This is a genomic window from Spirochaeta cellobiosiphila DSM 17781, assembly GCF_000426705.1.
In the GTDB taxonomy this organism is placed as follows: Bacteria; Spirochaetota; Spirochaetia; order DSM-17781; family DSM-17781; genus Spirochaeta_E; species Spirochaeta_E cellobiosiphila.
In genome coordinates this window covers 173,014-230,684 of record NZ_KE384554.1, presented here as the reverse complement: position 1 = coordinate 230,684, position 57,671 = coordinate 173,014, and the positions used below count along the sequence as shown (strand labels likewise).

The following is a 57,671-nucleotide window of genomic DNA, read 5'->3' as shown; positions in this document are numbered from 1 at the left end:
CCATTTGTGGAAAAGTAGATCATTTTTGCGAATTCCGTTTCTGTTATGGAGGTATAGTAATTACTATTATCCATTCTGTAAATTATCATCTGGAGGTCATCAAAATAAACTTGTATATTACATCCTTCTGAATAGGGGATTATCTCAAAATCTTCATAAGCACATTCTGTGGAACCAGTTATGAGTAAATAAGAATACTCTTCATTCTGTTATCAAAGCTTGTTTTAAAAGGCTCAACAGTTAATAAATTAAGTATCAGAAGACGTTTTCCATATTCCAGAATAGCACGTAACGTCGGTGTAATTAGAAAAAACAAAATGATTTTCAAAATCCTATGGACATTCTTTAGAAGGTTGTGCTAAAGTTCGCTTCGTCAGTTATTTGATGCGCCGACATAGCTCAGCTGGCCAGAGCACGTGACTTGTAATCTCGGGGTCATCGGTTCGAATCCGATTGTCGGCTTTCATAGTAACATGGGGAGGTTCCCGAGCGGTCAAAGGGGGCAGACTGTAAATCTGTTGCTTCGGCTTCGAAGGTTCGAATCCTTCTCTCCCCATTGTTTCTTTCTCTCGTCTTGGATTTACCATTTTAGTGGTGATATATTTGTATCACATTATGTTGGCTGGAAAACTCATCCTTTTATAATAGTTTATATATCAATATTTAGAGTTAATGTAGGGACAAGCTACACTTGTAGGCTATAATTAATTCGAAGAACAGAACTGTCAGAGATTTAGTGAGCGTTAGAGCTGATTCTCAATTTCTTGTAGCGTATTATGGCTAGAAGGAAAAGACCTAATTAAAGGCCTACAATTTTCTTGTTTTCTTCTGAAGGTAGATGCCCGGTTATCTTCTTATAGTTATGTGTAAATAAGGAAAAATTACTATACCCAACTTTCATGGCAATCATACTTATAGTTAAACTGGTAGATTGTAATAGTTTTTGAGCTGTCTCCATTTTTTCCTTTATGATATATTCCTTTAAGTTAATTCCTGTTTCTCTTTTGAACAGTCTCGATAGATAGGAAGGATTTTTTCCGACATATTCGGCTATATCATCTCTTCGAATATCTTCTGATATATTGCGGTGAATATAATCCTCAATAACCTTTATACAATTCTTGTCATTAGGTTCTTTAGTTTTGTGAGCCAAGTATAAACAGCAATTTTCCGCAAAATCTATCATTGCCTGTATTGAGCGATAAGCTTCAAGGGCTTCAATCATATTGTCTTGAGGATATACTTCTTTTAATGATCTACCTTGTTGTGAAAGATTCACAGATATAAATTGAATAAAATCATTATGGAAATTCTTTAGTGCCATTGCTCCAACTTCATTGGAGGGTAGTTTCTCCAGAAAATCTCTAATTTCATTAAGAATAGTTTCGGGATACCCTTCTTCCAAAGCCTGATTCCAGTATAGCCAATTGGGCTCAAAGGGAGGAAGAGGAGCAGCTTTTTGTAAGGTATCTTTTTCAAATATACCCTTAAGATTAGCAATATTATTTGCTTTAAGAGTTTTCAATACATCTATTGCAGAATGGAATGAGTCAAAGTTAAATGGGCCATTCCAATAGACTGAAATGTCATTACTTATTTCTTTCAAAAGGTCATATATACAATGAATAATGTGAGAGAGACTTTTTGAATCTATTGAATCAGTTCCTTTTGAATAAAAGATAAAGAATAATTCATCAGGAGAATTTGAAAAGAATATGGAAATAAGATCAAATCCTTCCCATACAGACCGAATTTTTTCTTTTATATTATTAAGGACAGGTTCTTTGAGGAAATGGGTTATTAGGCCTGTATATAGGGACAAATCTTTCTTGAGTTCATATCCTAATTTATGAAGGTCTTCTAGAATATCAATAGAACTTGTCATCGTGTTTGCTAAAAAGTTTTGGAATAGAGCATCTATCAATTTGTCTTTATCATTATATATCATTTGACCATAGTTCTTAATGAAATTTGCCTGTTCTGAAGAGATTCTTCTTTTTACAGCCCTTGATAGGACTTCTTCGATTTCTTCATAAGGAGCTGGTTGTAGGAGATAATCGAATACATTCAACTTTAAAGCCTTTTGAGCATATAAAAAATCAGCATGGGCTGTTAGAAGAATGCAAGTAATATCTAAGTGTTGCTCAAGAATCCATCTGTATAGATCCAATCCTGATTCTTTGGGCATCTCGATATCACAGAGAAGAATATCAATTTTTGTTTTACATATAATAGCCCTGGCTTCAAGAGCATTTAAGGCCTTGTAGACTTTGTGGATCCCAATTCTGGACCAATTCACTCCACAGAATATTCCACTCACTACACTAATTTGATCATCAACAACGAGAGTTACCATTTGCTTATGATAACCCTATTTGACAATATGACAAGTTCTTTCAGTTAAAAATATGTTACTATATTTGTAATAGGAGTATCTCCCCTTGAAAAGCACCCCGTTAAAACAATTAATAATTTCTATTCTTTTGATCTTTTTTTTACCTTTTACTTTGTTCTTCCTTTTTTATAATCTTTATACCATTAAAAATGTTAATTCTCGAATTGCCCAAAATACTAAAGGTAGAGTTGAGTATTATAGAAATAGTCTTGAAGATCTATTAAAGAATAATGAAAAGTTTATGATTAATCTTGTAGCTAATAATAATAACTTTAGGCAACTAAAATTTAAAGAAACTGAATTAGAAGCTCACCTTAATTGCTACAGTATCATTCAAAAATATAAAGATATTATTAATATTAATCCCATTATTCGGGGTTTCTATATTGTTTCCAAAACTAATAACATGGCAAGGCATATATATAGGGAAGGGTTAGGACTAGAACAAAAGAAATTGTTAAATCAATATATAATGAAACAGATAGAGGACGATTGTTATGATCCACAACACTGGGAAGTTGTTTATTTGGGTAATAAAAGTTATCTATTGCGCATTTTAGGTTTGAATAATACCTACTGTGTCAGTTTTATTGATTTTGATTTATTGCTTTCAAAAAGTAATACTATCACTTCCCCTAAAGAACAGATTTTCTTTTCCTTACCAAATAAAACAGTCCTAAAGGGAAGAAAGCAATTATTACAGGATAATATTATTCTAAATAAAATAGACTATGATAAGGAATATTCTTTATTAAAATCAAAGCACAATTATCTCTTTGTGGCTAGTTATTCTCCATATATGAGATTGTACTTAGTTAGTTACCAGTTTTATGAAGGACTTCTTAAAAGTATGACCTGGTTTCAGTTCATCCTATTAGTCTCTACCTTGATATTTATTATACTTATTCTTATTATATTTAATTTGCTTAATTCCCTAATATTATCCCCTCTTAATATTCTTAATAATACCATGAAGGATATAAAAGATGGACAAGTAAATAAGCAATTACAGATACCAAAAAAAGTTAGTGAATTTAAAGCTGTTGGGTCTTTGTTTAATGAGATGCTCGTTGAACTTAAAGAGTTGAAAATTGATCAATATGAACGAACATTGCAAAATCAACAAGCTGAATTAGAGCGTTTATACATTCAGATACGACCCCACTTCTTTCTTAACTGTTTAAAAATATTCTATGGAATGGCTCAGCAGCAGGAATATAAAAAACTACAGGAAATGATCATTTCCTTGTCTCAATATTTACGAAGTGTTTTTAAAAATAAGGAATTGACTACAGCATTGGATGATGAAATTGATAGTGTACGAAAATTCATTGAACTAAAAAATAAGACTGATGATGCTCAGATAATTCTTGAAACTAAGATTCCGGATTTTTTAAAAACATTTCAAATCCCCACAATGACAGTTCTTACCTTTATTGAGAATTCTTTAAAATATGCTCTTGAACCTAATCATCCATTAACTTTGTCTATAAAAGTTATATACCTTCCTAATCCTTCTGATGATGTAATTAATATTTCTATTACTGATAATGGTCCTGGTTTTGATCTAAAGATTCTGGACTGGCTAAACTCTGAGAAAAAAGAAAAGAATTCTTTCCAAGAGCATGTGGGAATACGGAATGTCTGTAAGAGGTTGCAACTTCTGTATCAAGATAGAGCCCGTATCATCTTTCTGAATCAAGGTGGTGCTCATGTCGAATTGTTTCTTCCTTATAATGAAAAGTAACAAAAATGCTATTGTTATGTCATATTTTTATTATTGATTCATAGTTCTTTCTAGGAATGTCATAATATTGTTATCCTAAACTAACTTTTTCGGTAGAGAAGGCTTTATCAAGGTGATACAAAATCATTATCAAACACAGAAAGGAGTTTTTCATGTTACGGAAAAAAGTGTTTTTAGGAGTTACGATTTTATTGGCAACACTAGTATTATTTGGTTGTCAACAGAAGAACGAAGCTTCAAATAAAGACTCTGAAGATTATGTGGTTACTATTTATGCTCCCTATAATGCTTCTACTGAGGATTGCGAACAGATATCTAAAGAGGTGAGTAAGATAACAGAATCCCTTATTGGATGTAAGGTTGAGGTTATTCGTAATGTTACAGTTGAACAGTTAAATTTAGCTTTGGTATCTGGAGAAAAACTGGATCTCTTTTATGCTTTTCCCTGGGAAGTATCTCTTTCTTCTATGGCTTCCAGTAATCAGATTGTAGATATGACTGATCTTCTTCAGCAATATGCACCTAACACAAACAAAAGTATTTCTTCTGATGACTGGCGATGCGTTACCATTAATGGTCGTATCTATGGTATTCCTATGAATAAGGATAAGGCTCAAGGAAGAGGTTTCCTAATGGTCAAAGAAATAGCAGATGAAGTAGGTATCGATTATAGCCAATACCTAACTTATGCTGATCTTGATAAATATTTTGCTAAAATAAAAAAAGCTTATCCTGATATGTATCCAGTCGTACCTAATACAGGAACTATGAATAGGCCAGCCTGGTCAGCAGATGTGCTTGGGGATAGTTTAGGAGTTCTTGAAAATTGCCTTGTCGATGATACAACAGTTGTCAATTTATATAATACAGATTCCTTTAAAGAATATGCTTCATACATTTACAAATGGGCTCAAGAAGGATACATGATGCCAGATGGGGTTAACACGACTGAAGGCTATGATATTTTTATTAGCTCTGGAATAGGTTTTGGAACTTTTACTCCTTTTAAGGCAGGAATGGAAGCTGAAGAGAGCAGAAAATGTGGTAAAGATATTGTGATAGCAAAACTTTATGAACCTCATTCAACAACCTCAATGGTCAATGCCTCATGGTGTATTGCAAACAATAGTACTAATCCTCAAAAGGCTATGGAAGTACTTGAATTGATGTATAACAATTCTGATATAGCAAATCTACTAATTAATGGACTTGAAGGTGTTCACTGGAAGTTTACTGATAAGGAACAAGGTATAATTGACTATGCCGATGGTATTAATGCCTCAAATACTGGTTATTCTGTAGTAGGCTGGGCCTGGCCTAATGAGCAAATAACCTATGTATGGAAAGGTGATGATCCTGAAGTTTGGAACAAACTTGGGGAATTTAATAAATCTGCTCATTCTTCTCCTGCTAAAGGTTTTGTTTGGAATAATGAAAAGGTACTTAATGAAGTTACCGCTTGTAACAATGTTATTGCTAAATATGAAGCCGGACTTGTCACAGGTTGTTTGAATCCAGACACTACTATACCTAAATTCAATGCAGAACTAAAAACTGCTGGTATTGATACTATTATTTTAGAGAAGCAAAAACAATTAAATGACTGGTTATCAAAACAATAAGAAACAATATGTGAAAAGGAAGGAGTACTGATATGACTAGTCATAAACAGCACAAATTAAAAATGTTTCTCCCCCTTTATTTGATGATGGTACCAGGCATTATCTATATTTTTGTGAATAACTATATTCCTATGGCGGGTATCATACTCGCCTTTAAAAAATACGATTATAAGCTAGGTATGTTCCGTAGTAAGTTTATAGGATTCAGTAACTTTGAATTCTTGTTTAAAACAAAGGACGCCCTTACCATTACTCGAAATACCTTGTTATATAATGTTGTATTCATCCTATTGGGTACGATACTAGCGATAACCATAGCTATACTTTTAAATGAGATTCGAAATGATAAAGCAAAAAAAGCTTACCAAACTCTAATTCTTATTCCCTACCTTATCTCCATGGTAGTGGTCAGTTATGTGGTTTATGGGTTTCTGAATTCACAATTTGGTTATATTAATAAGACGATACTATCGGCTTTAAACCGTGAAGGTATTTCATGGTATTCTAATCCCCAATATTGGCCTTTTATTCTGGTACTCGTGTATTTATGGAAGAGCATTGGCTTTAATTGTATTATTTATTTTGCCACTTTGGTTGGTATAGATAAGGGATATTATGAGGCTGCAGAAATAGACGGGGCTAATAAATGGAAACAAATTATTCATATAACTTTACCAAGTTTAAAACCAACCATTATTATTCTCACTTTAATGGCCATAGGTCGGATATTTTATTCCGACTTTGGACTATTTTATCAAGTACCTATGAATAGTGGTGCCTTAATTGATGTAACAAATACTATAGATACTTATGTCTACAGAGGCCTTACCCAGTTAAATAATATTGGTATGGTATCTGCCGCTGGTTTTTATCAATCAGTAGTAGGTTTTATTTTGGTTCTTACTGCTAACTTTATTGTCCGTAAAGTCAGCAAAGAGAACGCTCTATTTTAGGAGATTAAGATGGTTACGACAGATAGATTTTATCAGACCCTTTTACACATAGTAATGTTAATATTATGTGCTATCTGTGTTCTGCCCTTTTTATTATTAATTAGTTCCTCCCTTAGTTCGGAACAAAGTCTTGTTATTAGGGGATATACATTTTGGCCTAGTCATCTTGATTTAAGTGCCTATAAGTATCTCTTTATTGGATCCAAGGCTATCCTAAGGGGCTATATTATATCAACACTTGTAACAGTATTAGGGACTTTATTGAGCCTGGTTCTAACTACATTATTTGCTTATCCCTTATCTCGTAAGAATCTTCCGGGACGCAATTTTTTTGCTTTTTTTGTATTCTTTACTATGCTGTTTAATGGAGGTTTAGTTCCCAGTTATATAATGTGGACTCAGATGCTTCATATTAAGAATACTATCTGGGCATTGATATTACCAAATCTATTGTTAAATGCTTTTAATATAATAATGATGCGAACTTATTTTTCCTCAAACTTACCTGAAGAGGTGATAGAATCGGCACGAATGGATGGTGCAAAAGAATTCACCATACTGACAAGAATAGTAATACCCATGTCTACTCCTATAATGATAACTGTATGTTTACTAGTAGGATTGACCTATTGGAATGATTGGCTTAATGGCCTTTATTACATTAGTAAGGATCAATATTACAGTATCCAGGTTTTATTAACAAAAATGCTTAAAAACATTGAAATGGTTAAGAAAGCATCCTCTGCAGGTGCCTCTTCAATGACTCTACCATCGACATCAATAAGAATGGCTGTTGCCGTGATGGGTGTCCTCCCCATCCTTGTTGTCTATCCTTTCTTCCAGAAATATTTTGTCAAGGGCATCATTATTGGTGCTGTTAAAGGTTAATCATATGAAATTTCCAAATAACTTTGTCTGGGGCGCTGCTTCAGCGGCTTATCAAATAGAAGGAGCATCCTTTGAAGACGGGAAGGGCCTTTCTATCTGGGATGTGCATACAAATGATACTCATCCAGATCCCATAACAGGAATCTCTAATATTAAAAATAATGATAACGGTAATATCGCTTGTGATCATTATCATCGTTACAGAGAGGATGTGGCTCTAATGAAAAAAATCGGTATCAAAGCTTACCGATTTTCCCTAAGCTGGACTCGTATCATTCCTGATGGTCAAGGCGCAGTAAATCAAAAAGGTATTGATTTTTATAATAATCTGATCGATGAACTTTTAGCCGCAGGAATTGAGCCATATATAACATTGTTTCATTGGGATTTCCCTCAAAAACTCCAAGAGATTGGGGGCTGGAGCCATCCTGATATGCCTCGTATCTTTGCTGACTATGTGCAGGTTGCTGTAGAGGCTTTCTCTGATCGTGTCAAATATTGGATGACTTTGAATGAACCTCAATGTCATATAATAGTAGGGCATGTGGATGGTAAATGTGCCCCTAAATTAAGGGTTAGTCCAAAGGAAGCCTTTTACTTAATCCATAGCATCTTGAAAGCACACGGATTAGGTGTACAAAGAATACGACAATATGCAAAGCAGAATGTTCAGGTTGGTATTGCTCCCAATCCATCAGCTTTTTATCCGTACTCTGATAATCCTGATGATCAGTTAGCGGCTCAAGAAAAAGCGTTTACAGCGGACAGTCGTAATCTGTGGGCTACTACCTGGTGGCTAGATCCTCTTCTACTTGGTCATTATCCTGAAGATGGTATAGAGGCTTATGGGAGTGATTTTCCGCAAGAAATCAACAACCCTGAGGATTTAGCTATCATTAATCAATCTTTAGATTTTCTGGGCTGTAATTTCTATACCGGTGCATGTGTTAGAGCTGATAATAAAGGGATGCCCGTTATCGTGGATCCAAAAATTGGATATGACCGTACAGCATTCAAATGGGAGGTTACTCCTCGTATCCTCCAGTATATGCCTATTTTCCTCTATAACAGATATCACTTACCTATACTAATTACAGAAAATGGACTGTCCCTGTCTGACTGGGTTTCCCTTGATGGAAAAGTCCATGATCCCAATAGAATTGATTACATGCAAAGGTACTTGAGAGAACTCAAAAAAGCTATAGATCGAGGTGTGCCAGTACTAGGTTATTTAACCTGGTCCATTATGGATAATTTTGAATGGAATGATGGATATGGGGAACGATTCGGTCTTATCCATGTAGACTATGGGACTCAAAAAAGAACTATTAAGGACTCTGGATATTGGTACAATAAAATCATAGAATCCAATGGAAAATCCCTTTAAGTATATTCTCTGATTTGGTAAAGAGATCAGGTGAGGATACCAAACCTGATCTTGTTCAAATCATAGATTCAAAAGGTTCTCAATAAACCCAACTATATTATTCTTATCATCAGATATGTAAGTAGACCATTACATGTGGTCTACTGTCATTCAAATGCTAAATCAAATTTCTTGTAATCCTTATTTATATCTTTTAACATTAAATAAAAGGTTACTTTAAGAATGAAGAATACAAAAGATAGATTAATAAACAGGAACACATTTATGTAATCAGGTGTAGGAAGGGTAGGTAAATGGTACATTCTACCATTAGAGAAAAACTCCTAGGCAAGTGGGGGCGCTGGGGAGCTACTCATTGGATTAAGACTTTGCTCTTTGGGGCTATAATCAGTGTCTTTATGTCATGGGGTGTCATACACCTGACAATGGAGATGACTTTCTTTTCTATAATGCCAGGTCAATCAACACAAGTTAAGGATCTAAAACAGATAATGGGTGACTATCCTTTAGCTTCTGGAATCACCATTGTCATTGATGGGCGTACCCTTAAGAATCAGGATGTAGCTAGAAAGAAAATAGAAGCGACCATATTAGAGGTGGAACAGGAGTTCAATCAACAGCGCTACAAACCTTATATAAAGGCCGTATATGGGCATATAAATAGGGATTTCTTCAAATCACACAGTCTTATTATAAATGAATTAGAAGACAGGGAACGTCTGTTTCGTATATTTAAAAGCGTCGATCTTGCCTCCTTCTTGTATGGATTAAACAATGACTTTGAAAGAGAATATTCTGGGAATGATCAGAAACTTAAGGATGATGAGTCCGAGGCTGTTGGCCAGTTTGAGGGTCTGAATTCTCTAATAAATTTGATGGTCCAATCTTTTGATGGACAACTAAACTCAAGAGATAGTATTAGTCAATCTTTCGATGATTTCCTGTTTGGTCCCTCTTATTATCTTAGTAAAGACAATAGAATGGCTATTATTCAGATTGAACCAACCTTTACTATGGAGGATTTTTCTATTCTGGTTCCAGGAGTAAATACCATAGAAGAAGGAGCTAAACTAATTGCAGCTCGAAATGGTTTAAAAGCTTATTGTACAGGTTTAACCACCATTGCGCGAGATGAGATGATAACTAGTCAACAAGGATTAGGAATCTCTATGTTGCTTGCCTTCTTTCTTATTCTTCTCATTATGGTATTCGTTTTTAAAATGTGTTCCACACCCCTGATAACTGGGGTTCCTTTGTTAATAGGAATATATTGGTCTATTGGAATGACAGGATTCTTAATTCATCGACTAAATATAATGACTGCTATGTATATGGTCGCATTGGTTGGATTGGGAATTGACTATTCTATACACCTTCTTACTTCTTATACTCAAGAACGTGATAATGGATTGGATTATTTATCAGCCATGGAAAAAGCTTTCGCTACAACAGGGTCGGGAATCTTGACCGGTGCTTTAACAACAGCCATAGCCTTTTTTTCTATGATGGTGGCTGATACTGAGCTAATGAGAGAGTTGGGAATGGTGGCAGGATTAGGAATTCTTTTTGAATTACTTGCTATGCTTATTTTTCTACCTCCGTTAATCGGGCTTGCTTCTACTTTGAAAAGGAAGAAACCATCAAAGACTTATAAGTTCTTTACAAAGTTTTTTATTCCTTCAGATTTTGGTGAATATCTTGGATCAAGGATTGTAAAACATCCTACCTTTTTTATTATTTTAATGTTATCTTTTTCTGCTTTTTTAGCCATAAAAATTGGTGATGTTAAGATTGAAAAGAATCTCCTTAATATGGAAGCAAAGGACCTAGAATCTGTAAAAATGCAGGATGTTTTAGTTGATGAATTTGGTATGGGGGCAGACGGTCTATTTGTTTTAACACAAAATATACATGAACTAAAAGATTTAGAGAAACAAATCAAGAAACTAGATTCCGTTAAACAAGTAGAATCTTTGGCTCCTCTTCTTCTTACTGAAGAAGAATGGCAAAATCGAATTCCTGGTGTCGTTCAATTTAAACAGAATGCAATGAATTTAGAGGTAACTAGAAATGTTAACTTATCTTTGTTAAAAGATGAACTAATAAGATTAGAAATGAACCTAATTGAATTATCAGATATGTCTTATCTAGGTAATATGAAAAAAATGTCACTAACTTTGAATCAAATGACTGGGTATAACAAGGAGGGGATAAAAGAGAGAGAAAGTGCCTTGGCACGTATAATTGATCAATTGAATAAGTCAGATTTTGATGAATCTATGCTTCGTCAATTTCAGTATACCTTTTCATCATTGTTGAAGGAAAAATTAATCAATATGTCTTCTATCGAAGCTTATGATCAGAATGAACTTCCTCCTTTATATGGTAAAGGATACTACTCACAAAAAAACAACTCTTACCTTATGTCCATCATACCTACTCAAAATCCTTGGGAAGGGGACTTTCGACAAATATTTCTAACTCAGGTTTCTTCTATAACAGATAAAGGAACAGGCATGATCATGGCATCTGATCAATTGACTATTATGGCAGAGTCAGACGGTCTCAAAGCTTCTATGACTGCTTTAATTGCGATATTTTTAATTCTTTTGATTGATTTTCGGAATCTGAAAATAGTTATTTTCACTATGATTCCCCTATGCCTATCATTTATTGCATTGTTTGGATTTATGGGATGGACAGGAATGAGATTTGATTTTGTTAACATTATAGCAGTTCCCCTGCTTATTGGAATAGGAATAGATGATTCAGTGCATATCAGTCATCGCTATTTATTAGAAGGAAAAGGCCAAATAGAACGAGTCATTGCTAAAACAGGTACGGCAGTTATGTTAACAAGTCTTACAACTATTATTGCTTTTGCCTCTTTTATTCCTTCCGTTATGCAGGCCATGCATAGTACCGGAATTCTATTATCAGTGGCTATGACCTTTGCTTTTCTTTTCTCCATTATTTTTTATCCTGCTTTCTTGAATCTGGTTGTAGACCGGAATAAATTTAATTTATATCCATGGGGGTCCTAATGAGGTCCACATTCATTTTTATTTTTCTAACAATGTCTTTAACGATCTATTCACAAAGCGCACAAGTTATAGTTCAGAAAGCAGATGACAATATAAAGGGACCACAAGTATGGTCTTTAAGCACTATCCAGATTGTGAGGAATGGAAACACCTTACCCCTACAAAGAATGGAAGGTTATTCCATGGATATTAATGGACAATATCATAGTCTAACCGTTTATCTAGGTCCTCCACGCATGAAGGGAACTGCTTATTTGATGATTGAGGATAATTTATGGGTTCGTTTTTCCTCCACAGGACGGGTTCGTAAATTATCATCTTCTGCTAAGAAAAATTCAGCTGGAGGAAGCGATTTTTCCTACAACGATATGGGGGATGATAATGCCGGAATTAGTTCTAAATATAGAGTTAGGTTAGCAGGGGAAAAGAAAATTAACAAACAAAACTGTTATTTGATTGAAATGTTTCCTAAGAATGAAAAGTCTTCTTCCTATGATAAAATTCTTGCCTATATAAGTGAAAAAGATTTTCATTATATTCAACTTGATTATTATGAGGCTGGTGCGCTTATTAAAACGATGACTTTGAATGATTATCGATCAATTGATCAAAAGGAATATCCTTATATTATCACCATGGAGAGTCATGTGAAAAATTCTATAACAACTATTACTACAGAGTCCATAGAATTTAATTCCCCTAAAGTGAAATCCCAGATGTTTTCCCCTTCATATATACAAAATGAAAGTATATTTTAGTTTTCTTCTTTTATTAATTATTAGTACTTTTGCTTTTCCTCAATTGAGCTATTATGGTGATTATACAGCTCTTATTATTGGGTATGTCAGGCAAGACAACTATGACACAGCTATAAATCCAGATAATATTGCCTCTCTAAAGGATATTAATCTTAGTAATAGCATGACTTGGAAAATGTCAGCTGGAGATGATAATGGCCATCTTGAGCTCTGGTTTGGTCTCAATCAATATCCTATTGGAGCTGGTTTAGTGGCTGCTGCATATGATGGCAATTCTGGAACGGATTTGTCAAATACCTACTTATTTGTTAATGACAAAGGTGATAATGTTTACAGTATTGATCTCATGCGGGCTAATGTCAATTGGACAATAAATCAATCATTATTAGTTCGATTAGGTAGACAATCTTTATTGACGGGATATGGATATGGGTGGAATCCCATTGATTTTGCTAATACAACTAAAGATCCAACATCTCCTCTATCAGAGTTAAAGGGAGTTGATTCCTTAACCTTTCAATTATTTCCGTATGAACTTACCAACCTGAAATTCTATTTTCTATTTGATGATACTGTCTTGGAACATGGTACTAACTATGATGAACTAAAAGGGGGGAGCGAATTAAGTCTGTCTCTACCTGTATTTGATGTTAAGTTAACAGGATTTTTAGACCAAAACACAACTCAAATGGGAATAGGTAGTCAGATTGATATGATGGGAGTTGGTGTATATGGGGAATACGCTATTCATTTTAGCAATTCTGAAGAGAGTAAAGTTAATTCTTTATTAGGAATCGAATATGTGTTTCCTTGGGAAACATCTTTTATCATTGAATACTATTCTCATCAGGAAGGATTCAGTGAAGAGGAACGGGATAATATTTTATTAACTATTAAAAATGATCCCCTAAAGGCCAATGAATATTGGAGTTATTACAACCCTGGATATTATTCACAGTATTATGGTATGGCTTATCTATCCCAACCATTTTACAGCTATAATATACAAACCGATATGACCTTACTCTTTTCACTAGATTCTGGAGCTTTGTACCTAATCCCTGAAGTAATATGGCAGAAAAGTGGCAGTTTGATTGTAAGTATAGGGTATACGGGGATCTTGAATACTACAGATGATCCTAGTAGTGAGGCCTACTTAGCCCCTGTTAAACACTCGATTACATTTAAGTCTCAGTATAGCTTTTGATGTAACAAAAAGGGTTAATAATAAATAGTATCGACAAGAATACCAAGAAGAGAACCATTTCATTTTCCTTTTTCCTTTCTTTAGCATATTGATAGTGATTATTAGTAATGTTGCATTGAACTAAGGGAAATTGTAATATCAGGTTATGATAGAATTAAAGAATTCAGTTCTGTCCATTAGTATTAATCCAAATGGAGCAGAACTGACACACATTAAATACAATGAAAAGGAATATCTTTGGCAAGGCGATTCAGACTATTGGGTGGGGCAATCGCCACAGTTATTTCCTGTAATAGGGGCCTGTCCTGAAGGTGGTTGGGACTATAAAGGTAAAAAAATCCTTTTGGGTAATCATGGTTTTGCCAGGAAAAGCTCATTTGAATTGGTAGAACAGAGTGATGACCATTGTCTTTTATCCCTTACAGATAGGGAAAGCATAAAATCTCAGTACCCTTTCTCTTTTGCCCTCTATATCAAATATAGTTTGGATCATAATAGGTTAAGGGTTGATTATCTCGTAGAGAATAAGGGTAAGGGAATTTTACCCTTCTCAATAGGAGCCCATCCCGGTTTTATCTGTCCCTTAGATTCTGGTCTTAAGTTTGAAGACTATTATGTCCAGTTCAATCGAAGGGAAAAGATAGCACGACGTTATAAGAATGAATTCCTAACAGGAGAGAAAGAACTTCTTCTTGATAATAGTGATAGGATCGATCTTGATTATAGATTATTTGATAGGGGAGCTATTATTTTTTCGGGTTTAGAATCAGATTCTGTTATTCTCAAAAGTGACAAATCATCCCATTCTGTACAGATGGATTTTGCTGGTTTCCCTGATTTTGGTATATGGACTGTTCCAGGTAAAAAAGCTCCTTATCTATGCCTGGAACCATGGTTTGGTGTAGATTCTAGTGAAGGGGACTCTTCCGATTTTGAGAAAAAAGAGGGAATCCAATTTCTTCAAACTGGTGAAACCTTTCCATGCTCCTACTCTCTATTGTTTTCTTAAGCAATAGAGAGCTTATTAACAATATGATAGAAAGGTAGTATAACCCTTAAACGTTCTCTATAGAGAAGATAAGGCGATGAAGTATTTTTTTTTGTAAAGCATATAGTTTCTTATAGTCCTTTTTGAGATGAACTTCTTCCTCTCTCCACTGCTTCGCAAAGGTCTCGAGAAGTTTTTTAAATTCAGACATTCCCAAAGCTTGGGCTCTTTGACTTAAACTTTCCCATATCTCTGATACATTTATTTTTTGGAAAGAAAACCCCAATAATAGGAGTTCACCCATTTCATATAAAATATCATCTAAGAAGTTTTGAATAGGATTTGTCCTATGTTGTGAAGATAAAACATTAATATCTATAAAATGGGAGGATGTATAATAATCATCAATCCAGGGCTGGAAAGATTTCCTTTTCCCATTTTCTTTATAAATGATGGCTACGATCTGTAGGTTCATCCGGGAACTCTTATATCCTATAATTCCACTGATCATTTCAATAGATATATCAGTTGATCCTAAGAGAGATAGCAAACCTTCTACACCTTTCTTCGCCTGATTAATATAAGGGAAGAATATATCAATCTTTTCCCCATTTTTGTCATAGGCAAATGCTTTTACTTGTTGATTAACAATATCAAATAAAACATCACTGATTTTATTAACCTGGATGATATAAAAATTCATTATATCTCCATGCGGCTGTAATGCCTTAGGAGGATAATGATTTATACGTACTTCAAAATTTTTAAAATCAGATATCAATATAGTATCTCTTATAGTTGACCATTGGAAATCTAAGGGCAGTACAGATAATTCCGTACCTGGTTTAATTCTGTTTCCCGGAACTTTTTTCGCCTTGGATAGAATGAGAGCAGAAGTCCCAGCTTGTTTAAAACTTATGCCTTTAAAGGCTATTCGCTGGGATAATGAAGAATAACTATATTCTTGTGGAAGCTCTCTAAATAAACGATCAAAATGAAGTATATCACCAGAGGTAACGTTATAATAAAATATTCTTAAATAAGAACCTTCTATCGTTTCAACAGGGATCACTCCTAATCCTATAAGACTTGTCTTGCTTAGTGATGTTTCATAATTATAACTTCCCCCAAGAATAAATTCTGGTGGAACTTCCTTTGTATAATGTAAAGCAGCTTCTTTGCGAATATCCCATTCTCCCCATTCCATTAGTATTGTCGTGGGATGAAACTGACTATCTACTGAGGAATATTTATTAATAGCCTTATAGATATTTACAAGATTTTCAGCTGGCCATAACCAATTATATTGAATCAAAAGATTTTTGTATTTTTCTAATTCCATTAAGAAGTAGGGAGATATTTTGGTCAGTCCATGGGTCAATAATTCTAAAAACAATTCATCAATAGCGTCTATAGTATCAAAAGGAATATTCTTGATCGTTTTATTGGTTGAATAGAATCCCCCGTTTTTACTCCCTAAGCGAAAAGCCCAAACGGCAATACAAACGCATTTCTGATTAAGTCTTTGATCATTGGAGAGGCTCTGAAAATAGCGAAGATCACCCTTTACTAAAAAACGTAAAGTTAATCCATGATTGTAAAAAATGACCCTTGGCTTTATTCCCGGGATAAGCTCCAGAAGGACTCCTTCTTCATATTCCTTTAAAGCCTGATTATATAGTTTCTCTCCAAACTCCGCTTTAAGTTCTTCATCAGTAAATTCCCCAGGATTCCAACTGCTTTCTTCACTATCAATAGTATTTTTTAAGAAGAATATACTTCTAACCATGTGACGGCAGATACCGGAAGCAGGGCAGGTACAGATACCTTGTTCAAAGGTTTGATCATGATTAAATTGTGTAGTCACATTATCTGACCATACTAATTTTATATCCCCTTTTTCTGTTTCACTTATATCAACACTTACTTTTTTTGTTTCATATTCTTTTTTCGCTTTATTGACTGTTCCCTTATTTGTATAAACAGCTAAATCATCTTCACCAATACGTAATAGATCTAATCTCATCATGATAATCCCATTTTTTCAGAAACCCAATGGGCTAATTCTCCAGGAGTCATAGCTCCAATATGAGCTCCGATGTTCACTAATTGCTGGGTGAGTTGATGGTTGTAAACAGGTTCTGAATGGTTATTAAGTGCCGCTAATCCTAGGAGAGAAACTTGGCTATCGATTAATTGGTATGCTAATTGAAGTAGTCTATATTCGTTAGGGCCTTCATAAAAATCAGATATAATCATAAAGATACATCTTCTGGGGTTTTCAATTAATTCCATTCCGTATTGCACAGCCAGCGCAATATCCGTACCACCTCCTAATTGTACTTTCATTAGGGTTTCCATGGGATCTTCACAATATTCTGTCAGATCAACTATGTTAGTATCAAATAAAACCAGATGAGTCTTTAACAAAGGAAGTTTATAAAAAATAGAAGCACAGACAGCGGAATAAATGATGCTATCCGTCATACTACCAGATTGATCTACTAGAATGATCATCTGCCACTTTTGAGCATAATTTCGTTTTCTTGAATAAAAGTATGGTTGCTTAATAATAAGCTTTTTGAGATCATTATTATAGTTTTTGAGATTATTCATAATTGTGGAGTGGGGATCAAAATTGGCTGCATTTCTTTTTAAGCTTCTACGTCGTTTATTAAGGGTTCCCCAAAAACTGGATTCTATTTCTGTTTTGAATTGTTCCATTAATTCTTGAATCACTTTACGAGCTATGTCTCTAGCCATATTAAGAACTTCATGATTCATCAGATGCTTTGTCTGTAATATTGCTTTTAGAAGGGTCATTGATGGTTCTGCTCTTTTTAAGATATTAGGATTTGTTACAATTTCATCTAATCTGTATCTTTCTAAGGCGTCTTTCTCTAAACGGTCAATAACTTTCTTAGGAAATAATTCATGAATCCTGTTAATCCACTGAGGAACAGATAATTGGGAAGTTCCTAATCCTCCCTGTTTTCCTATCCGGATATTTCTTTCTTGTCCATATTCTTTACCATACAAAAACTCAAGGGCCTCATCTTGAGCCTGTTGTTCTTGTGATAAGGATAGATTCTTAAAATTATCATTAGACAATGACCCCAATATTAAACGCCAACGTATTAATCTATCATCTGACATCTAAGTTAATCTCCTATTCCATATAGGGTGAGTAAATGACTTACCTTATTATCTAATTCCTTACCTGAGAGAATGACTTCCTCAGGAATATTGTGATCCATCAATAAGGATAGCTCCTGCACATTGTGGGAAAGCAATTCTGCCAGATAGTGTTTTTCTCTGGGAGCAAAATGAGTAAAAGCAAGTTTTAAAGCTGGTAAAGCCTCTAAAAACTCTTCATCGGAATAACCAGTAATGTATGAATCTAATGTGTTAATAAAGCTCATATTTCTTTGGACTAGTTCTCTGGCAGAAACAAATAAACCTTCTATATAATCACCTATATTATTGGGATCACTAAAAAATTTAAGATCTAATAAAATGTCTGATTCATTAATCTCATCCAGATACCATAGACTTCCTTGAACGGCCCCTTTTAAGATGGATAATTGACCCTGTTGTTGAGCAAAAATTCTTAAAGTATCGACAAAACTTTGACGGGCATATTCTGGACATATGGGCATACGTAGATAAGCTTGTAGCATTAAGTCAAGAGCATTGAGATAATCCGTAACATTAGATTGAGGGACTCCTGTTATTTCTAAAAGTGACATTAGATGATCCCAACTGTTATAGAGAAGTTTCCCAGCTTGGGAATTCCCCTGACTATCAATTCTATAATTCATATGTCTATCAAACAGAAATAAAAATAATAGGTGCTTTAATGCTTTAGCCAAATCTAAAAAATCACTAGACCCATTGATAGCTGTTTCTAACTTGCCAAATAACTTACGGCCTTTGTATTCCGGTAATGCTAAAGCAACTTGAATCATGAGTATGGCAAGGGAGGAAGCTTTATTTTCTTCTTCAATAGCATTGGATAAATAATTTTCAATCGCCTCATCTAGGCTACCTCCAAAACGAGAAGCTTCTATCAGATCACTATGAAAGTTCACAGTGCTTACTAAAAGCCACCTCTCTTCCATTAGGGCCAAATTGGTTTGTTCTATAAAATCTGGACCTTGTAACTTAGTAAAACCTTTTATATTAAGGAGATTTAAACTATGTAATAATCGACTTTTCCTAAGGTCTTCCTGGCTATTATAATTAAGAGTAACTTCCTTTTTTAATTGATCAGGATACAATTCCCATTGATGCAATTGTTGTTCAATCTCTTTTACGAGGGGTGGTAGAGGAGTTCCTTTAGCCAGAACTCCCCGTTTGTCCCCTCGGTAAACTTGTTCAATAACTTCTAATAAGGGATGATAGCCACTACGGCTTATCTCATCCTTAATCAAAACCGATTTTAATCCGTCATAAATATCCCGTCGTTGTACTATTTTATGTCCTCGTAAATTCGCGAGAATCCGACAGGCATTCTCAGCTGCTATGGCATCAGCTGTACTAGCTATCTGTTTTTGACGACGTAAAGCTTCTATAATAGCCATTAGGATTTTTTTATGATTATAATCTTTGTTAGCAAAACATTGTTCCCAATAATCTTGATAAAAACCAGGTCCAGCCATACCCGACTGATAACCTTTAAGTTTATCTAAACGTTCATAGGAGTAAGGTATGAGGGCTGTGTCTGTTCTGATATTTCCTTTCTTCGATGTGATAGAAGTTCCTGGGGTCTCTTCTTCAACAATTATTTTGAGTGCAGAGCTGTGATAACCACCAGTTAGAACCAGAATAGGTCCGGAAATTTCCGCTCTGAGACTTAGAATTTTGTGAGCCATAAATCGCTCTCTTTCTTTATCTACTGATGTGACCTCAGATAGTTCTCTGGCATTTTGACAGAACACATCTATACGATTAAAAAAATCAATAGGCTCAATTTCTATATCTGATTCAAATAATTCATCCCATAGATCATCAAAATTATTTACACCAAACTTGTGACATAATAGATCAATGTACTGACTACTTTTGAGACGACTGTCATTGTATAGGTTATTACCTTCTTCTGCCTTTTTTTCTAGCTGGTAGATGTCATACCAAGGTAGATCAATAAACTGTATATGAGCTTGTTGTTGTTTGGCTATGAGTAAGGCTTGCCATTCTGGACTATATTCACAGAAAGGGTAGTAAGCTCCCAAACTTTGATTATCATCAGTTTTAAAATAACTAAAGATAGCTAGTGGCAGTTCATGTGGTAGATACAGTTCCCATAAGCGCTTGTTAAAGTCTGAAGGTCCTTCGATAAGTATGGCTGAGAATTTTTTTGAAGCACATAATTTATGTAATGCCAGAGCACATGCTGGACTATGGTGGCGAAGTGGTATGAAAGTAATGTCTTTCATGATAGTCCTAGATTATGTCTCGCTTGATAAAATTCTTTCCAGGTTTTATTGCGCTTTCCTACTATATGATGAAAATAATGTCCCATTTTCTTCTGATCTTCTTTAGAATCTTTTATTGCAGATCCTAAGAGATTTGATACGAAATGTTCTGCTTCTACTTTGCCGTTATTATAATAATATGCATGTAACCCTGCCGCATAATTAACAGATACAGCTTCAGCTAAACTCATCACAGTACTAAGAGGTTCTAAGGCTCCTCCTTCAATTGTTTTACCATTTCTTAATTCGTGAAATAGGGTGACAAGTATCTCTGTTTTGTCTGGTGGAATAACAACACTGATTCCTGAATTGGCTAACATTTTATTTGTTTCCCGTTGTACTAATTCCATTTCCTGTTTGATATCTCTTACAGGGTGAACCGTTTCAAAGTTAAATCGTCTTTTTAAAGCGGAGCTCATTTCATTCACTCCTTTGTCCCGGATATTGGCCGTTCCTATGATATTAAAACCTTTCTTTGCATAGAGCGTATTTGATCCTGTGGGTAATTCTGGAATAGAAAGAACTCTATCACTTAATACTGAAAGGAGGCTATCCTGGATTTCTTGAGGACAGCGGGTGATTTCTTCGAATCTTACAATTTTTCCTTCTTTTATTCCTCTATACAAAGGGGCGGGTACTAGTGCTTTTTCACTAGGTCCCTCTGCTAATAATAAAGCATAATTCCATGAGTATTTTATTTGATCATCAGTGGTTCCCGCACTGCCCTGGATGGTTAAGGTTGAATCCCCACTGATTGCAGCACATATTAGTTCACTTAAATAACTTTTAGCTGTACCTGGTTCTCCAATCAACATGAGTCCACGATTGGTTGCCATAGCTACAATGCAGCACTCTATGAAACTACGCGATCCAACAAATTTAGGTTCAATCTTATATTTACGGTTCCCAAGTATAAAATCACATACTCCTTGGGGAGATAAAAGCCACCCTTCTGGTTTAGGATTATTTCGATCTAGTTCATATAATTGATCAAGTTCCTTTTTATAGAGTAGTTCCGCTGAAGGGCGTTGAAAGTCTTCTGTTTTCATAATCTATCCTTTACTCTGCTTTTAATGTTAAGAGTGAAATATCACTAATGACTTCACTTATTATCATTGGAGGGACTTCATTTAAGCTTAATAGATCTTTCTTTTTCTTATCCGATTCATAATAACCATCAGGCTCTCTCTGTCCTTTAACAAAGTAAATATAGTTGAAGTTAACTTTTTCCTCTGCTTCGATATACCCCATACCAACAGCTCCATCATAAGTAGCTATTACAGTAATATTAGAGGAAGGAAAATACCTTGAATGTTCATCAAAACTTCCTGCATCTAAACCTACACCTCGTATCCATCCTGCTTTTTCAAGTCCAAAAACTAGTGTAGGGGCCGGTAATTTAATATCCTTATAGCGTTCTATCCTCAGAAGTTCTTTTTCAGAGTCTTCCAGTAAATATACTTGTCGCCCAATTTGATTAAAGGGGGGAATGATCTCATAATCACTAAATATTTGACCCCAAGATTGTTTTTCCTCTTTTGTCATTTCAAGAGGATGAATTAGAATTATCTGGTTGAACGAATCTAATGTAATTACATCATCTTCTTCATTAGTTATTTCCAGTTCCTCTGTAATACGGAATAATTGATCCGTTTTGTCATTTGTATTGATAGCCTTCCAGAGTATTCTTGTACTAATGTGGCGCATTAACGGATGTTTAATGAAAAAACGAACAAACTCATCTACAGTCCATTTACGTCCTATAACCATAGCTTGTTCTAGTCTCGTAGCTTGAATCTTTGCTGTGTCTTTAATTTGCTTTTTTATAAGCTTCCAATTCGCTAGTGCTTCCTTAGCTTTTTCCTGATCATCTTTTTTGTTTGGCTTTGGTAAGTTTGCCAGTGCTTTACCTTCTTCATTTTTTACAACTGGTTTAAGATCCTTATCCAAGGATACTGTAAATCCTCTATTACCATAATCAAAAAACCTCGTTCCCTTATTGTCCAGACCGCAATCGGGGATAATTCTATCTTCCAATGCTTCTGCTGTTAAACCTCTTTTTTTTGCAATTGACTGGATAACCTTAGCAGCATTTTTCTTTATACCAGCGAATTTGACCTTTCTTGCAATACCATTAATAACCATCAATGCGGTATCTGACCCGATAGCCTCTAAGACTCTAAGGCCTGTTACAGCCCTTTGGTGTTGTGATTCTCCTGGCCATGTTCTAATAAGAGGTTCCAGCCTAAGTGCTAAATCATCTCCACCCAGAATACCAACTGAAAGCATCATCCATTTTTCTTTGGATGGTGCAGATCTTTTTAGCCAAATTTGGAAAAGGGACCATACAAAGTTGTCCAATTGCTTTTGTGATATATTGGTTTTGATTTTATCTACAAATAATCCGGGAGATGAGATATTTTGAGTTTTCAAGAATTGTAATAGTTGACTGACCTGTTTTAGACTTAATGAACCTTCTGAAATTACTAATTTAGGTAGAAGGAAAGGATCAATAATAGAGCTTTTAAGTTCTTTGTATTGGTTTAATTCTGTTGAAAGCCAGTGAGGTGTTGTTTCTTCTGTTAGTTCTGGTGGTAGCTTGTTATCATAATCAAGAGTAAGGTCTCTAACTCTTTTCTTAATGTCTTCTGTTTGTTTTTGTAATACCCTTTCTATTTCATCGTGATAACCTTTATGTGCTAATAGTCTTATTGTATTTAATAAAGACTCGTTTGATATATTCTGTTCTTTCTGACAGACATAAATTGTCAATCCCGTAGCAGCTGTTCCTTGGTGGGTGTTGATCCAATTCCAGGCTAGATCCGAGACTTTGGATGATTCACTTAGGGTAAACATAGTATAGGCTATTTCTGGTTGATCAATATTTAGTAATGGAGTAATAAGCTCCTTAGCCCAATCTTTATATGTTTCTTTTTGAATCTTATCACAAATTTTATCTATACAAGCGAAACCTGCAGTAGAAAGCCATTTTGGTATTTTTACTGTATAATCACGTAGTTCTCCAGCCATAACTTTTGTTTCTTCTAATTTTGATATTACCAATTCTTGACTCGGTAAAGAGCGGACAAGTTCTCCTAAATCATTGATCGTTAAATCTAAATTTGATTGTTCATAAGCTTCCCATAAAGGTGTACTGTTCAATTTGAAGGCACTTACTCCATATATCAAACCAGGAAAGTAGGATTTATTCTGTATGATTAGAGTATATAGTTCTTGAGCTCTGGCCATCAGTTCTTTACGCCGATCTTTGGATTGATAAGGCATAAGATAACTTACTGCATTAGATAAGGCTTCTAAGATAGAAGTAGACCATTGTGATCCAGTAGTGAATAACCAATCAATAATAGTATCGAATCCAAATATCCAGGTCAGGGCTATTCCCTGTATAGTCGATAAGGTACGAAGCGTTGCTATGTATGTTTGTACACTGTCTCTGTTTGTTAAATCAATGTCATTAAAATAGCGATAATATCCCTGTTTTCCAGTTTCCTTGATTAATATAATAGACTCTTCTTTAGATAATGATTGTGGCATATTCAACGTTTTAACCAGTTCCTCATCCATTGGTGTCAATATTGAAGATTTCCTTTTTATTTTATCTATCAATTTGACTAGATCTGATTTTTTATTATCCTGGATTTCCTTGTAAGGATAGGGGACCCATGATGGGTAGGACAAATAATAATCACTTAAATTAAAAGGGTTGGTTTCTGGTGTTGGTGATAAACCTAAAGGTTTTGATTCTGAATTTTTGGCTGTAGCCGTTGTGATTACATTTTCTTCCTCTCTATACCCTTTATTTACCTTGGAATTAATTGACCTTTCATACTCTTTTTTAGCTCTTTCTGCATTTTTAAAGTCTTTAATCTTCTCAGACCCACTAGTTCCCATTCGGCCATATCTAACAGTATAAGATGTATTATTTAATTCAATTTCCCAAAACTTATCTGACTTGCCATCAGTAAAAACGAAACGTCTCATTAAGTCTCTCCATATAAAAATATTGTAGCATTAATACAATTACCGGTCCTAGCGCTAAGACCACTTTACTTTTAATGTGCTTATTACTATACAAATATCTCATTTTATTAGAATATCAATTATGATGAATTATTGGATTGGAATTTGTAATTTTATTAAGTATCTCCCTGGCTTGTATGTTATTTTTGCTATTGGCAATCCATTATTGGAGTATCTTTACTTAGGTAAGTATCATGAACCCAGTACAGGATCATTAGTATTTATAGTCCTTTTGGGTATTCTACAAATTCTTTTTTATCTATATCTAAAAGTAGTCCTAGTCTCTAAAGAATCATTAATGATAGTAGAATACAAAAAGCAACGATTTCTATCTTGGAATGAGATCGAAAGCATAGATAGAACTATCATGATTAGTCCCGTAACCTATCGTGTTGTACCTAAAGAGGGAAGGCCCTTTTTCTTTTTTACTCCAGAAATTTCATTTCATATTGGCTCTAAATATAAAATCTTAAAAACAACTTCGGCTATCATTGAAAAGGTAAAAAGAGACAGAGGTATTTGATATGATATCATCGAAGCAAATATTAGCATTTGTTGATCACCTTTCTAATGTCCATAGTTGGTATAAACACATTCCTCTATTAGAAGGAATGAGATTTGTTGTCTTTATCAATAGAGAGGCTGGAAGGTTTTACCCAAAAGAATATCCTGTCCTTAAATGGGGCAATGACCAACAGAGCTATACTAAGCAATTCGGTTGTCTGGATTATGTCTATACATCAGATCAAATTCACTATTATCATGATGCTGGAGTGTATAATACTTATGACCAGGTGCTTGGAATAGAAGAAAAATATGAGTTAATTTTATATCCTTATGTTCATGATGAAATATATTGGAGTATTCATAAAAATTCCCTTAGCAGGATCCTAATAGGTGCTGATCATCCCCATGCTTACTATCTAAAGAATATAGCTATTCTAGAACGAGAGTGTATGGATCTAATAGAAGATATCCCTTCTAAAGAATTAGAGTATTGTGAGATTGTAATTGAAGAGGATGTCGATTGCGAGTCGATAACCAGCTTAAGTCGGCCTGCTTTAGATTACATTTCTAAGAGAGTAAAACAATATGAATTGTGGAATTTCATACATTTACAGGAAAGAGAGAAGCTTACGTCTTCTGTGTATAACCTAGTACAAAAATCTTCTTAATATGATACCTTGTCTCCAAATTGATCGATTAGTTTCTCTATTCTGTCTTGAGGGATATTTGTTCCTCTGATATCAAATTTATCTAATCTAGGGTAGTCAGGAAGGTTGTCGGGGATTTCCTCTAAATTAGAAAAACTAAAAAGCATATATCTGAATTCCCTTAGCTGCCAGAAGGACTCGGGAAGCTTTTTGATTCTACAGTTTTCAAAATTAGGTTGTTCAAGTTTTGTGAGTTTACCAATTTCTTCTGGTATTTCTGTGATATTCGTGTTTTTGATATTTAGCCAAGTTAGATTAGTTAAGTTAGATATAACTTTCGGAAACACTTCTATTGGATTGTCAGCTATATTCAATCCTTGTAAAGATGTTAGATTTTGAATTTCATCGGGTATGGTTTGTATATTGTTGAATCTACTAACTAGGGTTTCTAGTGATTTTATTGAAAAAAGATGTTTAGGTAAGGAATCATTATGATTGAAGAAAACCTCTTTAAGATTCTTTAGTTGAGAGATCTTGTCTGAAATCTCAGTAGTTTTTTTATTTGATAAATCCAATCGCCATATATCCTGAAGAAAAGGATAATCAAAAAAATCATCTGATAACCTGGGAATCTCCGCTCTTACTGATGAGAAATCTATACCTGTCCACATTGTATTTAATGCAGAGGGGTAAACTATCTTTTCTATTTTTTTCATTCCTTTAAAGATTTCAGTTTTAGTTTTCTTATCAGAGAATAGAGTTAATAATGCCTGGTATTTGTCCCATAGTATGTTTTTTAGATCTTTAGATGCCATTAAAATAGTTTTGGCTTCCCCTTCTTCTTCCTTGTTAGAGGACATAATTTTTAATTCAAAATCTTCTAATTCAGTCATAGTCACTTCCTTTTAAATATAAAATATCAAAAACTCAATTTTAACTTAATATAATGCCATGTTTGATACTTTCCTATGTAGAGTTGAAAATATCATCTTTAATGTTCATACTAGATGGAGTGATTCTGTTAATCAATGAGAATATCTGGGCAGAACTCTTGATACTTGTGTCAGGTTAGGAAAGATAGGGTGCTTGAAAAAAAGAAAATTAAAACGTCTTTCAAAGATTCTTTATTTTTACTGATGTTGGATAATCAATATGATATTCTTACTGTAGAAGAAATCGCATATAAAGCAGGTTATTCCCGTAGAACATTCTATCGTTATTTTTCCTCTAAAAATGAGTTGCTTAAATATGGGCTTTCACAAATTATTGATGAATATACATTAGCGCTAACAAAAGAAGTTAATTTATCTGTAGAGAATATAGCCAATATTTTCTTTAATTTTTGGTTTACCCATGTTGATCTTTTTTACTCATTAAACGAATCAGATTTACTTTTTGAATTATTAAATATAATGAACATAAAAATACCACAGATACATAAGTCTCTAAAAGACAGGATCCCAGAATACGGTAAGCAGGAAGAAGTGAACTATGTCTTATATTATAGTATAGGAGGATTTTGGAACCTTCTTGTTCAGTGGATGGCAAATGGCAGAGAAGAGACTCCGGAACAATTTAGATTAGTATTAAAGCACGTTATTGATTCCATTCAAATCAAGGATAAAGAATATGATAAAAATAAGGTCTTATAGTAAGGAAGATGTAAAATCTACATGACTGCAAAATTGATAAACAAAAATGGCAAAAGCGTATCAGTGTATCTTGAGTCCGATAAAATTAAAAAAGACAGGTAGGCTTTATCCTCTTTTTTTTTGAGCATTGTGAATTTAAAGTAGTAAAGTATAATGGAGTATGAATTATGATGAACAATGTAGAAAACAGGGCCAAAGTTATAAATACCATTTATGATGATGTAGAGACTGGGGCTGATGAAGGATTTATTCTGAGCTTGTATACACAAGTCAATGACATAGCCGAACTAAAGGGATATATGGTATCTAGTTTCGGACTATCAAGTGATACAGGTGTAGATCAATTGATAGAAGAAGCCCTGAATGCCTTTGAAAATAATAAAATCAAGATTTATGATGCTATAAAGAAATATATAAATGAAGATTTAGAAAGTGATTTAGCTTTAATAGCTGGGGTAGATTCCTATGATCCTGAAGACTATAAGGATATCAGTTTGGATAATCTCGATGATGCCGGGAGATTTATTATTGGAGTAATACTATTGAAAGATACTTCTGAAAGTCTTAAATACTGCGCCTTTTTATTAACCGTCGTTATGAAGTTTTGATAGCAGCAGCAATTATTATTCCTCGTTGGGTTCTATGCTTGCTATCAAAACCTACTTATTGGTGGACGGTCCTTTTCTTTTGGCTCATTTTATTGAGGGGAAGGTTTCCAGCATTCATCTTTTCTAAATACCACATAAAAAGCCAGTGATACAGCTACTGTAACAAGGGTTAGAGCTTTCAGGCCTGCCAATGAGCTAGATATATTATTTGCTCCTACAAGCCATGTTGCGCTATTTAAGCTTCCGTGAAATAGTATGGCCCCAATAATACTTCCTCCACTTTTTTTAACTATAAATGAATAAAGGATAGATGAGGCTGAAAGAAAAAGAATATACCATCCCATTCCGGATAAGAATCCTGTAATCTTATAAAGTTCCGATTGAAAAGTTCCTTCTATAAAAAATAAGGGAGTATGCCAGAATCCCCACAAGACTCCTGTTATTAATGCAGAGGGTATAAGGGGTAGTCTTCTGTTTAAGGTAGGAGTCATTAGGCCCCGCCAACCGACCTCCTCTCCCAAGCCTGCTTGAATGGACAAAATAAGGAAGACCGAAAGAAGCCCTTGTAGTTTTTGAAGAGGATTCTCAAAAGGAATGTTCATATTTCTGCCAATAAGCCATAAGACACTAACAATTATTGGCATAAGTAATACTGATATTGCGTACCAATACCACTTAAATTTGATCTTGATTATTCTTTTCAATAATTTGAGTAATCCTGATTTTCCGTCAAATATGGAAATAGTAGCAAATGCCGAAATGGTAGCACCTGAGGCTGCGAGTAAAAGAAGAACTTTAGAGTTCCCTCCATTATTACTTTCATTCATCAATAAATAGGGAATTAGAATTATTGTAGAAAATGAGAGAGCGCCCAGATAGTAAGAGATGACCTTAAAAAAGTCGATTAATTTTTTATTCATATTTTACTCCTTATGAATTAATTGACTTTTTATCTGTAGACTTGTTTTTTGGGGAATAGTACATAAGTACTGCTTCCTTATGGAGCGCTGTTTAGAAGTCTAAAATCAATTGAAAAAGTTCAAGTTTTGAGTTGATCTCCAATTTCCTATAAACATTTGCAGTATGATTCTTCACTGTTTGCTGTGATATATTCAATAACTGGGAGGCTTCCTTACTTGTGTATCCATTGAGAATCAAAGTAATAATTTCCTTTTCTCTGGGAGTTAATTTAAAACTATCAAGGTTGCGTTCAAATCTAGGTTGTGTATCGGAGATAAAGAAGAAATGTATAAGAAAGAGTGATATAAGAGAGGAGAGGGTAATAGCAAATATTTGATCCATAGGGAGTCTTTTTATAGATTGGTAGATTTCCTGATTATAGAACCTTACAGCTATTACACAAAAAAGTACTACTAGTAATACTAATACAGATAGGAGCATTGAGTTATAGAAAACTTTGATTTCATCTATCCTGATATACTTTCTATTCTTCAAAAGTAACGAATAGACAAAGACCAGACCTGAAAAACGAAGAATCAAAGTGATGGTGACTATTGCTGTATTTGTCATATACAGATTTGTAATTAAAGAAAATAAAGCAACTATTATAAGAAACACCATCAAATTCCGGCTTGATTTCTTAATCTGAAAACCAACAATTTTTATACAGGCTAATGGTGCGGTAATAAAAGCAACAGAACCATTTATGATATGTAGTGTCTCTATGAGTTCGGGGGAGAAAATATTCGAGGTAGAAAGGAGCCAAATCATAGAGCCTATTGTAAATGGACTGAAGAATAATAGAATGTATAACACTATAGATTTTTTATTCTTCAAATAGAGCATTACTATCAAGAGTGAAGTGAATAGAGTTGATATACATGCTGTTAAATATAGAAAATAGTACAAAGCCTTCACAAGAAAATATTAATGGTATTATAGCTAAATAATCAAGGTCGCGGGATTCAATACCTGAGAACGAACAATAGCTAATAGTTATTTTAAATATTGGATCATGATGTTATTTTATTACCTATGAATGGATATATACTTTTGATTTCTATAATATGTTTCTCCATTGGTTTTAGTAGTTTTGCTCTATCGTTTTTTCTTTTTGAAAAATATAAGAACAAAAACCTTTTGTTATATTCTGTTTGTATGGGACTCTGGTCTTTAAATGTTTTCCTGATTCGGATTTTAGATATTCTACGGCTTCAATTCTGGAACATTGATGAATCATCATCATTAGTTACTTCAATTCTATCAAATATAACATGGGGGTTATTCAACTATTTTTTTCTTCTGACAGCCCATTCCTTTGCTGGCCAAAAACTTAATAGAAAGTGGTGGTCGCTATTACTCTTATCTTCTCTTTTTCTTATGGTTCCCATGGATGTCATTACAATGGATTATAAAATGAAATCCATATTTATATATTTGCAGATTGGTATACACTCAATCATCCTTTACAAATCAGCGTTCATATTGAAAACTATAGTTGTTAATTTTACAAAGAAGAATGTTCGATCTATGTATAATAGGTTTATTAATTTTTTATTGTTTTTTTTCCCTTTCTTTATCGTTGACCTGTTGCCAATAACCATTAAAAAATTCCAGTTTGGTTTAGGCTTTTATCCTTTATTCTATTTACTTGTTAACCTATTCTTTTTAAGATTTATCAGTAATTTTGTGTATTTTCCAAAGCTGGCCGAGAAGAGAATTCCATATAACTCTAACCATGATAATATTTATTCATTAACAAAAAGAGAGTTAGAGATTGCTGATCTGATTTTAGAAGGTAGAAGTTATCGAGAAATTTCAGAGCAACTCATAATATCTCAAGAAACAGTTAAAACACATATAAGCAACATATATAAAAAAACTAATGTATCGAATAAAATCGAGCTCGCCACCGCTTTAGCAAAATCTTAAATCTAGCGAATATGAGCCAGTTTTAGAAAAATGGCTCTTAATTCCTATATTTTTTTTGATATCATCTATCTATCTTTCAGAAATCTTAAAGAAGCCATTAGCTTCTTATCTTTTGGAGGAATATATGAATAATAAAGTTATTCAACTAGTCGGATTGGTGATTATGAGTATAGCTATAATTACAGTAATGGTTATGCTTACCTTGTCTCTGGTTACATCTCGACCAATGTTTAATGAAATCTTTAATGAGAACAATCTAGGTAGTATAAGGATTTATCCCAAAGACAAAGCCCTAAGCTTTGCCAGGTATAGAGATAACGACTCTATTCAACTCATGCTTGTTGAGACTTACCAAAATGATATTATTACTGGATATAATATTAGTTCTCTGGATTCTGAAGTATCAGCTGATCCTATAAACTTTTTTAATAAGTATGGGTATGATGGAATAATAAGATTATCTGAACAGAATTTAGTACCAATAAGTATACCTGATAATCGCTTGATTAAGACTGCGGATTTTGAAAACAATAATATTGCTGTTGGGTATAATTATATCTCTCACTTGAAAGAGCTTGATGAAGATGAACCTCCTTTTTTATATCCCAAAAAAGTAATACCTGATAGTTTCAATACCACGATAAATACTAAAAATTATTCATTACCAGATTATGAACTAGAACTGGGGATAGTTCTGTTAAATGATGTTACCCCCAAAAGTCAGAGACAAAATTACTATGGCTTTCTATTGGTTAATGACTTTACCGATAGAAAGCCTATTGTGCAAAAACATGTTGATGTACTCCTTGGTAAGTATGACTCTTTAGCTGACGGTATCCAAGGATATTCTGATGCGAAAAATAAAGAGAATGCCTTTCCAACAGGGAATTTGTTTATCATCCCCAAAGAGTATAAAAAATTCATAAATGAACTGGAGTTAAAATTATATCTGAATGGGGAGTTGAGACAGAAGGCCAGGCCTCAAGATTTAATATGGGGACCGGATAAAATCATTGAAGAAGTTTTCTTAAGAGGGAATTGGAAGTTTGAAAAGGAAAATGAATATTGGTATTTATTGAAAAACAAGAATCTGATTCCTTCTGGAACAATCCTTCTTACTGGTACACCAGAAGGAGTAATATTTAAAAAGACAAATATGTGGAATCCCTTTGTCTTTCTACGGCCTGGAGATGACATTCATATTATTGCTGACGGCCTAGGACAGATTAATAATAAAATAATTCAGTAAGTTTATTTCAAGGGAACAAACCGATTTCTGCTAAAATATCAGAGATCGGTTATTCATTATAGGAGCTTATATTATTATCTCTGTTTCTATCATCAGATCATAGTAAAATTATACTTAGCTCTTAGGGGCAGAGTTAACTTTCCAGGTGATGGCGAAAGCCAATATGAGAATTGCTGTAAATATTTCTATTATACTAAAAAATATATAATGAGGTGTACCACCCATAAAAAGGGTAAAGCTTTGAATTGAACCAGTAATCAACGCTGATACTATGTTTAAGTACTTATTTATTGGGTAAACAAGCACTTGTGATAATAAAATCATTATCATTGGTATTTGCATGATCAGGGCAAAATAGAAGAGAAACATCTCTGTTATTTTCATTCCACCCGATTCGCCTGTTAGAAATTCTTGCAGGGATTGGGAATCATGTAGGGTAAATACGTCACAGTATATATAGTTCACAGTCAAAAATATCCATAATAAGGATAGCAATTGTTTTCTGCTACCATTCCATTCTACTATTTTTATCACTTTTTCCTTCCTTTCATTACGTAGTACCTATTGTATTATAGTTGAACCAAGACTAACAATATTTTTCTGTTACTTGCTGATTCTGACCTCTCTCTCTTTCTAACACTGAAAACAGCGATTTTGCTTACTAGGTTTTGCTCGTTTGCTTACTAGGTTTCATCGTTTTGCCTACTAGGTTTCATCGTTTTGCCTACTAGGTTTTGACCATTTGGTTACGAGCTTTGGTCTAAACTAAGTAACCAAAATCGTCGTTTTGCCGTAAGTAAAAGGGATCTTTTAAGCCTTAGGAAATGAAAAAAAACAAGATCACATCAGTAAAACAAATAAATAAAGTCTAAATAATCTAAAGAACTTTTGTTTTTTCTCAAAAATGTGATACAAGAGCTGGCAAATCTTTTAACTCCCACTTAAACTTAAGACATTATGAAAACATTACAAACAATAGAATTAAAGTTATTAAAAGTAATTTGGATTTATTCCTTACCTAAGCCCAAAGTATTAAAAGGATCTACTCTTCACAGATATTATATCCAGATAAATAGATCAGTCTGTTATGATAGAACTTATTTAGATGTTCTTGAAAACTTGTCATCTAAAGGATACATACGTGTTTATACTAAGGATAATAATCATCGCTATATACGAATCACTGCCAAAGGGATTGATGAAATTGAGAAAGGATTGGATGATGTTCCTTATTATTGTGGCATTGCCCTTAATAGTCTATGCGACAGCAGAATAGTGAAGATTAAAAATAGATTAAAGAGAATCTTAAGAACGCAAGCATATGAACATCCTTCTACCTCTTATATTGTGTCTAAGATTGAAGAGATAAATATGTATCGACAGATCAAGCGGACCCAGCTGAAACGCTTTATCACTACTGTTGTTGTCAGTATCTTGATACTAACAGTATTATATTTGATGACAAAGTCATGGAGAATCCATCACCAGGTCCTACTTGGCTCTGTCTTTTACCTGAATAAGGTTTTTACCCTTTAAAGTTCACCCTTTCAATTTTGTCCATAACCTCATCATATAAAGGGTCCAATTCTAAGGCATCGAAATGAGTTCGTATTTCCTGGAATACAGGACGAGTGACTGGGTTAGAAGGACTAAAGAGAGAACAACAATCTTCATAGGGGAGAATAGAAATATCATAAGCATCTAAAAATCTAGAGGTTTTGATAATCTCTTCTTTATCGGTACCAATGAGTGGTCTAAGGATAGGAAGATTGGGAGCGCTATTAGTGAAACGTAAACTTTCAATAGTCTGGCTAGCCACTTGGCCCAAGCTTTCTCCCGTTATAAGAGCTCCTGCTTCACGACTGATGGCTAAACGTTCGGCGATCTGTGTCATAGCTGCTCTCGTATGAAGAGTGGTTTCACTTAAAGGAGCCTTTTTTCTAATATGTAACTGAATAGGAGTGAAGGGGACTATGAAGAGATTGATACCTCCATTCCAGGGGGCTAATTTAGCCGCTAAATCCTTTACCTTTTGCGTGGATTCTTCTGAAGTGTAGGGGGGTGTTGTAAAGTAAATTGCATCAATCCGTAAACCTCTACGTATCATTTGATATCCGGCAACAGGACTATCGATTCCCCCGGACAAAAGAAGAACAGCTCGTCCGGATGTTCCTACTGGCAGACCTCCAGGCGCTTTCAAAGGATTACCATAGACATAAGCTTTTTCCCGAACTTCAACTGTGAGAACAAAATCAGGATTTTTCATTCTTACCATAGCATGAGGAAGGGCGTCATCCATAGCTCCTCCGACTTCTCTACTTATATCGTAACTGCCCATAGGGAAGCTTTTGTCTGTTCGTCGAGATTCTACTTTGAAGGTAAAAGGTTTGTCGCTATATTCCCGGGCTTTAGTGATCCCTGCGGCAATGATGCTATCAATATCCTTTTCCACTTCCTGGGCATGGGAAAAACCAACAATTCCACAAACTTTACTTAATCTATCTTCCATAAATTCACGGGGAACATCTTTGGTCCGTACATAGACTCGTCCACTTCTTTGTTCTACTGAAGCATTCACTTCTTTAAGGCTTCGTTTGATATTTTTAACAAGAGTTTTCTCAAAAAAGTTTTTATTACGTCCTTTAAGGGACAACTCTCCGATTTTCAATAAATAAGTATCCATTTTTTTCCTTCTATAATTGGGACTGTAGGAATGCTACTTCCTCAATTAATGCTTGCTGGAGTTCATCCAGTTCTTCTTGGGTTGTATCATAGCCTATAGATATTCTAATAGAATTAAAGGCTGTATTCTTCTCAATTCCCATACTTTCTATGGCTCTGGTCTTTTCTTTCTTTTTACTGGAACAGGCTGACCCAGAAGCTAGAGCATACCCTTTATCTCCCATTACCCGAACAAGAACTTCCCCGGGGATCTTATCAAAACTAACATTTAGGATAAAGGGGGAGAACAGGTCTGTATATTCACCTCTTTCCACGGGAAGGGAGCGGCATCTTAGTTGTTTTCTCAGTTCTTCGTAGAATTGACTTAAATCTACTTTATTTTGCCATATTCCTTTTTTAAGAATTTGGGCTAGATGATAGGCTCCCACCACATTTTCTGTCCCTGAGCGATAACCTTCCTCCTGGCCTCCTCCCTTTTGGGGAATGTCCAGATCTTTTTTAAGGTATAGGAGACCGATCCCCCTCAAAGCGCCCACTTTATGACCACTAAAGCTAGCAGCATCTACTCCCCAATCGGCTAAATCAATGTCACTTTTACCTAAAACTTGAACAGCATCAGTATGGAAGAGGATGTTATTACCCTTTGGCATATTCCTTACCGTTTGGACTAATTCCTTAATGGGTTGTATGACTCCTGTCTCATTATGAAGTGCCATAATAGAAACCACTTTAGTATCTTCTTTTATATGGCTTTTAAGAATATCCGGTGTAATAACACCTCGGTGGTCAGGTTTTATTATATCCACAGGTATACCAGATTTTGATAGGTATTGCTTAGTGTTATAGACACTGGGATGTTCAATAGAAGACATAAGGACACGTCCCGGGCTAACTTTGGTTAGCAGAGATTGAAAAACCATATTATTAGATTCTGTACCTCCAGAGGTAAAGATAATACGTCCCTTTTGAGCCTTCAAGGCATGAGATATTAGTTGGCGCGCTTCTTCTAAACGTGCTAAAGATTCCTTTCCTAATTTGTACTGTGCACTAGGGTTATAGGCAAGACTGGTTAACTGGTCGCTGATGTTTTGGAAAGTATCTATATCGAATTTAGCAGCAGCGGCCCAATCAAAATAATTCATGACAGGGATTATAGGATAATGTCATAATAATTCCTATATAGTAACTTGATAAAAGGACAAAAAGTAGATATCTTGAAGTTTATGAACAATAACGATGCACAATGCTGCTCAGAAGAAATGTTAGATAAATATGCACAAAAGCTTAAGGTTTGTGGGCACCCCCTACGGCTTAAACTTTTATGTCTAATTGAGAGGAACTCCTCTTGTGTTAGTGATTTATGGCAGTGTTTGAACCAACCACAACCAGTGATAAGCCAGCATTTGGCTGTACTCAAAGATAAGAACATTGTGTCATCAATAACGGAAGGGAATAAAAGAATTTACTCCATTGTTGATCCCTTTGTAAAAAGTCTTGTTCAATCTTTTGATAATGAGTAGACTCAATTAATGTCATCACTTACCTTTGAATTTAACAATTTTAAAACCGATATTAACATAACTAGAAGGGAGTTAATTGATTTTACACTCCCTAAGTTAATCATTGCAGATACTAATACTTCTTCCCTTATTTCTGGTGGAGTGGATTTAGTACTTCCTCCAGGAGAACCTGCCAAGCATTGGCAGAGTGTAGATCAGATTCTCGAAATTGCCCTTAATAAAGGTTTAACTAGAGATTCTATTATCATGGGTGTTGGAGGCGGTGTCATCACTGACATGACAGCTTTTGCTGCAAGTCTCTATATGCGTGGCTGTGGATTAACCTTAGTACCTACAACTCTATTAGCTATGGTAGATGCTGCTTTTGGTGGAAAGACTGGTATTGATTATCATACTTATAAGAACTTGGTAGGGACTTTTTATCCTGCTCAAAATCTTATTATTTGTGTTGATTTCCTCTTATCACTACCAGATCATGAATTCAAGAATGGCCTTGCTGAAGTGATTAAGACTGCCATGTTAGGTGATGGAGAATTGTTGGATTTATTGGAAAATAAACGTGAAGACATTCTGGAACGTGATTTAGATCTCCTGGAACAGGTTGTTGTTCGTTGTTTGAGAGTAAAAGGACACTATGTTACCCAGGATCTCAAAGAGGGGGGCATTAGAGCTCAACTTAATCTTGGTCATACTTTTGGTCATGCTTTGGAGAGTCTCTCCGGTTTATCTGCTCTAAGTCACGGAGAGGGGGTAGCCTGGGGGATGAGACAAGCTCTGCAAGTAGGAGTTAGCATGGGGGTCACCAATCCAGAATATGCCGGACGTATTAATTCTCTACTGGATGCTTACTCCTTTGATACTACTACAACCTATAGTAAGGAAGAGCTTCTTGCTTACATGGAAAAGGATAAGAAGAAACAAGCTGGTAAACTAAGATTTATCCTTCAAAAGGACTTAATGGATACTCAAATCCTGACAATAGAGCGAGAAAAATTGTTAGAACTGTGGAGTTTGTAAATGAAGGTCAATAAGGATGTTCTGGCTCAGAACTGTCGTGAATATCAAAAAGATGAGATCGTTTTTGATGAAGGACAGGAAGGCAAAGAGATGTTTATCATCCTTAGCGGTTCTGTAACTATATTAAAAAAAACTTCTGCTGATGCCTATAAAGAGCTCATAACCTTAAATAAGGGAGACATGTTCGGAGAAATGGCTCTTATTGAGCAAAAGAAAAGATCCGCTATGGCTAGAGCAGAAGAGACCACTAAACTTCTTGTTTTAAACGAAGCTGCCTTTTTTAGTTTTCTAGAATCCAATCCCTCTTTTAGTATCAAGATTATTAAAGTATTAGCTGATCGATTAAGAGGAGCTAATAAAATCATACAGCAAATCCTTAATACTAATACCAATAAACAGATATATGAGGGTTTGTTAAAGTATTCTTCCTCTAAAGGGGTGTCTACTTACAATGGAATGAGAATAAATGTGGATGCTTTTACAGATTGGGTTTGTCATAACTTAGGAATCGTTAAAGAAAGTGTCCCCTCTGCTCTTGATAGTTTTATGCTTCGGGGACTTGTTAAGCGTTCTGCTTTAGGAGATTCTGAACTCTTAGTTCCTAAATCTCATTCTACAAACTCATAAAATTGTTTAATTGTCTATAAAGTTTGTTCAAATTAATCAGATCATCATGTTCACCTTGGATATCCAGATCATCTGCTAAATATTCAATACTACCTAAGCTCACATCAACTGCTGTAAAGAATTTAGGATACACCCGGAACCAATAGACTCCTTGTCCGTCTGTTTCTAATCCTATAAATCCCATTTTTCTGGATTTTTTTGAGACTGGATTAATCTTAAGAACCTGCCATAAGTCCCTAATAAGGGTATTATCTTTATTCTTGATTACATAGGTCTTATGCTTTGATATTGGATCAATGATAGCTCTGTCAGGATTATACTGATTTAGAATGGCGAATAATTCCATTGATTTCATGTTCTCAAAAATCAAATGTCCATTCACATATAAATCAGCACGTAAGCTTCTTAGATGACTTAATTCTTTTATTTTTTTCTTAGCCAGGGCAGCTTTCACCTGTTCCCAGTGAAGCTGTAAGGTTTTATGACCCTTTTTAGTTTTCTTAATAGGAACGACAACACCCTCTATACGAGTTTGATCGGTGAAGTCTTCTCGACGCTCTTTGGATTTTCCCCGGCGATTGTCTTGAATATCCCCTGTTATCTTATGTGTTATAAGTTCTTTTGTTATGGTAGGTAATACCTCTTTAAGCCATGATTTATCTAAGGGACTCACTGAACGTGCGAAAACACGACTGGTTTTAACAACCTCACCTGCTACGAGGAACTGGGGAGATTCTTTGAACATAACCGAACCTGGATGGATTTGAATTTGTTCTGCAGCAATACTTCTATAGATGCCCCGTCCTGTCTTGATACAGACAAACTGCAAGTTTCCTCTGGCAATGGCTTTAAGGTAATCTGCATAATCACCACCACCTTCAATTGGTATAGAACGTTCACTGATAATTTCTTCCAACTGACCTGATATATTAATCAGTTCATCCATGGTTTTCTTATCAAGATAGAAGTTCTCACAGAACTTATCTTTGTCCTTTGTTTCCTTATAATTATTAAACATATGAAGGTAGGACACAAAGTCTCCTAAAGGATCTCGAAAGCTATGATGGGCGTGACGTGCTTCCATTTCCTCTCCTTGGGGAAGAAGAAAAGGGGAGTTTGTACTTAGGAAAGCGGCAGCAATAATAACCTGTTTTAACACTCGGGGATAACGATAGATGGCTTCCACTATCATACGGCTCTGGCGTGGCAATAGGGGGAAGTCGACCATCATTTTACCAATATCAGTAAGATGATTATGATCATCAAGAGCATCCAGCATTTTGAGAACCTGTACAGCTCCTGCTATACCCTGTCTGCCAGGAGGATTTATGAAATCAAAGGATTCAAAATCATTAATACCGATTTCTGCCATTCGTAGGACAACTTCTGACAAGTCCGTTCTATATATCTCCTCCCTTGTATAAAGGGGGCGTTTTACATACTGATCTTCTGTGTAGAGACGATAACATTTACCAGGTTGTGTACGTCCTGCCCGTCCTTTTCTCTGGTTGGAGCTTGCCTTACTGATGGGCTCCTCCATGAGTGTGGATGTAAAGGTTTTAGGGTTGTAATAATTAATTTTAGCCATACCAGGATCTATGACGATCGTTACTCCATCAATTGTGATGGAGGTTTCCGCAATATTGGTAGCTAAAACAACTTTTCTTTTACCTTTTGGTGTTGGTTCAAAAGCTTTTTCCTGGGCTTCCTTTCCTAAACGACCATAAAGGGGGATGATGTGGAGAGTCTTTTGATAAGGTTCTGCATATAGTCTCTGCATTGTATCCTTAATTATTTTTTCTCCTGATAGGAAAATCAGTACATCCCCTTCTTCTTTGTTTTTTACTAATTCTGCTAGTATCTCTGCTACCTTGTCTTCGATTGTCATAAAGTAACCCCTTTCTTTTAAGGGTTTATATATGACATCAACTGGGTAGGTCGGTGTATCAATAGAGATAACAGGGGCTTTGTTGAAATATTGACTAAATTCATCAGTCTTCAATGTTGCAGAACTAATGATGATTTTTAAATCTGGTCGAAAGGGGAGGAGACCTTTTACTAATCCCAGTATGAAGTCAATGTTAAGGCTTCTCTCATGAGCTTCATCAATAATCAGAACTTGATAGGCTTCCAGGTTTCTATCATGTTTGATTTCTTGAAGAAGAGTTCCATCTGTGAGAATCTTTATATGTGTGTTCCGGTTTGTTTTATCTTCGAACCGCATTTTATAGCCGACAAAACCAGGAAAATCTGTTTGAAGCTGTTTGGCTATGTATTCACTTACTGAGAGAGCTGCTATACGACGGGGTTGTGTTACCCCAATCATTCCTCGATCTGTATACCCTGCTTCATGAAGTATGATAGGAAGTTGGGTTGTCTTACCTGACCCTGTTGGACTTTCAACAATAATGACTTGATTTTCTTTTAGAGAATCAAGAATTTTCTGACGGCTTTTGTAAACTGGTAAATCATGTGGATTCATATGCTAAAGTCTATACTCTGTCTTTGATGTAAGCCACCACTTCTTCATAGGATAAGCGATCTTTTGTCTCACGACTTCGTAAATCCTTAAGGTTTAACCTGTTTTCAGCTCTTTCGTTTTGACCAACGATTAATCCAAAGGTAAAACCTTTAGCTTCAGCGAACTTAAATTGTTGAGGAAGTTTTTTGCTTAAGGGATAGACTTCCGTCATAAATCCGTCCTGACGCAAATCTTCTGCTAATTGGTAGTAATAGGGGTAGAGCTCTTTGTCTTGATTGAAGATGATGACTTGAGGGCCATAGTTTTGTTCCTCATTGTTCAAGGCTTCCATGGCTGCTAACAGTCTATCCAGACCTATAGAAGATCCTACTCCTGGTAATTCTTCTTTGGTATATAATCCTGCCAGGTTGTTGTAACGACCACCGGAACACACTGATCCGATATCCTGCGCTTCAGTTAAGAAGGTCTCATACACAATACCTGTGTAGTAGTCCAGACCTCTCGTGATGGAAGGATCAAGAATAAATTTATCTGCTAATCCTTGGGATTCTATGAGTTTCCATATCTCTCTTAATCGCTCACTAGCTTCAGAAGATCCCCCTGAGAGTAGTTCTAATTGAGACAGAACTTGAATAAATTCACCCTTCTGGGATATGAAATCCAGTATTTTATTCGCTTTATCTTCAGAGGCAAATTCTTTGAGTTGTTCGAGCGTCTTGTCTCGTCCAATTTTAGCCAGTTTATCTACTGTTCTGAGTATTCCAACAGAATTATCAATTAATCCTTCTCTTTCCAGGAACAGGTTGAATAATCCCCTGTGTGATAAATGAAATTGATAGTCCCCAACAGGGAGTACTTGAAAGGATTTATTCATTAATTGAAGAATTTCAAAATCCGCACAGGCATTATCCACTCCTACCATGTCAAAATCACATTGATAGAACTCACGATAACGGCCTTTTTGAGATTTTTCACCTCTCCATACTTTATTTATATGATAGCGTTTGAAAGGCATATAAAGGTTATGCCTGTTAGCGGCAGTATAGCGGGCAAAGGGTACGGTTAAATCAAATCTCATGGCCACATCTCTTCCGCCGTTATCATTGAATCGATATAGCTGTTTGTCTGTTTCTCCTGACCCTTTTCCTAAGAGAACCTCCGTATATTCTAGAACCGGTGTATCAATGGGGACAAATCCGTAGCTTTCAAAGGTATCTTCCAAGGTGCGGATAAGATGTTTGCGCTGCATCTCCTGTTGTGGTAAAAAATCGCGAAAACCTTTCAAAATCTTAGGCTCAATAATTGACACAGATCTGCTCCTTCTAATGAATTTTTACCAACCTACTATGCAACATAATAAGGGAACATTCAACTGCACCTTGACTTAATTCGAAGTACAGATACAATTATATCTTTCTAATGTGATGTAACTGGAGTTAATCATTTGTTAGTACGATACACTAAGTCTGAGACTGGTAAGCTGAAGAAACAAGCTCTGATTTATACCCAAAAGGAACACAAGATAACCCGTGACATGATTGACCCTGATGCTTTATGGGTGACCCATAAGTTAAGGGAAGCTGGATTCGAAGCTTATGTCGTGGGCGGTGCTGTTCGTGACCTCCTTGTTGGTAAAACTCCTAAGGACTTCGATATCTGTACTGATGCTAACCCCAGACGTGTTCGCAGAATCTTCCGTAATTCTAGGATTATTGGTCGACGCTTTCGTTTAGTTCATGTGTATTTTTCACATCAGAAATATTTGGAAGTATCTACCTTTAGGAGTGCTGAGTCGGGAGATGGACAAAACATCTATGGAACTTTGGATGAAGATCCTTTAAGGCGGGATTTTACTCTTAATACCTTATACTACTGTCCAAGAGATGAGTATGTCATCGATTATTTGGGTGCCTTTAAGGATATTAAGAAAGGTAAGATTAGACCTGTTATTCCTCTTAAAACTATCTTTGTTGAAGATCCTGTACGTATTCTAAGATGCTTGAAGTATAAGGTAACAATTAACTTCGATCTGACTTTCCGACTCAAAAGACGTGTAAAGAAGGATGCCTCTTATGTAGCTAATTGCTCTGTAAGTCGTTTAACAGAAGAACTATTCAAAGTTCTCAGCTGTGGTTCGGCCAAAGGGATCATAGCTACTTATTATGAATACGGTGTTTTGAAGTATTTTATTCCTGAGATTGCCAGGTTTATGGATCAGGGATCCAGGAAAAAGACAGTTCTTAATTCTCTTGAGAAGCTGGATAAGCATGTTCACGGGGAAGGCGAAGATCGCAGGAGTCGAATGATCTATTATTTACTTAAACCTTTGTGGGATAAGGAAAATTTTGATCAAGTAATCAGCAAGGAAAGATTTAATCATGTTCTTAAGTTTTCTAAGAATTGCTTAAGTCCTCTTATTGCTGCCAATAAGGATATTGAAGGGGCCATGCGTTATTATTTTCGTAAGAATAAATGGCCCACCACTCGTCCTCTTAAAAGAAAAAAGCCCCTTTAGAGGGGCTAGCTATTCAAATAGCTTGTTTAAATTGTTCAAGCTTGCTTTATATGTTTCTTCAGAAAATATCAGTGCTGATTCCCAGAGGCTTTTTGCTTCTGGGATTTGATTATTCTTGTATAAAGCCAAGATCAAGCCATATTCACTTAAGCCCGCTGGACTTTCTTTTTTAATACTTTGTCTGTAGTACTTTATTGATTTTTCCCATTCTGAGTTCTGGTAATAGTACAAACCACAGTAGTAATCAAATCGGTAATCCATATCCGGATAGGTGTTTTCCATGAGAGTTATTTTGTCAACAACTTTGCTTTTATCGTTCTTAATATAATCTATTAACTGCCCTAGAGATTCTGAAAAGCTTAATTGTCCTTTGTAAAATTCTTTAATGGCTATATTCCACTCTTGTTCATTTCGACTGTGGAGGAATAATTGTTGAGCTACTGCTTCTGTGTTTTTATTCCTGTCATAGGATTTGTTTACTAAATGCCAAGCATTCCATATTCGTCTATTATCAAAGTTGCTGGGAGAGTGAACTAAAAAGTTGACCCACGCCCAACTAGCGATTCTTGCCTCACGTGATACGCCCTTCGATCCATCTTCATTGGTTATATATTGGAATGGATTATCCTGTTTTATTATTTTTTTTGCTTCCAGTAACCAGGCTGATGCTTGAGGTTGGCTAATTTTATTATTCCAGTTTGTATCACTAAAAAATAAGCTATACCCTTCTTGTAACCAATACGGGGGAGTCCCAAAGGCACCTCGAATTAGTTGTATAGTTAATTGCTGTTTTGTTTGTGTCCAGTTTTCAACTAGGTCAACCCCTAATAATCGTCTATATTTAGGGGTTTCAAAATGAAGATAAATTGGTGGTTGATAATTGGTGGGGAGGCTTGATTCCAGGAGGTGCTGTTGGAATTCTTCTTTTGTTGAAAAATCATAAACTCTATACGGGAGCAGGTTAGATTCTGTAGGAAAGGTTAAATATTCGTCTACTAATTGATAGAAGTCTTCCAGGCTTTCTTCCAGTATTTGTACTTCCGGTAAGGTCTTATCGCTATATATTACAAAATGTTCAGATGTGGTCTCTGTTAATTCTGCATAGGAGAATACACAGATAAAACCTAATAGCAATACACTAAGGAGTCTCCGCTTTTTAATCATCTCTAATACCACCTTTGATTGTCTCTACTGTTATATGCACTTCTTCTACTAGGATACCAGTATAACGACTAATGCTGTCAATAATATAATTTTGAAGCTTTTGTAGGCTACTGGGAAGAGATTGGCCAAAGGGAACCGTTATGGTGAGATGAACCATGTATCCTTCGTTACGGTTTTTAATGCTCACTTTGGATACCTTAAGAGTGTCATTGAATTCATCAATACAGTGTAGAATCATTTGACTAAGAGCTGATTCACTAATACTCACCCGTCCTTTGTTTTGATGGAACTGAGGTCTGACTACAGCTTTATTAAAACTTTTCTTTTTGCGGAATAAGTTGATTCCACCTTTGAGGAAGATCTTAACAGAATCTGCAAGTATACTGGAATAGTCTTTTCCAACTTCCACAGCTGGAACGGGAATCACATGCTTCTGTTCCTGATTTCTACTATGGAGAGCTTGTTCGATTTCTGATCTGGAGGCTATGTCTTCTATCTGAATGTACTTGAATATATGGGGCAATTCGAGTCTATCCGCTATCTTGTTAACCATCTTACGACTTGTCCCTATAAGTAATATCTTATTAAAATTTTCCTTTGTCAGGGCTTTTAGGACGTTTTCTCTATGCTCAATATCTTCAAATATTGCTGTTTTTACAGCTGTTAGGTATCCGTCTGCCTGTTTGGCCGTCTTACCTGCCAGAATACGATCCTCTTTAATAAAAAGACCATCATCTATTATATAGTTGATGTGATATTTGTCTGCTACTAGTTTGGCTCTAAAGGACTTGCCTGTTCCACTTTTTCCTACAAGGGCATAGACTTTGACTCCTTTGAGAACCCAATACAAATGGTGCATTATCTTTATTTTTTTCATATGTCCTCTAGTGTGTAATATAATTCTTTTTGATGAAGTTTAGGATAAGATTTTCTATGTTTTCCAGAGAAATGTACTTGTTGTAGTATTTCGGTGGTTGTCCCCATATCCATTGTCCTTCTTCGGTTATAGGAGTAGGAAGGTAGAGGGCTGCACTATGCAGGTACATATGTTCATCCTTAGTTCCATACTTATAATCCCCCACCACTGGATAGCCAATGTATTGGGCATGGGCTCTGATTTGGTGAGTTCTTCCTGTTAGTAACTCAATGATTACTGTCGTTTTACCATCTCTATATTCGAGAGGATGGTAAATAGTTTCGGCCTCTACTGTTTTATCATTTGCTTGTTCAAACACAAGGGTTTTCATTGAGTTTGGTATCAGTGGTGCTTGGCAATGGATCTTGTTCTCTACATGGCCTTCTAAGACTGCTAGGTATAGCTTTTTAATTCTTCCTTCCTGGATAGCTTCTGTAAAACTTCTGGCTCCTTTTAAGCTAAGACTGTAAGACACAAGACCTGAAGTGTTTTTATCAAGTCGATGAAGGGGGCCTGGTCTAAAGCTAACCCTATCGATTTTTTTTGATATAAAATATTGATAGTGTTCACTCTCAAGACTGGCCGGTCCTTGTGTTATTAGATTATCCATCTTATTATAGACCACAATATCTTCTGATTCATAAACAATAGGTGGTAGATGGAAGGTCAAATGATTTTCTTCTTGAGATATCTCATCGAGGTTTTTAATATATCCTTGGTATATATCAAGAGAATCTCCGGTCATCACATTATAGTTGGCCTCTGTTTTCCTACCATTGATAAGAATATCTTTTTTACGTATCCCTTTGTATATGTCACCTTTTTTGAGTTGAGGCAGTAAAGATTTTACAATATTGTCAACCCTTTTGCCTTGTTCATTTTCCGTTAATTTGTAGCTTTTAAATCTATCCCTACGCAAAATAGCTCCTGAAACTCTTTACAGATCTGTTAAAATCTGTTGATAATCCTTATACTGTATTTTATTTAAAATATAAAGGAAGGATTCTTAATTAATATGGCCGACTTTCCAATCGACAGACTGTACAGAGTTGTCAGTCATCCTATTTTCTTAAGTGCCACATTTAGTTGGTTCATAGCCCAGGGTATTAAAGCTCTCATCGAAGCCTTTAAAGCCAGAGGGCGGCTTGATAGAAACCTTCTTATAACATTAGTATGGCGAACAGGCGGGATGCCATCCAGTCATAGTTCCACTGTCACTAGTCTAACCACTTCCATTGGGATTACGCAAGGCACGGAGTCAGCCGTCTTTTTGTTGAGTCTGTTTTATGCTATTTTGACTATAAGAGATGCTCTAGGCGTGAGAAAAGCTACTGGTGTTCAAGCAAAAACAATGAATAAATTAGGGGCAGATTTACAGGAACAATTAGATATTGAGTATCTACCTGTTAAGGAGGTAAAAGGGCATAAGGCAACAGAGGTTATTGTTGGTATAATCCTGGGCTTTTTTATTGCTGTAGCTTTCTGTTCCCTCTAATAACTTCATGACAAAGTACTTCTGGCCTCTTATTTTACTGGTTTGTACCATATTGTCCTTTATAATTTTTGCAAGGTATAGGCCCGAGAATATAACCTCTGATTTGCTTCTATTCAACTATAGAGGTGATAACTTTGTGGACCAATATGATGGTTTATCAGATCATTTGAAGAAAAATATCATTAGTTTGGACAATTTAACTATACCTCTTATATCATTTTGGGAGAATAAAGAGGTCAAACTAAAAGATGTGGATGATTATATGTATAGAGATGATCCTCGTTATGATAGCGTCTTTGATGATCTTAAAAGCTTTTTTCATTCCTCAAATGGTTTGTTGGTCTTACTTACTGATCCCACTTTATATGATGAATTTGTTACTTCCTTTGGGGAGAGTGATATTGAAGCCTTTAGTCCTGTAACTGGACCGGCTGTTTTCATTTTATTCTATGTTCTATTTATTTTCATTTTGGGTTTTACTTCATATAAGTTAAAACGTCCTCATCTTGTTCCTTGGTTTGCTGTACAAGGAGCGTTTATTTTTAATTTAGGCTTCTTCCCTTTTATATTTCTACTATCAGCTCTTGTATGGACTATTGTTTTCTATAAAGAAGAAAAATGGTCCAAGGTTGTCTATGGAGTCATCGCCTGTTTGTTTATTCCTAGTTTATTTATGGCGAAAGTTTTAGTGATTCTTTGGACCTTGATAGAAGGAGTATCTTTGATTGCTTATATCATGACTTTGAGGACTTATAAAGATTTTATTAAACGGGAGCATGAAATATTTGTTCCAGTAGAAATCCTTCCTTCGAAATATTCCTTTCGATCTTTATTTGTTTTAATGGCTTTATCTAGTGTGTCCCTTGTGTTATGTTCCTTCTCTCAAGGGCGAGTGGAAGAACGTGTGTTAGCAAATCAGGATGTGGATCAAATAAAAATGTCTGCAACGATGTTGGTGGAAGAATACAAAAAATATTCCGTCAAATTGAAAGGTTTTAATACCCATAGCCTGCATGATCAGACTTGGGAAGAGGATTTATCGAAGGCTAAGTTGGGTAAATTCCAATTTTTAGAGAAGGTTAGTCAGATGAGTTTTGCTAAAGCATCCCCCTTTAAAGTTTCGTACTATGTGATATACTGGTATATGATTTTGATTATTTCAGCATTTATACTGCTATATCGATACAATAATAAAAAGATAACGATTTTTTCTTAGGATATTGAATGAACATACCTCGTAGTTTCGCCGGGGGAGTCGAGTTATTCCCCATGAAAAAGGTTCAAATATTAGAAGTTAAGAATGGCCAACTTCCAAAGTTGGCTCTTATCCCCTGGGTTCAACATCAAGGCTCCGAAGGTACTGCTTTGGTAGAATATGGTGATTTTGTACAAGAAGAACAGATATTGATTAAAGGAGACGGTATAAATTCCGTCTCTATTCATTCCCCTGTTCCAGGTCGCATTGAGAGGGTTATTCCTTATGAGACATGGTCAGGTATTAAGACAAAAGCATTTTTAATTAGTCTTGGTGGGGAATTTCATCGTCTTGGTAAGGATGTTCCTCCAGAACCAAAGCAGGAATACAATATTCAAATGCTCCGGGATAAAGTGCTAGAATTTGGCGCCCTTGATTCAGAAGGTTATCCTTTGAGTCAAAAATTAGCAGAAGATCCTAAAAAGATTAACTGTGTGATTATTAACTCTGTTCCTAAAGAACCCTATCAGTTTAATGAAAAAGTACTTCTTCAAACGCGATGGGAAGATCTCATCTCGACTGTAAATGTTCTTCATAATGTTTATGGAGAGGCTCGTTTTGTCTGGGCTTATACAAGTGAAGACAAAAAAGATTTTAACCGAATAAAAAATCGCTGTCAGAGATTGGGACTGGATATCAATTTTGTCCCTACGAGAAATCAATATCCTCAAGGTGATGATAGCCTTTTGATTAAAGTTCTCGGACTTAATAAAGAGGATGTTATCACTTATGATACTCTTTCTTTACATAGTCTTTTTGATATTATAAATAATAATAAGCCAATGGTTGAAAAATACCTTAGTATAACTTCTGTTGATGCTGAACCGGTTTGCTTAAAAGTGCGGATAGGAACAAAAATATCGACTATATTAGAAGATTGTGGAGTCTCTATAGAAAATAATGATCAAGTTCTAGTTGGAGGGCCTTTTCGTGGTGCTCAAATCAAGGATCTTGATATGCCTATCACAAAAGATATTAACAATTTGTTTATACTAGAAGACAAGCATCGTACTAAAGGAGAGGAATACTCCTGTATTCATTGTGGATGGTGTATTAGTACTTGTCCAAGTAGACTTAATCCAAGTCGTTTATCTATGTTAATAGATGCAGATAAAACGGAAATTGCCTTTGATGAAGGGCTTGATTTATGTTCTTTCTGTGGAATTTGTGATTTTGTCTGCCCTAGTCATATTCCTTTAATAAATAAATTCCAGGATACCATTAATGCATCGACAACATAGTTTTGCTCCTAGTTCTTACTTGCATAGTAATATAACGACAAAGTCTCTTTATTTCGAATTATCCCTTAGCTTAGTTCCCGCTCTTGTTTATGCTGTGTATTTACAGGGATTTTATGTCCTATTTATTTATTTCTTTTCCTTCTTAGGAGGATTAGCTGCGGAGGGATTAGGCCATTTTGCTATGAAAAACAGAATAAACATACGCTCTGTTGTTTTTTATAGCTTGCTGAATGGATTTCTCTTTTCAGGTTCTACTAATGTTGTCTTTCCCTTCTTGTCTTCTTTTATTGGGTTGTTTTTGACCCAGAGCATTTTAGGGGGAGTGGGAAGACATTGGATGAATCCTGTGGTTTGGGGATATGTCTTTGTAAGATTTTCCTGGCCTGATTTATTCAATAAATGGCATATGTCTCGTAATATGAATGGTATTGAGTCCACACTTAATCCTTTGATGACTATTAAAAAGGCAACTAATGGTCATCCTATGGCCATTTTGGATCAGGCAGGTCTTCCTAAAAGTGAATGGGATGGTTTTTTTACGAATCAAATCAACCATTTCATTCTTGATCCTTTATCCATTAGACTACCGGAAGGGTATATTGACCTATTGACGGGCCAATTTCCAGGGTTCCTAGGTGAGATAACTCTCTTTTTTATCGTATTGGGAGGGGCTTATTTAGTTATTAGAGGTATTATTGACTGGACAATTCCTTTTCTCTATGCAGTGACTTATGCTTTTGTCGTTTTTTTACTTGGTGGTCTACCTTTTAGTACAGGTTATTTTTCCGGGGATATACTCTTCCATATGAGTACCGGTTTTTTCTGGTTATCTTGTTTCTATCTATTACCTGACATAACTATTGCTCCTAATGCTCAGATAGCAAAAAGTATTTATGCTGTGTTATCTGGTATTATAGTGGCTCTCCTTAGGATATTTTCCCCTTTTCAGGATGGTGTTTTAGAAGGATTATTGTTGGTGAGCGCTATTATTCCTCTTCTCAATAAAATACCAGAAAAAATCGACCAGAACATAATGAAGAGGTTTTGATTGTGAGTTATTTATTATTTGTGTTGTTAGCTGGAAACGCTTTATTTTATTATGGGTTAAGTACTTATTATTTGCCTCTTATACTGGAGGGACGAAGAGATTTTGGTTTGAAGATTACCGGGAATACTCTTCACTTACTTGGTTTAACTCTCGTTTATTGGCCTATCAGTCACTTTGTTTTAGTTCCTTATGAACTGGATGTGTTAGATTTTCCTGTGATTTTAATTATATATGGTTTTAGCAAATGGGCTTTGATGTATGGAGTTCGGTTCTATGATGCTTCCCTTAAGGAATATTTTTCATCAGAACCGTATAAATGGGGTGATTCTGCTCTAATTACGGCGTATTTGCTATTTTTGACACAATATGATATAGCTTTGGTCCTGGCCTTGGTAGGAGCTATTTTGTTCATGTTAGGATTGTGGGTGGCTGTTAAGTTAGTCATTGCTATTCGTGATAGATATGAACTGGAACCTCCTGTGCCAATCTTACAAGGACTACCAATATTGTTTTTGGCAATTGTAATATTTAGTACTTTGTCTTTGGTCTTTTCGTGGTTAATACCCACAATAAGATAAAATGTTATAGCATTCACTATGATATGAGGCTATAATATTTTTTGTTTGCTATCTTAATTCTGGTTATCAAATGAGTAAATTGAAAATTGTATTTGTCACCTATACATCTCTACCTAAGTCGAACTCTGGTGAAGATTGGGAACATTATTATCAGCATATACTGAAACACTTTATAGCTACCTTATATAGGTACACCGATTTGCCAGCTGTGCACTATGTGGCTGGAAGTACTCTTAAGTGGATAGAGAAACATCATCCTGAATATGGAAGTGTTCTTGGAGAGATGCTCAGGACGAAGCAGATAGATATGCTTTGTGGGGCATATCATGAGCCATTTCTTCCGATTATTCCCGGTCCTGATAGATTAGGACAGATTGAAATGATGTCTACTTTTCTACGTAAATCTTTTGGAAAAAGATTTAGGGGGTTCTGGGTCCCAGAATTGGTGTGGGATGAAAATTTGGCTAGTATGCTAAATCGTTCAGGTATGACTTACACTTTTTTACCTGACACTGATCTATTACAGCTTGGAATCTCTCCCAAATCGACCTATCAGATTCATAATGTAGAAGATCAGGGACGAGCTATCAAAGTTTTTCCTTTATGGAGAACTGGAAGAGGGATTACAGCCTTAAGTCCTGAAGAAATTATTGGTAATTTAATTGCCCTTCAACAGGATGGCGCTCGTTATATGGCCTTGGCTATCGATCCTTTAGAACTCCAGAATAAGATTATTGAGCAAGGTGGAATCCCTTGGTTGGATAGATTATTGTCTCTTTTTAGGGAGCATAGTCAGGAATTGGAGCTAGTGGCTCCTCAAAATGAGATTCGAAATGACAAGGTTGCTTATTCAACTCATTATTTTTCTCCAACAACAATTGACCAATATAATAATTGGGGCAACATGAAAAATAGAAGTATTGCCAAAGGGGCTTTTAAGAACCTTGTCAATTACTATAAAGATGTACGACTTATTTATTCAAAGATGGTCTTTGTTCATTCTCTGGTATTACAAATCAAAGGTGATAAACAGCGTAAGAAGACAGCCCGTGAATTATTATGGCGAGGGCAACTTCATCAGGCTTATTGTCTGGGCCGACTAGGTGGTGTAGCTGATGCCCATATAAGACGGGATGTCTATGCCAGTCTGTTGGAAGCAGAAAAGACTACCCGTGAGAAAGGTATTTTTATGCCAAGTCTACTGGTAAAGGACTATGATATGGATGGGCGAGATGAGTATCTCTATCAAGGGTATGATTATAATGCTTATGTTCATCAAAGTGGTGGTGCTTTATTTCAATGGGATTATTTTCCTTTAAATTGGAATGTTCTTAATAGCTTTCAAGCTTATAGTGCTTTTGAAAAGAATATAAAAGGTAAGGCTTTTCATGATCATTTTTATCCTATGGGTCTTCCCGTTAATGAATGGCGGGATGCGCTTGATATGGGAGATTTTGCTTATGGGGCCTACCGTTTGATTGAATTAGATAAAGAAAAAAACATGATATCCTTAACCAGAAGAGGCGTTTTAACATATAAAGGGAAGAGTCATGCTCTTAAGGTGCGTAAGGAGTATCATTTTAAACGTCGTTCTGTCGGTGTTGATTATTATATTGAAAATGTGTCCACAACGGATTTACATTTTGAATTCTGCCCTGAGATAAACTTAGCGTTTCTCGATTTTACAGGTGAATATAAGATTTTTACTCTAGTTGATGGTCAGAAGATTTTTATTGATGAAAGCGAGCTACCTAAAAAAGAACACGAAGAACTAAATTTTCAAGACCAACAGTCTAAGGGGGTTGTATCTATTCAGTTCTCTGTACCCCCTAAGAGCGCTGTTAAGTCAATTGAATTACCGGTAGAAGATGAATTAGGAGAGAGGAATATTTATCAGAACTCCCAATATCTTCCTTATTGGTCATTGTCATTGTTAAAAAGTAAAAGTTGGCATGTCTCTTTAGATATTAAAGTTACTCGTCGTTAAAAGGTGAATCGGTAATCCAGTTATTCATTATATATTCAATGTAGTAGGTGGATTCTTCTTTAAAATAGTCCTTAGTTATAAGAAAATTTAATAAGGCATTTTTACTATCTCCAAGGAATAAGTAAGATATTCCCAAGTAATAATGACCTGAAGCTTTTTCCATATCATTTAAGTTGAGAGTTAAATACGCTTTTAGTAAATCTTTGCTTTGGGTGAAATCTCCATTACTTATAGGACCATTAATGATGGTCATCAGATTAACATTGTCCTCGTATACATTATGTCCATATTTCTTAAGATGTTTTAGTTCTAATCTGTCTTCTTCAAGTCCATCATAAAGAGCCATATATCTTCTAACATTGGCTTTAGATTCTTCAGAAAGGTCTTTCCATTCAGGTAGACTCCATCGACTGTCATTTAACTTCGTATCAGAATCAATACTTTCATATAAGTTTATTTGGGGTAAAGGCAAGGAACGCATCTCCTGATTATTAGTAGATATCTTTTGTTCTTTTATACCTAGTTTAACTGGAGTTCTCGTACTATTACGCCCTAATTCTAATTCATATTGGTCCGTTTGAAAGCTGTTATCATCAATAACGGCATAATAGTATTGGATTCCAGGTATAGGTACATCAGCATATTGCTGTGAACCTAGTTTGTTTGGTTGTATCTGATAAGCTTTCTGAAGATCTTCTTTTGTAGCTATTATTGTAGAACTTCTGAAGTATAATATATTTACTCCGTCAGGGACATTCTTCACTTTTAAAATTATTCTATCATTTTGAGTTGAGGCTGACATAGTTATATTGCTTAAAGCAGCTCGCATTAAATCAGCTTCAGTGACCTCAAAAGGAAGAACCGTTGTGTTTCGATAGGGTATAAAGGTATTAATAATCTCCTCGTCCGTAGTCACTCCCAATACAGCATAGTAATATGTTCCTGCTACTTGAATTGTATCATCAATGAACTTTTCCTTTCCCAATTCTACATCACCCATAACTTGGGCACTTGGATAATTATTATTATTAATGGGCTGTCCAGCTCGTAAAACCCTATATTTACCCTCTATTAGGTCTCGGCTGTCCTTCCATGTAATAATGGCAGATCCTCTGTCCAAATGAATCTGAAGTCTACTTATAAAAGGTGCAGATACTTTATTATCCTGGCTGTAGAGAATGAAAGGCAGTAGTATTAAGGTTACTAGAATAAATTTATATTTCATGACTTAATAATAATCGGTTTACTTTACATTAGACAAAAGGAATTTTATGTTCGTTTCTGTAATATTAGATTTAGGCAACGATGATAGCCGTAAAGATGTACATGAACTATTATTAATGTATGGCTTTGATATGGTGCAGAGAGATGTTTATGAATCGAGTTCTTTGAATGAAAAACGTCTTAATCACCTTAAGCTTGATATAGATAAGCGTACCGATTATTATGATCAAGTTCGTATTTATCAGTATCCTATTGATGATACGCTAGTGGTGACAGAACTAGCACAGAAGAAATGGAAACGAAAAATTATGAGGGTATAGAAAGATGGACTTACAAGAGATACAAAAGTCAATTAATGAATTAACAGTAGAAATTGAAGATACATGGAGGCATCTTTGACCCGGATGCGATTTATCATGATATAGCACAAAAGGAAGACGAAAGTGGTGCTCCTGATTTTTGGGACAACAGGGAAAGAGCCGAAAAAGTTCTTCAAGACATTCGAAAACTAAAAAATAGAATTGAACCATGGCAGGATATCAAAGATAATTTGTCAAATTTGACAGACATTATCGAAATGTTAAAAGAGGAATCTGATTCTGAAATACAAGCTGAAGTAGAAAAAGACTTTGAACATCTACTTACAAGTTATAATAAGCAAAAGAAACTTGAATTACTCTCAGAACCTAATGATGATGGAGATGCTTTTCTTACCATTCACTCTGGTGCTGGTGGTACTGAAGCTTGTGATTGGGTATCCATGTTATTCCGTATGTATTCCCGGTGGTGTGAAAACCAGAACTTTAAATTTGATATACTAGATCTGTTAGAAGCTGAAGGTGGGATAAAGAGCGTCACTATCCAGGTAAAGGGAGATTATGCCTTTGGTAATCTAAAATGTGAAAGCGGAATCCATCGCTTAGTCAGGATTAGTCCTTTTGATTCTTCTGCCAGGCGTCATACCTCTTTCGCCTCTGTGCATATTTCACCTGTGGTGGATGATGATATCGAAATTGACATTAATCCTGATGATTTAAGGGTTGATACTTATCGTGCTCAAGGCGCAGGCGGTCAGCATGTTAATAAGACGGAATCAGCGGTTCGTATTACTCACCTTCCTACTAATATTGTAGTGCAATGTCAGAATGAACGATCTCAACATAAAAATAGAGATACAGCCATGAAGGTGTTAAAATCAAGACTATACGAGCACTATAAAGCTATACAAGAAGCGGAGCAGGAAAAGCAGGCTGCTGAGAAAAAAGATATATCCTGGGGGAACCAAATTCGTAGCTATGTCTTTCATCCTTACAATATGGTTAAGGATCATCGAACAAAAGCAGAGACTGGTAATGTTCAGGCTGTTATGGATGGAGCTATTGATCAATTTATTGAGGAATATTTGCGTTTTACATGGGCACAAGCAAACTAGAGCATCACAAATCTATACTTATAGTCGATGACTTACCCTTTGTTCGTAAAAAGATAAAGGAAGTCCTACGAATGGTTGGCTATCATATTGCCGGAGAAGCTTCTGATGGGCTTGAAGGTTTGAATATGATTAGACAGTTGAAACCTGATCTTGTTCTCTTGGATATAACCATGCCCAAGATGGATGGTCTTCAAGTCTTAAAGCAACTAGATAAATCACAAAAGGTCATCATGTGCTCCTCTCTTGGTGAAGAAAAATACATTCTCACTGCTATAAAATGGGGAGCCATGGACTTCATTGTTAAACCATTCACAGATGAACGATTAATCAGGGCTGTTCATAATGTCTTATCACGCTAGACTGGTAGTAGTTTTGTTATTTTTGAGTCAATTGTTATTTGGTCAAAATAATATTGGATTGGATAATTGGTCCTGGGGGATTGGCCAGTTTGATAGTAATGGTAATGTTAGTGAGATTTATCCTTCCTATACTATTCCTTTGTTGATCAAGTCTTTAGTGTCAGGATTGAGATATCATACATTAAATAAAGAAGAGAGATCTCAACTAATCCGGGAATATAAGAATGAACAAAAGACAGAATATATCCATAAATTAAACAAGGCCATCGATGAAAGAGATCAGATTATATTTAAAGATAATGAAAATTCTTTAAGTGCCCAGAATGATAAAATTATAGAAATTAAAGAGCAAATACAGAAGATTGATGAGGAAGAATATATAATAGAACCAACTCTCCCTTTAGAATTTGCTGAAGGGTCAGAGGACGGTCTTATTCCTGTCAAAGACTGGAAAAATAACATTAGTACAGTTATAGAAAATAAGAAGCTTACAGCCTTTATCTATGGAGAGATATCGCTTGTACAGGATATGATTCATTACAATGTGTATATAAAAAATAAGCAGGGAATTATATTTAGCCAATCAGGAATACTTAAAAACAAGGATGGAAATTTTGTTGATGGGGAAGTAGAATTTGCTCCTTTGTTAGCTTTTGTTCAGGGGCAAGAAGATAAAGTTGTAAAAATACATACTGAGAATAGGAACATGAATATCTTTGTTAATGATGAGTATGTTGGGCAGGGAGAGGGGGAGTTTGTCTTTCAAACACCTCCTTATACTATTACTGCTCACGCTTCAGAAGGTGATGTGACAATGTCCATAAACACTATGCCAGAGGGCACTCTTGAATTATCTTTACCTTCCATTGAAGGGAAAGACTTGTACATACAAACAGAACCTGAAGGTGTAGATGTCTACTTAAATAGTCGTTATGTAGGTAAGACTCCTCTGTCATTAAAAGTCTTTGATAAAGACCAAATCTTTCTGGATAAAGCTGAATATAAATCTGAGTCCTTTCTCGCAAATCAATCGAAAGGGGATGTTATTAAGATGCTTCCCAATGAGGAAAGAAAAGAGCTATCCTACTATAGAGGTAAGTTTTATAGATCCTTAACTGTGTTTAGTTTTAGTTTATTTCCTACTTTCATTTTTCCCCAGCTTCAACAGAATTATTACCAACTATCATATAATTACTACAATAGTGGTCGTTATGATGATTATGCAGAGGCGATTAAAATGACGAATGCCATGACCTATGGACGTTGGATATCTTTTGGAATTAGTGTAAGCTCCTTCAGCTGGATGGTATACGATTTTATTAAATATATAAAACAAGCAGAAATACTGGGAGAGTAAGGGAACCTAATGTTTGGTAAAAAGAAGAAAAAGAGTTTTTTTGACAAAATAAAAGAATTATTTGGTGGTGGGGTTCAAGGAGAAGAATTCTTTGAAGATTTTGAAGATTTGTTAATTGAAGCAGATTTTGGAGCAGCTCTTGCTGTTGAAATCGTAAAAGAAATAAAAGATTCCTGGAAATCCAAAAAAATAGGCTCTCTTGATGAGTTTAGAGAGGCCATGTGGAATATTCTCGAAAGGGATCTAAAAGTAGCTCCCTTGGAAATTGTCGATGGTCAGCTTAACTTAGTATTGGTATTAGGAGTGAATGGAGTTGGTAAAACAACATCAATAGCCAAGATGGCTCATTACTATAAGAAAGAATTGAAAGATAGCATACTTCTTAGTGCAGGTGACACTTTTAGAGCTGCTGCTATTGAGCAACTTCAGTATCATGGTGAGAAATTAGGTGTTAGAGTAGTAGCGCAACAGCATGGTGCTGATCCTGGGGCCGTTATTTTTGATACTTTGGATATGGCTTTAGCTCGAAACACTAAATTGGTGATCGCTGACACAGCAGGCCGAATGCATAATAAGGCAAATCTTGTAAAGGAACTGCAAAAAATCAATAAAATAATTCAAAAGAAGGCACCTTCTGCTGTGTATAAAAAATACCTAGTTATTGATTCCACAACAGGTCAGAATGGATACAGGCAGGCTGAAATATTTAA

Annotated in this window: 50 protein-coding genes and 2 tRNA genes (2 of these 52 only partly in view); 33 read left to right on the top strand and 19 right to left on the bottom strand. The window is 35.3% G+C overall.

Annotated elements, in window-relative coordinates:
• Positions 1-74, bottom strand: partial view of a hypothetical protein gene (locus tag K345_RS23115; protein ID WP_156888345.1) — the 5' portion only. Its footprint begins 73 nt before the window's first position; the window shows 74 of its 147 coding nt (coding positions 1-74); the start codon lies at positions 72-74; its stop codon lies off the left edge, out of view.
• A 314-nt stretch (positions 75-388) separates the two neighbouring features.
• On the opposite strand from K345_RS23115, the gene K345_RS0107885 reads away from it, so the two are divergent.
• Together K345_RS0107885 and K345_RS0107880 are read left to right on the top strand one after the other, a co-directional pair.
• Positions 389-462 (top strand) — tRNA-Thr (locus K345_RS0107885).
• Between the two features lie 13 nt (positions 463-475).
• Positions 476-556 (top strand) — tRNA-Tyr (locus K345_RS0107880).
• Positions 557-799: 243 nt separating this feature from the next.
• Here K345_RS0107880 and K345_RS0107875 read toward each other — a convergent pair.
• Entirely contained in the window at positions 800-2,356 is a 1,557-nt protein-coding gene (locus K345_RS0107875; RefSeq protein ID WP_028973695.1) for a response regulator transcription factor, read from the bottom strand.
• Positions 2,357-2,441: 85 nt separating this feature from the next.
• Between K345_RS0107875 and K345_RS0107870 the strand changes: the two genes are divergently transcribed.
• The 9 genes from K345_RS0107870 (at position 2,442) to K345_RS20240 (ending at position 15,010) form a co-directional block, all read left to right on the top strand.
• The gene (locus tag K345_RS0107870) at positions 2,442-4,142 is read left to right on the top strand and encodes a sensor histidine kinase (protein ID WP_028973694.1); all 1,701 of its coding nucleotides are present in this window, start codon (positions 2,442-2,444) and stop codon (positions 4,140-4,142) included.
• A gap of 152 nt (positions 4,143-4,294) precedes the next feature.
• Complete coding sequence (locus K345_RS0107865) at positions 4,295-5,764, top strand: ABC transporter substrate-binding protein (protein ID WP_028973693.1); 1,470 nt, start codon at positions 4,295-4,297, stop codon at positions 5,762-5,764.
• A gap of 32 nt (positions 5,765-5,796) precedes the next feature.
• Positions 5,797-6,717 (top strand): ABC transporter permease, encoded by a 921-nt coding sequence (locus K345_RS0107860; RefSeq protein WP_028973692.1) that lies wholly within the window; start codon positions 5,797-5,799, stop codon positions 6,715-6,717.
• 9 nt (positions 6,718-6,726) lie between these two features.
• Positions 6,727-7,605: a carbohydrate ABC transporter permease gene (locus K345_RS0107855; protein WP_028973691.1), complete on the top strand. Its 879-nt coding sequence runs from the start codon at positions 6,727-6,729 to the stop codon at positions 7,603-7,605.
• A gap of 4 nt (positions 7,606-7,609) precedes the next feature.
• Entirely contained in the window at positions 7,610-8,992 is a 1,383-nt protein-coding gene (locus K345_RS0107850) for a GH1 family beta-glucosidase (RefSeq protein ID WP_028973690.1), read from the top strand.
• A gap of 293 nt (positions 8,993-9,285) precedes the next feature.
• Complete coding sequence (locus K345_RS0107840; protein WP_028973689.1) at positions 9,286-12,036, top strand: efflux RND transporter permease subunit; 2,751 nt, start codon at positions 9,286-9,288, stop codon at positions 12,034-12,036.
• A complete protein-coding gene (locus tag K345_RS0107835; protein WP_028973688.1) occupies positions 12,036-12,794 on the top strand; it encodes an outer membrane lipoprotein-sorting protein in 759 nt (252 codons plus the stop codon). The genes K345_RS0107840 and K345_RS0107835 overlap by 1 nt, the downstream gene beginning before the upstream one ends.
• The gene (locus K345_RS0107830; RefSeq protein ID WP_028973687.1) at positions 12,778-14,001 is read left to right on the top strand and encodes a hypothetical protein; all 1,224 of its coding nucleotides are present in this window, start codon (positions 12,778-12,780) and stop codon (positions 13,999-14,001) included. The genes K345_RS0107835 and K345_RS0107830 overlap by 17 nt, the downstream gene beginning before the upstream one ends.
• A gap of 145 nt (positions 14,002-14,146) precedes the next feature.
• Positions 14,147-15,010 carry an aldose 1-epimerase family protein gene (locus K345_RS20240; protein ID WP_053228144.1) on the top strand — a complete coding sequence of 288 codons (864 nt, stop codon included), beginning with the start codon at positions 14,147-14,149 and terminating at the stop codon, positions 15,008-15,010.
• A 46-nt stretch (positions 15,011-15,056) separates the two neighbouring features.
• On the opposite strand, the gene K345_RS0107820 is transcribed toward K345_RS20240, so the two are convergent.
• Genes K345_RS0107820 through K345_RS0107800 form a run of 5 tightly spaced genes read right to left on the bottom strand, consistent with a single transcriptional unit; the run spans position 15,057 to position 24,468 of the window.
• Positions 15,057-17,015 (bottom strand): hypothetical protein, encoded by a 1,959-nt coding sequence (locus K345_RS0107820; RefSeq protein ID WP_156888344.1) that lies wholly within the window; start codon positions 17,013-17,015, stop codon positions 15,057-15,059.
• On the bottom strand, positions 17,015-18,145 hold the full coding sequence (locus K345_RS0107815; protein ID WP_028973685.1) for a VWA domain-containing protein: 1,131 nt from the start codon (positions 18,143-18,145) through the stop codon (positions 17,015-17,017). Before K345_RS0107815 ends, K345_RS0107820 begins: the two co-directional genes overlap by 1 nt.
• Positions 18,146-18,150: 5 nt before the next feature.
• Positions 18,151-20,427, bottom strand: a complete 2,277-nt coding sequence (locus tag K345_RS0107810) for a DUF5682 family protein (protein WP_028973684.1) — start codon at positions 20,425-20,427, stop codon at positions 18,151-18,153.
• The gene (locus K345_RS0107805; protein WP_028973683.1) at positions 20,424-21,515 is read right to left on the bottom strand and encodes an ATP-binding protein; all 1,092 of its coding nucleotides are present in this window, start codon (positions 21,513-21,515) and stop codon (positions 20,424-20,426) included. The genes K345_RS0107810 and K345_RS0107805 overlap by 4 nt, the downstream gene beginning before the upstream one ends.
• Positions 21,516-21,525: 10 nt before the next feature.
• A complete protein-coding gene (locus K345_RS0107800) occupies positions 21,526-24,468 on the bottom strand; it encodes a WGR and DUF4132 domain-containing protein (RefSeq protein ID WP_028973682.1) in 2,943 nt (980 codons plus the stop codon).
• 124 nt (positions 24,469-24,592) lie between these two features.
• Between K345_RS0107800 and K345_RS0107795 the strand changes: the two genes are divergently transcribed.
• Together K345_RS0107795 and K345_RS0107790 are read left to right on the top strand one after the other, a co-directional pair.
• Complete coding sequence (locus K345_RS0107795) at positions 24,593-25,030, top strand: hypothetical protein (RefSeq protein WP_211227849.1); 438 nt, start codon at positions 24,593-24,595, stop codon at positions 25,028-25,030.
• A 1-nt stretch (position 25,031) separates the two neighbouring features.
• Complete coding sequence (locus K345_RS0107790) at positions 25,032-25,682, top strand: hypothetical protein (protein ID WP_028973680.1); 651 nt, start codon at positions 25,032-25,034, stop codon at positions 25,680-25,682.
• On the opposite strand, the gene K345_RS0107785 is transcribed toward K345_RS0107790, so the two are convergent.
• Positions 25,679-26,554, bottom strand: a complete 876-nt coding sequence (locus K345_RS0107785) for a leucine-rich repeat domain-containing protein (protein ID WP_028973679.1) — start codon at positions 26,552-26,554, stop codon at positions 25,679-25,681. The two genes, K345_RS0107790 and K345_RS0107785, sit on opposite strands and share 4 nt — an antisense overlap.
• 189 nt (positions 26,555-26,743) lie before the next feature.
• On the opposite strand from K345_RS0107785, the gene K345_RS22285 reads away from it, so the two are divergent.
• On the top strand, positions 26,744-27,313 hold the full coding sequence (locus tag K345_RS22285; RefSeq protein ID WP_053228143.1) for a TetR/AcrR family transcriptional regulator: 570 nt from the start codon (positions 26,744-26,746) through the stop codon (positions 27,311-27,313).
• Between the two features lie 167 nt (positions 27,314-27,480).
• A complete protein-coding gene (locus K345_RS0107775) occupies positions 27,481-27,921 on the top strand; it encodes a hypothetical protein (protein WP_028973678.1) in 441 nt (146 codons plus the stop codon).
• Positions 27,922-28,010: 89 nt separating this feature from the next.
• Here K345_RS0107775 and K345_RS22280 read toward each other — a convergent pair whose 3' ends face one another.
• Positions 28,011-28,841: a CPBP family intramembrane glutamic endopeptidase gene (locus tag K345_RS22280; RefSeq protein ID WP_028973677.1), complete on the bottom strand. Its 831-nt coding sequence runs from the start codon at positions 28,839-28,841 to the stop codon at positions 28,011-28,013.
• A 91-nt stretch (positions 28,842-28,932) separates the two neighbouring features.
• A complete protein-coding gene (locus K345_RS20225; protein ID WP_037571596.1) occupies positions 28,933-29,652 on the bottom strand; it encodes a helix-turn-helix transcriptional regulator in 720 nt (239 codons plus the stop codon).
• Between the two features lie 264 nt (positions 29,653-29,916).
• Between K345_RS20225 and K345_RS22275 the strand changes: the two genes are divergently transcribed.
• The gene (locus K345_RS22275; RefSeq protein ID WP_028973676.1) at positions 29,917-30,813 is read left to right on the top strand and encodes a response regulator transcription factor; all 897 of its coding nucleotides are present in this window, start codon (positions 29,917-29,919) and stop codon (positions 30,811-30,813) included.
• Between the two features lie 124 nt (positions 30,814-30,937).
• A complete protein-coding gene (locus tag K345_RS0107750; RefSeq protein WP_028973675.1) occupies positions 30,938-32,062 on the top strand; it encodes a fumarylacetoacetate hydrolase family protein in 1,125 nt (374 codons plus the stop codon).
• A 114-nt stretch (positions 32,063-32,176) separates the two neighbouring features.
• On the opposite strand, the gene K345_RS0107745 is transcribed toward K345_RS0107750, so the two are convergent.
• On the bottom strand, positions 32,177-32,596 hold the full coding sequence (locus K345_RS0107745; protein WP_211227848.1) for a DUF6326 family protein: 420 nt from the start codon (positions 32,594-32,596) through the stop codon (positions 32,177-32,179).
• A gap of 423 nt (positions 32,597-33,019) precedes the next feature.
• Between K345_RS0107745 and K345_RS0107740 the strand changes: the two genes are divergently transcribed.
• The gene (locus tag K345_RS0107740) at positions 33,020-33,598 is read left to right on the top strand and encodes a hypothetical protein (protein WP_028973673.1); all 579 of its coding nucleotides are present in this window, start codon (positions 33,020-33,022) and stop codon (positions 33,596-33,598) included.
• On the opposite strand, the gene thiI is transcribed toward K345_RS0107740, so the two are convergent.
• Both thiI and K345_RS20215 read right to left on the bottom strand, forming a co-directional pair.
• Entirely contained in the window at positions 33,588-34,745 is a 1,158-nt protein-coding gene (gene thiI / locus K345_RS0107735) for a tRNA uracil 4-sulfurtransferase ThiI (protein ID WP_028973672.1), read from the bottom strand. The genes K345_RS0107740 and thiI overlap by 11 nt on opposite strands.
• A gap of 10 nt (positions 34,746-34,755) precedes the next feature.
• Positions 34,756-35,886: a cysteine desulfurase family protein gene (locus K345_RS20215; protein ID WP_053228141.1), complete on the bottom strand. Its 1,131-nt coding sequence runs from the start codon at positions 35,884-35,886 to the stop codon at positions 34,756-34,758.
• 81 nt (positions 35,887-35,967) lie between these two features.
• Here K345_RS20215 and K345_RS0107725 point away from each other — a divergent pair, with 81 nt between their 5' ends.
• The 3 genes from K345_RS0107725 to K345_RS0107715 are packed head-to-tail and all read left to right on the top strand — an operon-like array spanning position 35,968 to position 37,908.
• A complete protein-coding gene (locus tag K345_RS0107725) occupies positions 35,968-36,264 on the top strand; it encodes an ArsR/SmtB family transcription factor (protein ID WP_028973671.1) in 297 nt (98 codons plus the stop codon).
• Between the two features lie 9 nt (positions 36,265-36,273).
• Positions 36,274-37,281, top strand: a complete 1,008-nt coding sequence (locus K345_RS20210; RefSeq protein ID WP_053228140.1) for a 3-dehydroquinate synthase — start codon at positions 36,274-36,276, stop codon at positions 37,279-37,281.
• Positions 37,282-37,908: a Crp/Fnr family transcriptional regulator gene (locus tag K345_RS0107715; protein ID WP_028973670.1), complete on the top strand. Its 627-nt coding sequence runs from the start codon at positions 37,282-37,284 to the stop codon at positions 37,906-37,908.
• Here K345_RS0107715 and K345_RS0107710 read toward each other — a convergent pair.
• Positions 37,895-40,390, bottom strand: coding sequence for a helicase-related protein (locus tag K345_RS0107710; RefSeq protein ID WP_028973669.1), 2,496 nt, complete (start codon positions 40,388-40,390; stop codon positions 37,895-37,897). The genes K345_RS0107715 and K345_RS0107710 overlap by 14 nt on opposite strands.
• Positions 40,391-40,400: 10 nt before the next feature.
• Positions 40,401-41,699, bottom strand: a complete 1,299-nt coding sequence (gene hisS, locus K345_RS0107705) for a histidine--tRNA ligase (RefSeq protein ID WP_028973668.1) — start codon at positions 41,697-41,699, stop codon at positions 40,401-40,403.
• Between the two features lie 135 nt (positions 41,700-41,834).
• Here hisS and K345_RS20205 point away from each other — a divergent pair, with 135 nt between their 5' ends.
• Positions 41,835-42,905, top strand: a complete 1,071-nt coding sequence (locus K345_RS20205; RefSeq protein ID WP_053228139.1) for a tRNA nucleotidyltransferase/poly(A) polymerase-related protein — start codon at positions 41,835-41,837, stop codon at positions 42,903-42,905.
• A 9-nt stretch (positions 42,906-42,914) separates the two neighbouring features.
• On the opposite strand, the gene K345_RS0107695 is transcribed toward K345_RS20205, so the two are convergent.
• From K345_RS0107695 to K345_RS22270, 3 genes are read right to left on the bottom strand one after another with little or no spacing between them, the layout of a single operon-like run.
• Positions 42,915-44,069 carry a tetratricopeptide repeat protein gene (locus K345_RS0107695; RefSeq protein ID WP_028973667.1) on the bottom strand — a complete coding sequence of 385 codons (1,155 nt, stop codon included), beginning with the start codon at positions 44,067-44,069 and terminating at the stop codon, positions 42,915-42,917.
• Complete coding sequence (locus tag K345_RS0107690; RefSeq protein ID WP_028973666.1) at positions 44,062-44,946, bottom strand: Asp23/Gls24 family envelope stress response protein; 885 nt, start codon at positions 44,944-44,946, stop codon at positions 44,062-44,064. Before K345_RS0107690 ends, K345_RS0107695 begins: the two co-directional genes overlap by 8 nt.
• A 7-nt stretch (positions 44,947-44,953) precedes the next feature.
• A complete protein-coding gene (locus K345_RS22270; RefSeq protein ID WP_053228138.1) occupies positions 44,954-45,904 on the bottom strand; it encodes a pseudouridine synthase in 951 nt (316 codons plus the stop codon).
• 96 nt (positions 45,905-46,000) lie between these two features.
• Here K345_RS22270 and K345_RS0107680 point away from each other — a divergent pair, with 96 nt between their 5' ends.
• The 6 genes from K345_RS0107680 to K345_RS0107655 all read left to right on the top strand — a co-directional run bounded on the left by K345_RS0107680 (position 46,001) and on the right by K345_RS0107655 (position 52,589).
• On the top strand, positions 46,001-46,480 hold the full coding sequence (locus tag K345_RS0107680; protein WP_028973665.1) for a divergent PAP2 family protein: 480 nt from the start codon (positions 46,001-46,003) through the stop codon (positions 46,478-46,480).
• A gap of 136 nt (positions 46,481-46,616) precedes the next feature.
• On the top strand, positions 46,617-47,696 hold the full coding sequence (locus K345_RS0107675; protein WP_028973664.1) for a hypothetical protein: 1,080 nt from the start codon (positions 46,617-46,619) through the stop codon (positions 47,694-47,696).
• 8 nt (positions 47,697-47,704) lie between these two features.
• Entirely contained in the window at positions 47,705-48,976 is a 1,272-nt protein-coding gene (locus tag K345_RS20195) for a 4Fe-4S dicluster domain-containing protein (protein WP_037571594.1), read from the top strand.
• Complete coding sequence (locus tag K345_RS0107665) at positions 48,960-50,024, top strand: RnfABCDGE type electron transport complex subunit D (RefSeq protein ID WP_028973663.1); 1,065 nt, start codon at positions 48,960-48,962, stop codon at positions 50,022-50,024. The genes K345_RS20195 and K345_RS0107665 overlap by 17 nt, the downstream gene beginning before the upstream one ends.
• Positions 50,025-50,026: 2 nt before the next feature.
• Entirely contained in the window at positions 50,027-50,602 is a 576-nt protein-coding gene (locus tag K345_RS0107660; protein WP_037571592.1) for a hypothetical protein, read from the top strand.
• Positions 50,603-50,672: 70 nt separating this feature from the next.
• A complete protein-coding gene (locus K345_RS0107655; RefSeq protein ID WP_083963684.1) occupies positions 50,673-52,589 on the top strand; it encodes an alpha-amylase/4-alpha-glucanotransferase domain-containing protein in 1,917 nt (638 codons plus the stop codon).
• Here K345_RS0107655 and K345_RS0107650 read toward each other — a convergent pair.
• Positions 52,576-53,814, bottom strand: a complete 1,239-nt coding sequence (locus K345_RS0107650) for a tetratricopeptide repeat protein (protein ID WP_028973660.1) — start codon at positions 53,812-53,814, stop codon at positions 52,576-52,578. The two genes, K345_RS0107655 and K345_RS0107650, sit on opposite strands and share 14 nt — an antisense overlap.
• Positions 53,815-53,860: 46 nt before the next feature.
• Here K345_RS0107650 and cas2 point away from each other — a divergent pair, with 46 nt between their 5' ends.
• The 5 genes from cas2 to ftsY all read left to right on the top strand — a co-directional run.
• Positions 53,861-54,133 carry a CRISPR-associated endonuclease Cas2 gene (cas2, locus tag K345_RS0107645; protein ID WP_028973659.1) on the top strand — a complete coding sequence of 91 codons (273 nt, stop codon included), beginning with the start codon at positions 53,861-53,863 and terminating at the stop codon, positions 54,131-54,133.
• A gap of 4 nt (positions 54,134-54,137) precedes the next feature.
• A protein-coding gene (prfB, locus tag K345_RS0107640) for a peptide chain release factor 2 (protein WP_245584610.1) occupies positions 54,138-55,245 on the top strand; the annotation gives its coding sequence in 2 pieces (ribosomal slippage) (positions 54,138-54,200 and positions 54,202-55,245; 1,107 coding nt in all).
• Positions 55,227-55,604 carry a response regulator gene (locus tag K345_RS0107635; RefSeq protein ID WP_028973657.1) on the top strand — a complete coding sequence of 126 codons (378 nt, stop codon included), beginning with the start codon at positions 55,227-55,229 and terminating at the stop codon, positions 55,602-55,604. Before prfB ends, K345_RS0107635 begins: the two co-directional genes overlap by 19 nt.
• 22 nt (positions 55,605-55,626) lie before the next feature.
• Positions 55,627-56,961, top strand: coding sequence for a PEGA domain-containing protein (locus tag K345_RS0107630; RefSeq protein WP_169714782.1), 1,335 nt, complete (start codon positions 55,627-55,629; stop codon positions 56,959-56,961).
• A gap of 9 nt (positions 56,962-56,970) precedes the next feature.
• Positions 56,971-57,671, top strand: partial view of a signal recognition particle-docking protein FtsY gene (gene ftsY / locus K345_RS0107625; RefSeq protein ID WP_037571587.1) — the 5' portion only. The gene runs 184 nt beyond the window's last position; only the first 701 of its 885 coding nucleotides appear in the window; its start codon is at positions 56,971-56,973; its stop codon lies off the right edge, out of view.

Excerpts from the sequence above, each read along its gene's own strand:
- K345_RS0107875 (WP_028973695.1), bottom strand. The coding sequence starts at position 2,356 with ATGGTAACTCTCGTTGTTGATGATCAAATTAGTGTAGTGAGTGGAATA.
- K345_RS0107865 (WP_028973693.1), top strand. The coding sequence starts at position 4,295 with ATGTTACGGAAAAAAGTGTTTTTAGGAGTTACGATTTTATTGGCAACA.
- K345_RS0107860 (WP_028973692.1), top strand. The coding sequence starts at position 5,797 with ATGACTAGTCATAAACAGCACAAATTAAAAATGTTTCTCCCCCTTTAT.
- K345_RS0107855 (WP_028973691.1), top strand. The coding sequence starts at position 6,727 with ATGGTTACGACAGATAGATTTTATCAGACCCTTTTACACATAGTAATG.
- K345_RS0107850 (WP_028973690.1), top strand. The coding sequence starts at position 7,610 with ATGAAATTTCCAAATAACTTTGTCTGGGGCGCTGCTTCAGCGGCTTAT.
- K345_RS0107840 (WP_028973689.1), top strand. The coding sequence starts at position 9,286 with ATGGTACATTCTACCATTAGAGAAAAACTCCTAGGCAAGTGGGGGCGC.
- K345_RS0107835 (WP_028973688.1), top strand. The coding sequence starts at position 12,036 with ATGAGGTCCACATTCATTTTTATTTTTCTAACAATGTCTTTAACGATC.
- K345_RS0107830 (WP_028973687.1), top strand. The coding sequence starts at position 12,778 with ATGAAAGTATATTTTAGTTTTCTTCTTTTATTAATTATTAGTACTTTT.
- K345_RS20240 (WP_053228144.1), top strand. The coding sequence starts at position 14,147 with ATGATAGAATTAAAGAATTCAGTTCTGTCCATTAGTATTAATCCAAAT.
- K345_RS0107820 (WP_156888344.1), bottom strand. The coding sequence starts at position 17,015 with ATGAGATTAGATCTATTACGTATTGGTGAAGATGATTTAGCTGTTTAT.
- K345_RS0107815 (WP_028973685.1), bottom strand. The coding sequence starts at position 18,145 with ATGTCAGATGATAGATTAATACGTTGGCGTTTAATATTGGGGTCATTG.
- K345_RS0107810 (WP_028973684.1), bottom strand. The coding sequence starts at position 20,427 with ATGAAAGACATTACTTTCATACCACTTCGCCACCATAGTCCAGCATGT.
- K345_RS0107805 (WP_028973683.1), bottom strand. The coding sequence starts at position 21,515 with ATGAAAACAGAAGACTTTCAACGCCCTTCAGCGGAACTACTCTATAAA.
- K345_RS0107800 (WP_028973682.1), bottom strand. The coding sequence starts at position 24,468 with ATGAGACGTTTCGTTTTTACTGATGGCAAGTCAGATAAGTTTTGGGAA.
- K345_RS0107795 (WP_211227849.1), top strand. The coding sequence starts at position 24,593 with ATGAATTATTGGATTGGAATTTGTAATTTTATTAAGTATCTCCCTGGC.
- K345_RS0107790 (WP_028973680.1), top strand. The coding sequence starts at position 25,032 with ATGATATCATCGAAGCAAATATTAGCATTTGTTGATCACCTTTCTAAT.
- K345_RS0107785 (WP_028973679.1), bottom strand. The coding sequence starts at position 26,554 with ATGACTGAATTAGAAGATTTTGAATTAAAAATTATGTCCTCTAACAAG.
- K345_RS0107775 (WP_028973678.1), top strand. The coding sequence starts at position 27,481 with ATGATGAACAATGTAGAAAACAGGGCCAAAGTTATAAATACCATTTAT.
- K345_RS22280 (WP_028973677.1), bottom strand. The coding sequence starts at position 28,841 with ATGAATAAAAAATTAATCGACTTTTTTAAGGTCATCTCTTACTATCTG.
- K345_RS20225 (WP_037571596.1), bottom strand. The coding sequence starts at position 29,652 with ATGATTTGGCTCCTTTCTACCTCGAATATTTTCTCCCCCGAACTCATA.
- K345_RS22275 (WP_028973676.1), top strand. The coding sequence starts at position 29,917 with ATGAATGGATATATACTTTTGATTTCTATAATATGTTTCTCCATTGGT.
- K345_RS0107750 (WP_028973675.1), top strand. The coding sequence starts at position 30,938 with ATGAATAATAAAGTTATTCAACTAGTCGGATTGGTGATTATGAGTATA.
- K345_RS0107740 (WP_028973673.1), top strand. The coding sequence starts at position 33,020 with ATGAAAACATTACAAACAATAGAATTAAAGTTATTAAAAGTAATTTGG.
- thiI (WP_028973672.1), bottom strand. The coding sequence starts at position 34,745 with ATGGATACTTATTTATTGAAAATCGGAGAGTTGTCCCTTAAAGGACGT.
- K345_RS20215 (WP_053228141.1), bottom strand. The coding sequence starts at position 35,886 with ATGAATTATTTTGATTGGGCCGCTGCTGCTAAATTCGATATAGATACT.
- K345_RS0107725 (WP_028973671.1), top strand. The coding sequence starts at position 35,968 with ATGAACAATAACGATGCACAATGCTGCTCAGAAGAAATGTTAGATAAA.
- K345_RS20210 (WP_053228140.1), top strand. The coding sequence starts at position 36,274 with ATGTCATCACTTACCTTTGAATTTAACAATTTTAAAACCGATATTAAC.
- K345_RS0107715 (WP_028973670.1), top strand. The coding sequence starts at position 37,282 with ATGAAGGTCAATAAGGATGTTCTGGCTCAGAACTGTCGTGAATATCAA.
- K345_RS0107710 (WP_028973669.1), bottom strand. The coding sequence starts at position 40,390 with ATGAATCCACATGATTTACCAGTTTACAAAAGCCGTCAGAAAATTCTT.
- K345_RS0107695 (WP_028973667.1), bottom strand. The coding sequence starts at position 44,069 with ATGATTAAAAAGCGGAGACTCCTTAGTGTATTGCTATTAGGTTTTATC.
- K345_RS0107690 (WP_028973666.1), bottom strand. The coding sequence starts at position 44,946 with ATGAAAAAAATAAAGATAATGCACCATTTGTATTGGGTTCTCAAAGGA.
- K345_RS0107680 (WP_028973665.1), top strand. The coding sequence starts at position 46,001 with ATGGCCGACTTTCCAATCGACAGACTGTACAGAGTTGTCAGTCATCCT.
- K345_RS20195 (WP_037571594.1), top strand. The coding sequence starts at position 47,705 with ATGAACATACCTCGTAGTTTCGCCGGGGGAGTCGAGTTATTCCCCATG.
- K345_RS0107665 (WP_028973663.1), top strand. The coding sequence starts at position 48,960 with ATGCATCGACAACATAGTTTTGCTCCTAGTTCTTACTTGCATAGTAAT.
- K345_RS0107655 (WP_083963684.1), top strand. The coding sequence starts at position 50,673 with ATGAGTAAATTGAAAATTGTATTTGTCACCTATACATCTCTACCTAAG.
- K345_RS0107650 (WP_028973660.1), bottom strand. The coding sequence starts at position 53,814 with ATGAAATATAAATTTATTCTAGTAACCTTAATACTACTGCCTTTCATT.
- cas2 (WP_028973659.1), top strand. The coding sequence starts at position 53,861 with ATGTTCGTTTCTGTAATATTAGATTTAGGCAACGATGATAGCCGTAAA.
- K345_RS0107635 (WP_028973657.1), top strand. The coding sequence starts at position 55,227 with ATGGGCACAAGCAAACTAGAGCATCACAAATCTATACTTATAGTCGAT.